At 62.8% G+C, this 55,556-nt stretch carries 55 protein-coding genes and 1 pseudogene; 36 read left to right on the top strand and 20 right to left on the bottom strand.

What is annotated here, in order from left to right; all coding sequences use genetic code 11:
- Positions 1-4 precede the first annotated feature (4 nt).
- Positions 5-229, top strand: a pseudogene (gene rpsU, locus QZ964_RS05370) (30S ribosomal protein S21); the annotation flags it as partial.
- A gap of 114 nt (positions 230-343) precedes the next feature.
- The gene (locus QZ964_RS05365) at positions 344-1,219 is read left to right on the top strand and encodes a tetratricopeptide repeat protein (protein ID WP_292529644.1); all 876 of its coding nucleotides are present in this window, start codon (positions 344-346) and stop codon (positions 1,217-1,219) included.
- 5 nt (positions 1,220-1,224) lie between these two features.
- On the opposite strand, the gene QZ964_RS05360 is transcribed toward QZ964_RS05365, so the two are convergent.
- The gene (locus QZ964_RS05360) at positions 1,225-1,914 is read right to left on the bottom strand and encodes a TerC family protein (protein ID WP_292529641.1); all 690 of its coding nucleotides are present in this window, start codon (positions 1,912-1,914) and stop codon (positions 1,225-1,227) included.
- Between the two features lie 246 nt (positions 1,915-2,160).
- Between QZ964_RS05360 and QZ964_RS05355 the strand changes: the two genes are divergently transcribed.
- Both QZ964_RS05355 and QZ964_RS05350 read left to right on the top strand, forming a co-directional pair.
- The gene (locus tag QZ964_RS05355) at positions 2,161-2,568 is read left to right on the top strand and encodes a PRC-barrel domain-containing protein (RefSeq protein ID WP_292529639.1); all 408 of its coding nucleotides are present in this window, start codon (positions 2,161-2,163) and stop codon (positions 2,566-2,568) included.
- Positions 2,569-2,679: 111 nt separating this feature from the next.
- A complete protein-coding gene (locus tag QZ964_RS05350; RefSeq protein ID WP_292529636.1) occupies positions 2,680-3,849 on the top strand; it encodes a PQQ-dependent sugar dehydrogenase in 1,170 nt (389 codons plus the stop codon).
- Here the strand turns inward: QZ964_RS05350 and QZ964_RS05345 are convergent.
- Positions 3,830-5,008, bottom strand: a complete 1,179-nt coding sequence (locus QZ964_RS05345; RefSeq protein ID WP_292529632.1) for a MiaB/RimO family radical SAM methylthiotransferase — start codon at positions 5,006-5,008, stop codon at positions 3,830-3,832. The genes QZ964_RS05350 and QZ964_RS05345 overlap by 20 nt on opposite strands.
- A complete protein-coding gene (dapF, locus tag QZ964_RS05340) occupies positions 5,005-5,868 on the bottom strand; it encodes a diaminopimelate epimerase (protein WP_292529631.1) in 864 nt (287 codons plus the stop codon). Before dapF ends, QZ964_RS05345 begins: the two co-directional genes overlap by 4 nt.
- Positions 5,869-6,002: 134 nt before the next feature.
- On the opposite strand from dapF, the gene QZ964_RS05335 reads away from it, so the two are divergent.
- The gene (locus QZ964_RS05335; RefSeq protein WP_292529629.1) at positions 6,003-6,764 is read left to right on the top strand and encodes a GyrI-like domain-containing protein; all 762 of its coding nucleotides are present in this window, start codon (positions 6,003-6,005) and stop codon (positions 6,762-6,764) included.
- 10 nt (positions 6,765-6,774) lie between these two features.
- Here QZ964_RS05335 and QZ964_RS05330 read toward each other — a convergent pair whose 3' ends face one another.
- From QZ964_RS05330 to QZ964_RS05320, 3 genes are read right to left on the bottom strand one after another with little or no spacing between them, the layout of a single operon-like run.
- Positions 6,775-7,656, bottom strand: coding sequence for a hypothetical protein (locus tag QZ964_RS05330; protein ID WP_292529626.1), 882 nt, complete (start codon positions 7,654-7,656; stop codon positions 6,775-6,777).
- A 22-nt stretch (positions 7,657-7,678) separates the two neighbouring features.
- Complete coding sequence (locus QZ964_RS05325; RefSeq protein ID WP_292529623.1) at positions 7,679-7,900, bottom strand: helix-turn-helix transcriptional regulator; 222 nt, start codon at positions 7,898-7,900, stop codon at positions 7,679-7,681.
- Positions 7,900-8,469, bottom strand: coding sequence for a DUF2975 domain-containing protein (locus QZ964_RS05320; protein WP_292529620.1), 570 nt, complete (start codon positions 8,467-8,469; stop codon positions 7,900-7,902). Before QZ964_RS05320 ends, QZ964_RS05325 begins: the two co-directional genes overlap by 1 nt.
- An 85-nt stretch (positions 8,470-8,554) precedes the next feature.
- Here QZ964_RS05320 and QZ964_RS05315 point away from each other — a divergent pair, with 85 nt between their 5' ends.
- Positions 8,555-9,193 (top strand): hypothetical protein, encoded by a 639-nt coding sequence (locus QZ964_RS05315; RefSeq protein WP_292529617.1) that lies wholly within the window; start codon positions 8,555-8,557, stop codon positions 9,191-9,193.
- Here QZ964_RS05315 and carA read toward each other — a convergent pair.
- Complete coding sequence (gene carA / locus QZ964_RS05310; protein ID WP_292529615.1) at positions 9,190-10,380, bottom strand: glutamine-hydrolyzing carbamoyl-phosphate synthase small subunit; 1,191 nt, start codon at positions 10,378-10,380, stop codon at positions 9,190-9,192. The two genes, QZ964_RS05315 and carA, sit on opposite strands and share 4 nt — an antisense overlap.
- A gap of 175 nt (positions 10,381-10,555) precedes the next feature.
- Here carA and QZ964_RS05305 point away from each other — a divergent pair, with 175 nt between their 5' ends.
- Positions 10,556-11,005, top strand: coding sequence for a GatB/YqeY domain-containing protein (locus QZ964_RS05305; protein ID WP_292529612.1), 450 nt, complete (start codon positions 10,556-10,558; stop codon positions 11,003-11,005).
- A gap of 149 nt (positions 11,006-11,154) precedes the next feature.
- Here the strand turns inward: QZ964_RS05305 and thiD are convergent, their stop codons facing one another.
- The 6 genes from thiD to QZ964_RS05275 all read right to left on the bottom strand — a co-directional run bounded on the left by thiD (position 11,155) and on the right by QZ964_RS05275 (position 17,699).
- Positions 11,155-11,958, bottom strand: a complete 804-nt coding sequence (thiD, locus tag QZ964_RS05300) for a bifunctional hydroxymethylpyrimidine kinase/phosphomethylpyrimidine kinase (protein ID WP_292529609.1) — start codon at positions 11,956-11,958, stop codon at positions 11,155-11,157.
- A 169-nt stretch (positions 11,959-12,127) separates the two neighbouring features.
- Complete coding sequence (locus QZ964_RS05295) at positions 12,128-13,132, bottom strand: WD40 repeat domain-containing protein (RefSeq protein WP_292529607.1); 1,005 nt, start codon at positions 13,130-13,132, stop codon at positions 12,128-12,130.
- Between the two features lie 2 nt (positions 13,133-13,134).
- Positions 13,135-14,364: a hypothetical protein gene (locus QZ964_RS05290; RefSeq protein ID WP_292529604.1), complete on the bottom strand. Its 1,230-nt coding sequence runs from the start codon at positions 14,362-14,364 to the stop codon at positions 13,135-13,137.
- Between the two features lie 129 nt (positions 14,365-14,493).
- Positions 14,494-15,684 (bottom strand): tRNA epoxyqueuosine(34) reductase QueG, encoded by a 1,191-nt coding sequence (gene queG, locus QZ964_RS05285; protein ID WP_292529601.1) that lies wholly within the window; start codon positions 15,682-15,684, stop codon positions 14,494-14,496.
- A gap of 1 nt (position 15,685) precedes the next feature.
- Positions 15,686-16,891 carry a histidine kinase dimerization/phosphoacceptor domain -containing protein gene (locus QZ964_RS05280; RefSeq protein WP_292529598.1) on the bottom strand — a complete coding sequence of 402 codons (1,206 nt, stop codon included), beginning with the start codon at positions 16,889-16,891 and terminating at the stop codon, positions 15,686-15,688.
- A 124-nt stretch (positions 16,892-17,015) separates the two neighbouring features.
- Positions 17,016-17,699: a glutathione S-transferase family protein gene (locus tag QZ964_RS05275; RefSeq protein WP_292529595.1), complete on the bottom strand. Its 684-nt coding sequence runs from the start codon at positions 17,697-17,699 to the stop codon at positions 17,016-17,018.
- A gap of 132 nt (positions 17,700-17,831) precedes the next feature.
- On the opposite strand from QZ964_RS05275, the gene QZ964_RS05270 reads away from it, so the two are divergent.
- The 6 genes from QZ964_RS05270 (at position 17,832) to QZ964_RS05245 (ending at position 27,230) form a co-directional block, all read left to right on the top strand.
- Positions 17,832-18,554, top strand: coding sequence for an SIMPL domain-containing protein (locus tag QZ964_RS05270; RefSeq protein ID WP_292529592.1), 723 nt, complete (start codon positions 17,832-17,834; stop codon positions 18,552-18,554).
- A gap of 129 nt (positions 18,555-18,683) precedes the next feature.
- Positions 18,684-19,094 carry an ArsC/Spx/MgsR family protein gene (locus tag QZ964_RS05265; RefSeq protein ID WP_292529589.1) on the top strand — a complete coding sequence of 137 codons (411 nt, stop codon included), beginning with the start codon at positions 18,684-18,686 and terminating at the stop codon, positions 19,092-19,094.
- A gap of 125 nt (positions 19,095-19,219) precedes the next feature.
- Positions 19,220-22,885 carry an HAD-IC family P-type ATPase gene (locus QZ964_RS05260; protein WP_292529587.1) on the top strand — a complete coding sequence of 1,222 codons (3,666 nt, stop codon included), beginning with the start codon at positions 19,220-19,222 and terminating at the stop codon, positions 22,883-22,885.
- A gap of 151 nt (positions 22,886-23,036) precedes the next feature.
- A complete protein-coding gene (locus QZ964_RS05255; protein ID WP_292529585.1) occupies positions 23,037-24,332 on the top strand; it encodes an adenylosuccinate synthase in 1,296 nt (431 codons plus the stop codon).
- Between the two features lie 135 nt (positions 24,333-24,467).
- A complete protein-coding gene (locus QZ964_RS05250; protein WP_292529583.1) occupies positions 24,468-26,030 on the top strand; it encodes an MFS transporter in 1,563 nt (520 codons plus the stop codon).
- Between the two features lie 87 nt (positions 26,031-26,117).
- A complete protein-coding gene (locus tag QZ964_RS05245) occupies positions 26,118-27,230 on the top strand; it encodes an endonuclease/exonuclease/phosphatase family protein (RefSeq protein ID WP_292529582.1) in 1,113 nt (370 codons plus the stop codon).
- Here QZ964_RS05245 and QZ964_RS05240 read toward each other — a convergent pair.
- A complete protein-coding gene (locus QZ964_RS05240) occupies positions 27,227-28,033 on the bottom strand; it encodes a DUF72 domain-containing protein (RefSeq protein ID WP_292529579.1) in 807 nt (268 codons plus the stop codon). The two genes, QZ964_RS05245 and QZ964_RS05240, sit on opposite strands and share 4 nt — an antisense overlap.
- A 137-nt stretch (positions 28,034-28,170) precedes the next feature.
- Here QZ964_RS05240 and QZ964_RS05235 point away from each other — a divergent pair, with 137 nt between their 5' ends.
- The 3 genes from QZ964_RS05235 (at position 28,171) to der (ending at position 31,794) form a co-directional block, all read left to right on the top strand.
- Positions 28,171-29,502, top strand: coding sequence for a sorbosone dehydrogenase family protein (locus QZ964_RS05235; protein ID WP_292529575.1), 1,332 nt, complete (start codon positions 28,171-28,173; stop codon positions 29,500-29,502).
- Positions 29,503-29,588: 86 nt separating this feature from the next.
- A complete protein-coding gene (locus QZ964_RS05230; protein WP_292529573.1) occupies positions 29,589-30,365 on the top strand; it encodes a tetratricopeptide repeat protein in 777 nt (258 codons plus the stop codon).
- A 28-nt stretch (positions 30,366-30,393) separates the two neighbouring features.
- On the top strand, positions 30,394-31,794 hold the full coding sequence (gene der, locus QZ964_RS05225; RefSeq protein ID WP_292529570.1) for a ribosome biogenesis GTPase Der: 1,401 nt from the start codon (positions 30,394-30,396) through the stop codon (positions 31,792-31,794).
- On the opposite strand, the gene QZ964_RS05220 is transcribed toward der, so the two are convergent.
- The gene (locus tag QZ964_RS05220) at positions 31,791-32,393 is read right to left on the bottom strand and encodes a poly-gamma-glutamate hydrolase family protein (RefSeq protein WP_292529567.1); all 603 of its coding nucleotides are present in this window, start codon (positions 32,391-32,393) and stop codon (positions 31,791-31,793) included. The two genes, der and QZ964_RS05220, sit on opposite strands and share 4 nt — an antisense overlap.
- A gap of 56 nt (positions 32,394-32,449) precedes the next feature.
- Between QZ964_RS05220 and QZ964_RS05215 the strand changes: the two genes are divergently transcribed.
- From QZ964_RS05215 to QZ964_RS05140, 16 genes are all read left to right on the top strand, one after another.
- Positions 32,450-33,463, top strand: a complete 1,014-nt coding sequence (locus QZ964_RS05215) for a methyltransferase (RefSeq protein WP_292529564.1) — start codon at positions 32,450-32,452, stop codon at positions 33,461-33,463.
- A gap of 151 nt (positions 33,464-33,614) precedes the next feature.
- Positions 33,615-34,034 carry a rubrerythrin family protein gene (locus tag QZ964_RS05210; RefSeq protein WP_292529561.1) on the top strand — a complete coding sequence of 140 codons (420 nt, stop codon included), beginning with the start codon at positions 33,615-33,617 and terminating at the stop codon, positions 34,032-34,034.
- 220 nt (positions 34,035-34,254) lie between these two features.
- Positions 34,255-35,601 (top strand): heterodisulfide reductase-related iron-sulfur binding cluster, encoded by a 1,347-nt coding sequence (locus QZ964_RS05205; protein WP_292529557.1) that lies wholly within the window; start codon positions 34,255-34,257, stop codon positions 35,599-35,601.
- Between the two features lie 153 nt (positions 35,602-35,754).
- Entirely contained in the window at positions 35,755-36,345 is a 591-nt protein-coding gene (locus QZ964_RS05200; protein WP_292529554.1) for a DUF3501 family protein, read from the top strand.
- Between the two features lie 187 nt (positions 36,346-36,532).
- Complete coding sequence (locus tag QZ964_RS05195) at positions 36,533-38,119, top strand: peptide chain release factor 3 (protein WP_292529550.1); 1,587 nt, start codon at positions 36,533-36,535, stop codon at positions 38,117-38,119.
- 141 nt (positions 38,120-38,260) lie between these two features.
- Entirely contained in the window at positions 38,261-39,481 is a 1,221-nt protein-coding gene (locus QZ964_RS05190; protein ID WP_292529547.1) for a site-specific integrase, read from the top strand.
- Positions 39,482-40,375: 894 nt separating this feature from the next.
- Positions 40,376-40,672, top strand: a complete 297-nt coding sequence (locus tag QZ964_RS05185) for a hypothetical protein (protein ID WP_292529545.1) — start codon at positions 40,376-40,378, stop codon at positions 40,670-40,672.
- Positions 40,673-40,801: 129 nt separating this feature from the next.
- Positions 40,802-41,032 carry a hypothetical protein gene (locus tag QZ964_RS05180; protein WP_292529542.1) on the top strand — a complete coding sequence of 77 codons (231 nt, stop codon included), beginning with the start codon at positions 40,802-40,804 and terminating at the stop codon, positions 41,030-41,032.
- Between the two features lie 945 nt (positions 41,033-41,977).
- Positions 41,978-42,421 (top strand): hypothetical protein, encoded by a 444-nt coding sequence (locus tag QZ964_RS05175; protein WP_292529539.1) that lies wholly within the window; start codon positions 41,978-41,980, stop codon positions 42,419-42,421.
- A gap of 61 nt (positions 42,422-42,482) precedes the next feature.
- Positions 42,483-42,956 (top strand): toprim domain-containing protein, encoded by a 474-nt coding sequence (locus tag QZ964_RS05170; RefSeq protein ID WP_292529536.1) that lies wholly within the window; start codon positions 42,483-42,485, stop codon positions 42,954-42,956.
- Positions 42,953-44,212 (top strand): AAA family ATPase, encoded by a 1,260-nt coding sequence (locus QZ964_RS05165; protein ID WP_292529533.1) that lies wholly within the window; start codon positions 42,953-42,955, stop codon positions 44,210-44,212. Before QZ964_RS05170 ends, QZ964_RS05165 begins: the two co-directional genes overlap by 4 nt.
- 689 nt (positions 44,213-44,901) lie before the next feature.
- Entirely contained in the window at positions 44,902-45,225 is a 324-nt protein-coding gene (locus tag QZ964_RS05160; protein ID WP_292529513.1) for a hypothetical protein, read from the top strand.
- Between the two features lie 394 nt (positions 45,226-45,619).
- Entirely contained in the window at positions 45,620-46,387 is a 768-nt protein-coding gene (locus QZ964_RS05155; protein WP_292529510.1) for a hypothetical protein, read from the top strand.
- 104 nt (positions 46,388-46,491) lie between these two features.
- Positions 46,492-46,764, top strand: coding sequence for a hypothetical protein (locus QZ964_RS05150; RefSeq protein WP_292529507.1), 273 nt, complete (start codon positions 46,492-46,494; stop codon positions 46,762-46,764).
- A gap of 126 nt (positions 46,765-46,890) precedes the next feature.
- Positions 46,891-48,963, top strand: a complete 2,073-nt coding sequence (locus QZ964_RS05145) for a phage tail length tape measure family protein (protein WP_292529504.1) — start codon at positions 46,891-46,893, stop codon at positions 48,961-48,963.
- A 1-nt stretch (position 48,964) separates the two neighbouring features.
- A complete protein-coding gene (locus tag QZ964_RS05140; protein ID WP_292529501.1) occupies positions 48,965-49,240 on the top strand; it encodes a hypothetical protein in 276 nt (91 codons plus the stop codon).
- Positions 49,241-50,896: 1,656 nt separating this feature from the next.
- Here the strand turns inward: QZ964_RS05140 and QZ964_RS05135 are convergent.
- Entirely contained in the window at positions 50,897-51,073 is a 177-nt protein-coding gene (locus tag QZ964_RS05135; RefSeq protein ID WP_292529498.1) for a hypothetical protein, read from the bottom strand.
- A 153-nt stretch (positions 51,074-51,226) separates the two neighbouring features.
- Here QZ964_RS05135 and QZ964_RS05130 point away from each other — a divergent pair, with 153 nt between their 5' ends.
- The 4 genes from QZ964_RS05130 (at position 51,227) to QZ964_RS05115 (ending at position 53,830) form a co-directional block, all read left to right on the top strand.
- The gene (locus QZ964_RS05130) at positions 51,227-51,676 is read left to right on the top strand and encodes a hypothetical protein (RefSeq protein WP_292529495.1); all 450 of its coding nucleotides are present in this window, start codon (positions 51,227-51,229) and stop codon (positions 51,674-51,676) included.
- Between the two features lie 311 nt (positions 51,677-51,987).
- Positions 51,988-52,272 (top strand): FecR domain-containing protein, encoded by a 285-nt coding sequence (locus QZ964_RS05125; RefSeq protein WP_292529493.1) that lies wholly within the window; start codon positions 51,988-51,990, stop codon positions 52,270-52,272.
- Positions 52,273-52,286: 14 nt separating this feature from the next.
- Positions 52,287-52,502, top strand: a complete 216-nt coding sequence (locus QZ964_RS05120; RefSeq protein ID WP_292529490.1) for a hypothetical protein — start codon at positions 52,287-52,289, stop codon at positions 52,500-52,502.
- Between the two features lie 548 nt (positions 52,503-53,050).
- Positions 53,051-53,830 carry a hypothetical protein gene (locus QZ964_RS05115; protein ID WP_292529487.1) on the top strand — a complete coding sequence of 260 codons (780 nt, stop codon included), beginning with the start codon at positions 53,051-53,053 and terminating at the stop codon, positions 53,828-53,830.
- A gap of 505 nt (positions 53,831-54,335) precedes the next feature.
- Here QZ964_RS05115 and QZ964_RS05110 read toward each other — a convergent pair.
- The 4 genes from QZ964_RS05110 to QZ964_RS05095 are packed head-to-tail and all read right to left on the bottom strand — an operon-like array spanning position 54,336 to position 55,418.
- Positions 54,336-54,485 carry a hypothetical protein gene (locus tag QZ964_RS05110; RefSeq protein WP_292529484.1) on the bottom strand — a complete coding sequence of 50 codons (150 nt, stop codon included), beginning with the start codon at positions 54,483-54,485 and terminating at the stop codon, positions 54,336-54,338.
- Positions 54,482-54,703: a hypothetical protein gene (locus QZ964_RS05105; RefSeq protein WP_292529481.1), complete on the bottom strand. Its 222-nt coding sequence runs from the start codon at positions 54,701-54,703 to the stop codon at positions 54,482-54,484. The genes QZ964_RS05110 and QZ964_RS05105 overlap by 4 nt, the downstream gene beginning before the upstream one ends.
- On the bottom strand, positions 54,700-55,065 hold the full coding sequence (locus QZ964_RS05100; RefSeq protein ID WP_292529478.1) for a hypothetical protein: 366 nt from the start codon (positions 55,063-55,065) through the stop codon (positions 54,700-54,702). The genes QZ964_RS05105 and QZ964_RS05100 overlap by 4 nt, the downstream gene beginning before the upstream one ends.
- The gene (locus QZ964_RS05095; RefSeq protein WP_292529475.1) at positions 55,062-55,418 is read right to left on the bottom strand and encodes a hypothetical protein; all 357 of its coding nucleotides are present in this window, start codon (positions 55,416-55,418) and stop codon (positions 55,062-55,064) included. Before QZ964_RS05095 ends, QZ964_RS05100 begins: the two co-directional genes overlap by 4 nt.
- Between the last annotated feature and the right edge of the window lie 138 nt (positions 55,419-55,556).

Raw genomic sequence — 55,556 nt, 5'->3', positions numbered from 1 at the left:
ATACGTGCAAGTTCTCGTTCGCGACAACAATGTCGATCAGGCTCTCAAAGCTCTGAAAAAGAAGATGCAACGTGAGGGCATCTTCCGCGAAATGAAACTGCGCGGCCATTATGAAAAACCATCCGAGAAGCGCGCGCGCGAGAAGGCCGAGGCGGTCCGCCGCGCCCGCAAGCTTGCGCGCAAGAAACTCCAGCGCGAAGGCCTGCTGCCGGTAAAGGCCAAGCCAGTCGGCCGCTGAGCCAGGCTCTTGTCGAATTCTCGCCGGATTGCGGGCGCTTTTTTTGAGAACAGCCCGACGAAGAGACTGCGAGACGGCGTTTACGGCTTGGGAGGTTCGGAAGGCATGGTCTTTTGCCGTGCGGCGGCTGTGCGCCGCCAAGCTTCGCCCCTATCCCGTCAGGCCCTGACGCGCAGCGTCGCGGCGCTCGCCATCCTCGCTTTGGCGGGCTGTGAAACCGCGAGCGGCATTCGGCCGCCGGGCCGCGGCATCGCCGAAATCGCCGACACCGACCCCAGGTCAGCCTCGGCCAATATTGATTCGCTCAGCGAAGTGATTCGCCGCAATCCATCGAGCGCCGAGGCCTACAATACGCGCGGCGTCGCTTACGCCAGAGTCGGTCGATTCCAGGAGGCGGTCGGCGACTTTACGCAGGCGATCAAGCTCGAGCCCAACAATGCGCCGGCCTATACCAATCGCGCGCTGGCGCTTCGTCAAATGGGGCAGAGCGAGGCCGCCCGCGCTGACTTCGACCGCGCCATCGAAGCCAATCCCAAACATGCGCCGGCTTACGTCGGTCGCGCCAATTTGCTGCGCGCGCAGGGCAATCTCGATCAGGCGCTTGCCGATCTCGACCAGGCCATCCGACTTAATCCCGAAAGCGCGCAGGCGTTTCACGCGCGGGGACTCATTCACCAGAAACGCGGCGACCACGCCCGCGCCGTGACCGATTTCGACAACGCAATCGATCGCGACCCCTTTGCCGCGGCGCCCTATTTGGCGCGCGGCGAAAGCCTGGTGGCGCTCGGCAAATACGACAAGGCGGTCGAGGACTTCAACGCTGCGCTCAACGTCGACAGCAAGAGCGCGCTCGCCTGGGCCTGGCTCGGCGTCGCTTACGACAAGAGCGGCAATCGGCCGAAGGCGCAGGAGTCCTATCAACGCGCGCTCACCCTCGATCCGCAGCAGCCGATCGCCAGACAGGGCATGGGACGCGGTTAGGTTTGTTAGGCGCGCTGATCCTCGCGCCACTGCCGATAGACCGCGATCGCCAGAGCGACGGCCAGTACGAGGGCGCAGCCACCGATCGACAGCCAAAGTTCAAGCGCGCCATGGTTCGCGACATGAACAAATTTCGGCAGCGCGGGGTCAGCGGCCGCCATGTCGCCGGCAACCCATCCCAAAAGGCCGGCGCCGGCCCAGACCAGCGCCGGAAACCTCTCCAGCACCTTCAGTAGCGCGCCAGCGCCAAACATCACGATCGGCACCGACACGAGCAGTCCGAAGACGATGAGATTGGTCGAGCCGCGCGCCGCAGCGGCAATGGCGATCACATTGTCGAGCGACATGACCGCGTCCGCCATGATGATGGCGCCGACCGCGCTCCAGAGGTTGGGCTTTGCCTTGACGTCCGAATGCTCGGTTTCATCGATCAGCAGTTTGACGGCGATGATCAGCAGCAAAATGGCGCCGACGATTTTCAGATAGGGAATCGCCATAAGCTCGACGATGACGAGCGTGAACGCGATGCGCAGAACGATTCCGCCGAGCGCGCCAAGAAACACTCCCCAACGCCGCTGGCGCACCGGCAGCTGCCTGCATGCGAGCGCGATCAAGATCGCGTTGTCGCCCGAGAGCAGCAGGTTGATCCAGACGATCTCGAAGACTTCCCAACCCGTCGCGAATTCTAGCGGCATGCGCCCTTACCTGCCGGGCGAAGCCCGTTCATTGTGATGGAGACTGGAGCTTTTCAGCTGGAGCGATTGCACGCCATAAGTTTGCATAGCGGCATTTTGCTGAGGAAGAAAGACATCGCTAAGCTTCTTTGGCGCCGGCTTTTTTTCGTAATCAACAGGAACAACGGCCTTCACCGCGTGTTCTGGCGGGAAGCGTCGCACGTTGGACAATGGCGTCACTTAAGTTGCGCGCAGCAGGAGGTTACCATGGGCATGGCACAGCCAAACGCCAACCTGATTTCCAGCGACAAGGTGGAAGGCACCGATGTATATGACGGGTCCGGCAGCAAGATTGGCGAAATTGACCACCTGATGATTGATCGCGTGTCCGGCATGGTGCGCTATGCGGTCATGACGTTCGGCGGCTTTCTCGGCATCGGCGAAGGCGAGCATCCGTTACCCTGGAAGGCGTTCCGCTACGACACCAATCTCGGCGGCTACGTCGCCAATGTGACGGAAGAGCAGTTGCAGAACGCTCCCGAATACGCCGGCGAAGAGAACTGGGCTGATCGCGATTGGGAAACCAGGCTGAACAAGAATTACGGGTCCGCTCCCTATTGGGAGGAGACCAGCACGTCCGCGTCAACGCGTGACGAGTCGGCGCGCGGCTGGTGACATCCGTTGCCTTAGCCGTCGAAAGGCGAAGCCAACTTGGCTTCGCCTTTTTTGCGGCCATATTTCTTTTTCAGCCTCGCCTCTAAAAACCGTTTGTGAGGGCTCAATTCCATGCGTATCGCCTTAGCCGCAATTTTCGCGTGCTGCGCGTTCGGCGGCGTCGCCACCGCCGGTGAAACCATATCGCAGAATGCGCGCCGCGCCGAACTTGAATCGATCCTCAAGCGCGTCAAACTTCCACCGGGCTTCTCGATCTCGCTCTATGCGATCGCGCCCGGCGCCCGCACTCTCGCGGTCGGGCCGGAAGGAAAGGCCATTTTTGTCGGCACGCAAGAGAAAGATGTCTATGTGATGACGCCGGGCGAGAACAGCGCCGCCGCAGTCGAACGTTTCGCGCCGTCGATGCCGTTCATCATGCCGCATGGCGTGTGTCTCTCAGCGGATGGCGCGCTTTTTCTTGTCGAGCGCAACCGCGTCACCCGTTTCGACGACGCCGAAAACACATGGCGGGACGCCTCGGCGAAGGCGAAGGTCGTCGTCAAGTCTGGCGATCTCATTCCAAGGAGCGAAGAGAGCCGCGGCCATGCTTCTCGCGTGTGTCGAATAGGTCCCGACAACAAGCTCTATATTTCGCTCGGCCAGCCGCACAATGTCGCGCCGCCGGATAAGCTCCCGCTCTATGAGAAAACGGGAATTGGCGGCATTATCCGCATGACTCTCGACGGATCGGACCGCGAAGTCTTCGCGACGGGCATTCGCAATTCGGTGGGCATAGTCTTCGATGCCGACGGGTCGCTCTGGTTCACCGACAATCAAGTCGACTCGATGGGCGACGATCGGCCGCCGGGCGAAATCAATCGCGCCGACAGGGCGGGATTGAATTTCGGCTTTCCCTGGTATGGCGGCGGACATGTGCGCACTAATGAATATGCGCGCGTCGAGCCGCCGAAAGACGTCGTCTTCCCCGTCGTAGAGACCGCGCCCCACGCCGCCGATCTTGGCATAACATTTTACCGCGGCGACATGTTTCCCAACGAATATCGAGGCGCGCTGTTTTACGCGCAGCACGGATCATGGGATCGCAGCGCGCCGATCGGCGCACGGGTGATGGTCGCGCTTTCGGGAACGGCCACGAGCACGCCATTCGCCGAGGGCTGGAACGTCGGTACGGGATACTATCTTGGTCGACCGGTCGACGTCGCGGAACTTGCGGACGGCTCGATCCTCGCTACGGACGACCAGAACGGCGCGATCTACCGGATCACTTACCAAAAGCCATGAGCCGGGTTGCAAGCGCGCGGCCGTCATGGCCCGCACACAGCGCGTCAATCATTAGACCCGCCTCCACGCCCGGCGTGCGCGCCAGCGTGAAATCGGCGGCGCGCGCCGTCCCGCCGCGCTCTGTCAATAATCGCAGAGTACGTCCAGCTTGCGCGTCGAGATGGGCGCGCAGCGCCGTCTCGCCCTTATCGCGCAAGCGCGCGGCGCGCGCCTTCGCGATCTGTGGCGCGAGCTGCGGCATGCGCGCCGCGGGCGTTCCGGGGCGCGCGGAAAAAGGAAAGACATGGAGATGGGTGAGCCCGCAGTCGTCGACCATGTCGAGCGTTGCGGAAAACATCTCTTCGGTCTCGGTCGGAAAGCCAACGATGAAGTCGGCGCCAAAAACGATGTCGGGCCGCGCTCTGCGCAGCGCGCGGCAAAAATCGATGGCGTCGTTTCGCGAATGGCGCCGCTTCATGCGCTTCAAGATCAGATCGTCGCCGGACTGCAGCGACAGGTGAAGATGCGGACAAAGCCGCGAGTCGTCGGCAAAAGCGGCGATAAGATCGTCGTCGACTTCGATGCAATCGACGGAAGACAGGCGCAGCCGTTCGAGCTGGGGAAGTTCGCGCAGCAGCAGGCGCACGAGCCGTCCGAGCATCCAGCCCTCGCCAAGATCGACGCCATAGCTCGTGAGGTCGACGCCAGTGAGGACAATCTCCCTTTTGCCGCTTGCAACGAGCGCGCGCGCCTGGGCGAGGGCTTCGCTCGGCTGCGCCGAGCGCGCCTGGCCGCGTCCGAACGGAATGATGCAGAAGGTGCAGCGATGATCGCAGCCGTTTTGAACGGCGAGGAGCCCGCGCGTGCCCTCAGCGCTTGCGAGCGCGCGATTTGGCGCATGTTCGGCGAGAACCTGCGTGACGCCGCCGATCTCGGCGAAGCCTTGCGGATCGAGCCTAGCCGCGCAGCCGGCGACGACAATCTCCGCTTGCGGCCGCTCGCGATGCAAGCGGCGAATCGTCTGGCGCGCTTGCCGCGTCGCCTCGCCTGTGACGGCGCAGGTATTGACGACAATGGTTTCGCGCGCGCTCGCATGCGCTTTTGCCAGGGCCTGCGACTCGACGGCGTTGAGCCGGCAGCCGAAGGTCACGACCTCGGCGTTGCGCAGCGGCGCGTTCACGCGGCAAGTTCCTGAAAGATTTGGGGATCGAGCGTCGTTTCGAATTCGAATTCGACAGGCCCGGTCATCAGCACGTGATCGTCGGCCCGCCATTCGATGTTGAGATCGCCGCCCGGCAGCCGCAGACGCGCGGCGCGATCGCCGAGCCCTGCGCGCGCCGCGGCGACGAGCGTCGCGCAGGCGGCCGAGCCGCAGGCTCTGGTCGCGCCGGTCCCGCGCTCCCAGACGCGCAGCAAAATGTCGTCGCGAGCAAGCATCTGCGCGAAGCTGACGTTGACGCGTTGAGGAAAGAGCGGATGACGTTCGACAAGCGGACCAAGCGTCTCGAGATCGATCAATGTGGCGTCGTCGACAAAGAACACCGCATGAGGATTGCCCATGCTGGCCGCGGAGAAATGCGCCGGCGCGCCGGCGACCGGCGGATCGAGCGCGACCTCGCGCGTATCCTCGACGGCGCGCGCAAGCGGGATCTCGCGCCAATCCAGCCGCGGACGGCCCATGTCGACCGTATAAACCGTGTCGGCCTGACGTTGCGTCTCGATGAGGCCGGCGTCGGTCTCGAGACGCAGCGCCTCCTTGCCCTCCCGCGCCAGAGCATAGGCGACGCAGCGCGCTCCATTGCCGCAGGAGGCGGAAAGCGAACCGTCGACATTGTAGATGCGCATGAAGGCGTCGTCGCCCGACCAGCGCGGCCGATGGAGCGCCATCAGCTGATCGAACCGCAGGCCGGGCGCATTGGCGATGGCGCGCGCTTCCTGCGGCGCAAGCTCGTGGTCGCTCCCGCGCAAGTCGAGAACGAGAATCTCGTTTCCCGCGCCGTTCATGCGCAAAATCTGAAGATGGTCGAGCGGATGCGCCATGAGGCAGTTTTCGCCTATTCTTCGGGGGACGCGCTCGTATATAGAGAAGGCCGCGCCCAAGCGCCACTGCGTCCGCCGGACGCCTGCCGCAGCGAGCGCCGAAATGCCACGATGGCCGGTTAGAGCGCTCGACCATGGAAGAAGAACCGGGTTTGCTGGACAGCCTGCGACGCCATTGGCGGGCGCTGGCGATCTTCACGATTCTTGTGGCGGGCGCCGCCATCTATTCGGAACGCGCGCTGCTTCCCGGCCGCGGCGTGGAAGAGACGGACAAAGCCGTCGCGCCGCAAAACCCTGTCGCGCCGCCGGTCGCTGCGCCAGTCGAAAAGCCCGGCGAGACGAAGGACGCCGCGCCTGGCGAGGCGAAACCCGGAGAGGCGAAGCCCGCCGAGGCCGGCCCGCCGGCGAGCCCCGCCGACGACGCTGCCCAGGCGGTGATGAGCCAGACCGTGACCGTCGACGCGCGGCCCGCCGCCGTGATCAAAGGGCAGGGCAAATGGGAGGACGCCGCCAAGATGCTCTCCGAGGCCCTCGCCAAAGTCAACGACGCCGTCGGCAAGGCGGGACTTGCGGTCAATGGCCGGCCCTTCGCCGTTTTCACCAAGACTGACGATGCCGGCTTTTCATTCGAGGCGATGGCGCCTTTATCGGCGGCGCCGGAAGGCGCGCCGAAATTGCCCGAGGGCGTCGGCATCGGCGCTTCGCCCGCCGGCAAGGCGCTGAAATTCCAGCATCGCGGCGCCTATGATGAGATCGAGGCGACCTATGAGGCGATCGCCGCCTATCTCGACGAGAAGGGGCTCGACACCAAGGACCTCATCATCGAGGAATATCTCACCGACTTTAAGGGCGACGACGCGAATGTCGACGTGGATATTTATGTGTTCTTGAAGTGAAGCAGCGCCTTTAGTCGCGAGCGTCCCTCCGCCCGCGCTGTGAGAGATCGGCTACGAAACGGCGCCAGAGTTGTGAAGGGTTTTCGCCGAAGGCGACTTCAACTGACGGCTCGAACGCTTCGCCCGCTTCGAGCGCGCGAAGAAGCTGCATGAACGCCTTCTCGTCGCGCGTGCGCAGCCAGCCGACGAACATGCCCGCCTGCCGATAGGCGAGCCGCTGGCGCTGGGTGAGCGCATCGAGCTTCGGATGGCGCGGCGGTTCGCGTTCAAAGGCGAGCATGGCGAAGTCGATCCAGCGCCGACCGTCAAGCACGACCCGGTAGCCTTCGTGGATCGCCTGCGCGGCTTCGGCTTCGCTTACCCCTTCGGCGCCGCCGCCGTTCGACGCCATCACCGCAAGACCTTCCGTGAACCATTGCGGCGGGCGCGGCGCGCCAAGCGGCCGCCAGCCGGAGAGATGCACATGCGACAGTTCATGCGTGAGGACGCCTTCAAGACGACCACGCTCCTTGCCACAGAGCGTCGGCGACAACAGCGCGGCGCCGGCGCGCGTCACGGCGGCGATGCCGGGATCATCCATGGCGTTGGCGTTCGCGTAATTCTCAAAAGATGCGTAGACGCCGACGATCGGCGGCTGCGCAAAATGCCGTCCGTGCGCGGCCTCGATCTGCGCAATGGCGGCGGGAAGCAGCGCGGCCGTCTCGGCGGCGCAAGCGCGCGCCTCTGATTCGTAGCGAATGCGCGCATCGTCGGCGAAAGCGGCGAGCAGTCGCGGATCATTCCAGGCTGCGCGCGCAGCGAGGCGAAGCTCTGGCCGCAACATCATCGCGATAGCGAGCGCGGCGGCGCAGACGAGCGCGAAGATGACTGTACGGGTGACGATGCGCGGCATATCCGCGCTCCTTGCGCAAAGGTTACGGCGTCGTCTTGTCGTCCGGCCGATATTCGAGAATGTCGCCCGGCTGACATTGAAGAATTTCGCAGATTTTTTCGAGCGTGTCGAAGCGCACGCCCTTCACCTTGCCGGACTTCAAAAGGCTCACATTCTGTTCGGCGATGCCGATTTGCGCGGCGAGATCGCGCGATCGCATCTTGCGCTTCGCCAGCATCACGTCGAGATTGACGATGATCGGCATCAGACGATCTGCGCGTTGTCATCGGCGATGTCGGCCGCCGTCTTCTGAATATGGGCGAGCGCGAGGAGCGTCGCGAGCAGCATGATTGTCGAAAGATCTTCAGGTCGCAGATAGACCGACACCATATGCGCGCCCGCCGCCTTATGCGCCGTGAGGATGAGCGATGTTAGCGGTCGCGCGGCGATATCGACGAGCGCCGCGATGAGGCCTGCCAGCGCAAGACAGCGCAGCCATCCGGCCGCATCGGGCGTGAAGATGCGCCCCTCAAGATAGCCCGAGAACAGTCTCCAGCCGGCGTAGCAGGCGACAACGAGCAGCGTCCAGATCACGAAGCTGACGCCGAAGGCCGCAAGCCGCTGACCGGCGGACAGGCCTTCGACATCGACCTTCAGCGACGCAAATCGCGAAACGACCATCGACTCGTCGCTCCAGAACGTCGCGATCGTGACGAGAATCCACAGGCAATAGGCGACGAGCGCGAAGCGAAGCGTTTGGCAGAGCCAGCCGATGCGGCGGCGGAGCGAATCGAGGCGGCGGTCGTCAAAGGAAAGGGCGGTGAAGTCAGTCATGGCGGTCTCATTGTGTCGCTTACGTTGACACAGGATAAAATTAATGTCAAACATGAAAATAATATTGTTAAACATGAGTCATCCGATGTCGCGCATTTTCTCTCGTCTGTCCGGCCTGGCGCTTGCCGCCGCCATGTCCGCCTGCAGCCATGTGCCGGTCTCGACCATGTGGGCGCTGCGCAATTTCGACGCCGCTTCCGTTGATCCGGCCGCGCTGCGCGCGGCGGTCCGCCTGCCTGAAACTTTCGAGCCGCAGAGAGGCGGCGTGACTCTGAAAATCGGCTGGTGGCGCGACGGCGAAGAAAACGCGAAGCATGAGATGATTTTCGCGCTGAAGGAAACGACCGCGCCCGAAGACGTCGCGCCGCTCGCCGGCGAGAAGACGGCCGGAACGCGCATTTACGCTTTTCGCGTCGACCCGGCCGACTATGCGGCGATCCGGGCCCGGCAAGAGGAATTTCGCGAAGAGAAGGCGCGCGATCCCGGCAAGACGCATGGCTCCTTCGGCGTCGGCGCCGACGCCTGCCGGCGCGGCGACTTCCCGACGGGCCCGCTGCTGACGACGACCTATTTGCGCACAGAGCCTTCGGGCCCCTATCTCACAGTGCTCAAGAATCTCAACATGCGCGAAGCGGCGACGAAGGAAAAGCCGCTCGATGCGCTCGTGCCGCTTTGCGAGAAATTCTCTAACCACACCGCGACGCCGATGGTCGTAAACCGTTAGGCGGCCCGCGCCTTCTCCATCATCTCGACGAAACGCTTAAAGAGATAATGGCTGTCCTGCGGGCCGGGCGAGGCCTCGGGATGATGCTGCACCGAAAATGCTGGGCGGTCGGTGAGCGCGATGCCGCAGTTGGAGCCATCAAAGAGCGAACGATGGGTCTCGACGGCGTTTGCCGGCAAGCTATCGCGATCGACCGCGAAGCCGTGATTCATCGAAACGATCTCGACCTTGCCGGTGGTGAAATCCTTTACCGGATGATTGGCGCCGTGATGGCCCTGCGGCATTTTCTTGGTCTTCGCGCCGACCGCGAGCGCCATCATCTGATGGCCAAGGCAAATGCCGAAGGTCGGAATTTTCGCTTCAAGCAGCTCGCGGATCACCGGCGCGGCATATTTGCCGGTCTCAGCTGGGTCGCCCGGACCGTTCGAAAGGAAGACGCCGTCGGGCTTGAGCGCCAGAATTTCCCCGCTTGTCGCCGTCGCCGGCGCGACCACCACTTCGCAATCCTGATCAGCGAGAAGCCGCAGGATGTTGCGCTTCACGCCATAGTCGATCGCCACCACGCGAAATTTGGGCGCTCCGTTGCGCGCGCCATAGCCGCCGCCAAGCCGCCAAGTCGTCTCGCGCCAGTCGTAGCGCTCCTTTGAACCGACGCTCGGCACGAGGTCCATGCCGTCGATGCCCGGCCAAGCGGCGGCCTTCGCTTTCAGCGCGGCAATGTCGAAGCGGCCGTCCGGCGCATGGGCGATGACGGCGTTTTGCATGCCGCGTTCGCGAATGAGCGTCGTCAGCGCGCGGGTGTCGATTCCACAAAGGCCCACGATCCCGCGCGAAGCGAGCCAGTCGGCGAGCGTCTTCTGGGCGCGGAAATTCGAAGGATCGGTGCAGGGCGCGCCGAAGATGGCGCCGACGGCGCCGGCGCTGCTGTCGAGATCGACGGTTTCGACGTCTTCCTCATTGGTCCCGACATTGCCGATATGGGGAAAGGTGAAGGTGACGATCTGGGCGGCGTATGATGGGTCGGTGAGGATTTCCTGATAGCCGGTCATGGCGGTGTTGAAGCAGACTTCGCCGACCGCTTCGCCGACGGCGCCGAGCCCGTAACCTTCAATCACTTCTCCACTGGCGAGAATGAGCGCGCCGGTGTGGATCGGCTTCTTCCAGCCATTGTCATGATCGAAGGTCATCCGTGTCGCAAATCCTCTGGCGCCGCCCTTGACAGCGCACCCTCCGCGCGTCATGGCGGGCTTGACCCGGCCATCCACGCGCCGCAGCCCGGCGTGGATGCCCGCGACAAGCGCGGGCATGACGCGGCGGCGTTGGCGGTGGATGTAATCCATCCGATCCCGAAATGGAAACCTTATGCGCGAGAAGATTGCGGAAGACCTCAAGACGGCCATGAAGGCGGGCGAGCGCGCCAAGGTCGACGCGCTGCGGCTGATCAACGCCGCGTTGAAGGACAAGGACATCGAGGCGCGCGGCGCGGGCAAGACCCTCACCGACGACGATCTGCTGGCGCTCTTGCAGAAAATGATCAAAAGCCGTCAGGAATCGCTTGAAATCTATGAAAAAGCGGGGCGCGAAGACCTCGCTGGGAAGGAGCGCGGCGAGATCGCGGTGATTTCCGCCTATCTACCCCAGCAGCTTTCCGAGGCCGAGGTCGCCGAGGCGGTGAAGACCGCGATCGCCGAGACCGGTGCGACGTCGATCAAGGACATGGGCAAGGTCGTGGCTTCACTCAAGGCCAAATACACGGGACGGATGGATTTCGGCAAGGCCAGCGCGGCGGTGAAGGCAGCGCTGTCGGGGTAGCGCGCGTAACGCGCCCTCATGCTGAGGAGCGCCAAAAGGCGCGTCTCGAAGCACGAGGGCGGGTCCTTTACGATAAACAGTTTCCTCGTCCTTCGAGACGGCGGCTTCGCCGCCTGCTCTGGATGAGGAAACTGTTTATCGCTGCGCAATCACCACCACAGCGCAAAAAAATGGTGCGGCGGGCCGCGGCCTTCGCCAAGGCGCAATGCGTCAGCAGCTTCCAGCGCGCCTTCGAGCCAGACTTTCGCCGTTGCGATCGCGTCGATGAGCGGCGCGCCCTTGGCGAGTTCGCAGGCGATGGCCGAGGAAAGCGCGCAGCCCGTTCCATGCGTATGGCGAGTGGCGATGCGGCGGCCGTAAAAGACGCGAATCTCGCCGCCTTCCACGAGCACGTCGACGGGATCGCCCGCGAGGTCGCCGCCTTTGACCAGCACGGCGCGCGCGCCGGCCTCGATAAGCAGGCGTCCCTGAGCGGCCATTTCTTCGATCGTCTGAGCGAGCGGCGTTTCAGTCAGCGCGCTCGCTTCATGAAGATTGGGCGTGACGAGCCGCGCCAGCGGCAGGAGCGTTGCGCGCAGCGCCGCCTCCAGCCCGGCGCAGGCGAGCGACACGCCTTGCGTCGGAACGAGCACCGGATCGAGCACGACGTTGCGCGCCTCATAGCGCGTCAGCGCCTCGGCGACGGCGCGTGCGATATCGGGTGTCGCCGCCATGCCGATCTTGATCGCGTCGGGCGAAATGTCGGACATGACCGCTTCGATCTGCGCCGCGACAATGTCGGGCGCGACGGGGTAGGCGGCCGTTACGCCGCGCGTGTTCTGCGCGGTGAGCGCGGTGATCGCCGCCATGCCGTAGCAGCCGAAGGCCGAAAATGTCTTCAGGTCCGCCTGCACGCCGGCGCCGCCTGAAGGATCCGACCCGGCGATGGAGAGGACGCGGGGGATTTTGCGCAAATGCCCTTACCTTTCCCGCGTCATGGCCGGGCTTGGCCCGGCCATCCACGACGAACGCGCCTGTGACTAATGCCGCCTATATGCAGCGTCCGTTCTTTTCCCTCGCGCAACGTCCCAGCGTCGATGCCCCCGACAAGCGCGGGCATCGCGCTTCCCGTCATGCGCGCCCTCACCCCTTCGGCAGGGTCAGCACGCCGGCGTTGCCGTTTTCCGCGCCGAAGGCAAGCCGCGCGCCTTTCGCATCCCAGGCGAGCGCGCTGATCCGGACGCTGTCACGGTCCTGCGCCGGATGGCGGACCAAAATTTCAGATCCGTCGGTCAGTCGCGTCAGCATGATCAGTCCGTCGTCATAGCCCATGGCGACAACCAGCGCCGCCGGGTGGAAGGCGACGCGCGTCACCACCGCCGAATGGACGCCGCATTCGCGCGGCGCCTGGCCCATCGGCCCTTCCTTGCCGGAGAATGGCCAGACGATGCAGGCGTCGGCGCCAGAGGTCGCGAGCCATTTGCCGTCATGCGACCACGAGAAGCTGCGAGTCTTCCCCGGATAGCCTGCCATGCGCATGTGCTTGCCGTCGGCGACCCGCCATCCATGCAGGGCGTTCTCTTGCATCGACGTGACGAGAAACCTCCCGTCGGGAGAGATCGTGACGTCGAGATGCGAACCCGCCCAGGCGAGCGTTTCCGGATTGCCGGCGTTCGGAAACCACAGCGTCGCGCCGCCGTAATGGGCGATCGCCAGACGGTAGCCCTTGGGAAAGAAAGCGAGTCCGCGCGAGCTTGACGGCAGGTCGAGCGACTTCACTTCGCCCTTGGCCGAGCGGGCGCGCGCTGTCTTTCCGGCCGTCCAGGCGACCGCGCCGCCATGCGCCGCGAGGGCGTCGATCCATTTGCCTTTTTCCTCGACGATGACTTCGACGCCGCCGTTGGCGTCGGTCGCCACGACTCGGCCGTCGTCCCCGCCGGTGACCAGCCGGTCGCCGTCCCGCGCAGCGACGAGGATAGCGGCGTCCGCATGGACGGGAATCCTTCGTCCCTCGACGCCGTCGCCAAACTGGAGCGTTCCGTCGGCGAGCGCGAAGACCGCCGAGCCGCCGAGGAACGCCGCGAAAGCGACGGGCTCTCCAAGCCCCATCGCTTCGACCTGGTCGGTAAGCGTCGCAGACAGCGCCATGGCTATGCGCTGTCCCCGGCAGGCGCGCCCAAACCGGCGGACAGGCGCGGAAGCCGTTTTCGGAACTGGCCGCGCATGACCAGCGCGTAGGCGATGGCGTCGAGTCCGGCGAGCGTCAGCCACCAGAGCTGCTCGGCCGCCGGGCCGAGAAGGCAAATGGCGAAACCCGCGCCGATGCCACCCAAAAGGAACGGCGCAAGCGCCGGACGCGATTGGCCGACGAACAGGCTGGCGCGGGCGGCGACGAGAGCCGCCGCGGCCGCGCCGAGAATGCCGAGATCGAACCAGATCTTGAAGATGAGGCTGCGCGGCGTGGCCGGAGTAAGATAGCCCCCGAGCACGCCCCAGGTCGCAGCGCCAAACCCGTGTCCGATCAGCGTGCGCCAGCCGTCGGCGTCGATCATCTGACCCCAGAAGGCGAGATGTCGGAAAAAGGCGGGCGGATTCTCGGGCCAGAGGAGATGCGTTTCATAGGCGGCGAGCGGGGCGAGCAGCACAATCGCCGCCATGAGCGCCGCAATCGCCGAGGACATCAGTCGCGCCCGGCCGAAGGTTGCGGCGAAGACCGCCGCGCCTGCTGCGAGCGCCGGCATCGCATTCGGGGCGCGCGAGAGATAGCAGGCGAGCGCCGTCGCGACAGCGAGCGCCGCCGCCCAATACCATCGGTCGCGCACCGCGAGCGCGCCCATCGCCGGCCACACCAGCAGGGATAGTCCAAGTCCGGCGCGGCCGAGCGGCCCGACGTCGAGAATGTCGTCGAGCGTATATTGCGGCTTCAGCAGCAAGGTAACCGCCGCGAGCGCGATCGACGCAGCGGCGACGCCGATGGGCAGGAGATTGAGATTAGAGGTTTTTGTGCGCAGCGGAAGAAATCCGGTCGCCAGGGCGACGAGCGCGAGCGTCGCCACGATTTTGGCAAACCGCTCCGCCGGGCCTTCGAAGGGCGTCCAGAGTAGCGACAGCGCCGTCCATGCGGCGAGCAGAAGGGCGGCGAGAAAGGGCGGAGAAAGCATAATCGAGCGCATCGAACGCGCTGAGCCTTCCTCCGGCATGATCGTCGCGGCGGCGAGTAGCAGCGCGGCGCCGATCGGCAACAGCACATAGACGGTCTGGCGCGCCAAAATGGGCGCGATGAGCGAGATCACGAACAGCAAAAACACGCCGATCCGCAGCAGCAGGCGAGACGCCTCTTCTGCGGGCTCGTCGTTGTTGCGGCGCGATAGGACAGACATGGCTGGGCGCGGCTGACTCTGGATCACGATGAGAGATTAGAACGAAATCTCCGGCGCGTAGCCCGCCGCAATGCAGTAAATCCGGGAAAGGGCGCAATTTTTCGGCGACTGTGGCGCTTTTGCTATCGTCTAGGCCGCTTGGCGCCACTCCTGACGAACGGACTCGTCCGTTTCATCCGCCAGTCTCCATCGACGAAGCTCATCAAGCCGCGCCGGCGCCAGCCTGCCGAGCGCCCAGACGGCGGCGCCCCGGACGACGGGAGCGGCGTCTTCTACAAGCCGCTCGGCCTCGGCGGCCAGCTCCGGCCGACCGGAGTTGCCGATCGCGATCAGCACATTGCGCAAGAAGCGGTCGCGCCCGATGCGTTTGATCGGCGAGCCGGCGAAAACCGCCCGGAACGCCGCATCGTCGAGCCGCGCCAATTGCGCGAGCGGCGGGGACTCAAACTCGGGGCGCGCCGCGAGCTTGGCTTCCCGTCCGGCGCTCGCATATTTGTTCCACGGGCAGACGGCGAGACAATCGTCGCAGCCATAGATGCGATTGCCGATCTTCGTGCGAAATTCGAGCGGAATCGGGCCCTTGTGCTCGATCGTCAGATAGGAGACGCAGCGGCGCGCATCGAGCCGATAAGGCGTCGGAAACGCCGCGGTTGGACAAATGTCGAGGCATTTGCGGCACGAACCGCAATGATCCTCTTCGGGCGGGTCGGCCTCGAGCCGAAGATTGGTGAAAATCGCGCCAAGAAAGAGCCAGGAGCCGAAATCGCGCGAGACGAGGTTCGTGTGTTTGCCCTGCCAGCCGACGCCTGCCGTCTGGGCCAGCGGCTTTTCCATGACCGGCGCCGTGTCGACGAATACCTTGGCGTCGCCTGCGCCGGCGCGCTTCAGCATGAATCCGGCGAGCTGTTTCAGCCGACCCTTGATGAGGTCGTGATAATCGCGATTCCTGGCGTAGACAGAAATGGTCGCGCAGTCCGGCTTCGCGAGCGATGCCAGCGGATCTCCATCGGGCCCGTAGTTCAGGCCGAGCATGACGAGACTTGTCGCTTCCGGCCAAAGGGCGTGCGGCGCGGCGCGGCGCTCGGCTGTCTGCAGCATCCAACTCATGTCCCCGTGAGCGCCGACCTGCAGCCAGGCGCGCAGCCGCTCGCCCTGGGCAGGCGCCGCCTCCGCGGGCGCGAAGCGACAGATGTTGAAGCCAAGGTCGAAGGCGTAGGCGCGGATCTCATCCTCGATCGGCGGCGTAGCGCCGACGCGCTTCTCCTGTCGATCTCGATTCTTGCGATTTGCCGTCAGGGCGTTTGAGATGGACGCGTGCATTTCAGGAGGGCGCCAGGAATGGGATCGAGACGATGAACTCCGTGCCTGGATCGCGTTTCGCCATTTCAATCGTCGCATTGAGCTGACGCGTAAATGACGCGATGATTCGCATGCCGAGGCCCTTGCGGTCGCGGGGATCGGCGTTATCAGGCATGCCGTCGCCTTCATCGCGTACTGAAACGATGAAATTCTCCAAATTCCCGCGCGCGACCTGAACCGAAATAACCCCCGAACGGCTTTCGTAAGCGTATTTCGCCGCGTTGGCGATCAGCTCGTTGACGATGAGCGCGGTCGAGACGGCGCGGTCAGTCGGAATGACAATGCCTTCTTCGATTTCGGTGCGCACCTCGCATTGCGCGACGCTTTCGTCGAGATCATGACAGAGCGCTTCGATGTATTTGCCGATGTCCATCCGCTCGACGTCCGAGCCGCGAGACAATCGGTCATGCGCTTTCGCAATGGCGTCCACGCGGTGAGAGGCTTCGTTGAGAAGTTCGGACACCTGTTCGTCGTCTGCATCGTTGGCTTGCAGGCGGAGCATGCTCCCGACGATGGACAGGCTGTTCTTTACGCGATGATTCATTTCTTTGAGCAGCGCTTCGTTGCGCGCGAGCGCCGCTCTTAGCTTGCGCTCTTCCCGCTCGCGTTCGATCGCCATGCCGAGAAGATTCGCCGCGCCCTGCAGAAAAGCGATGTCCTGCTCCCTGAAATCTGCCGGCGAGCGGCTGTCGACTTCCAATACGCCATAAGGCTTTCCGTCGCCTTGCAGGATCACGTTCATCGCCCGGCGAACGCCATGCTGCCGCAGCAATTCGGGGGTCTTGAACCGCGTCTCCTGTTCGAGATGATTGGAGATGACTGGTTGGCCGCTGCGTAACGCGAATCCAGCAGGCGAGTCGAGATCCGCGCCGACTTTCGCGACGCCCACCACGCCGCGACTCCAGCCGACGCCGGCGCGCACCAGAAACTTGTTCTCGGACGGAAGCAGCTCCAGCACTTTGCAGAATTCCGCGTCCAGTCCTTGCGCCGTCAGTCGCACGGTGTCGGTCAGCAGCTGATCGAATGAAGCGCCTTGGAGGGCGGTGACGCCGAGTTCCGCCAATATTTCTTGCTGCCGAATGCGCTGCTGCAGTCCGCGCGATGGATCGGCGTCGGCGGCGGGCTTCGGCTCAACCTTTTCACTCTCGCGCTCGTTTGGTGCGCTCATACGATGGTCCCGTATCGCGGCTACTTGCCTCATTCTACCCGATGGTTGTCAAGCGCGGCCGCAGTGCGGTCTTGCGACAGCGGCGCCTGAGCCTTCATACTGGCGCCGCCCACTCAGCCGACGCTTAGAAATCCAGTTCCGCATAATAGCGGCCCGGCGTAAGTCCTGGTGCCCGATAAGACAGCAGCGGACGAAACGCCGGGCGCGACTTGATGCGCTGATACCAGTGTTTCGCCGCTTCATCTTCTTCCCAAGGCGCGTCGCCGAGGTAGTCGGCGCAGGAAATATGCGCGGCCGCAGCGAAATCGGCGTAGGTCAATCGATCGCCCGCCAGCCAGTTTCGCGCATTCGTGAGATAGCCGATGTAGCGCATATGGTGGCGGATGTTGGCGCGGGCCACGCGCAACACGTCCATATCCGGCGCGCCGCCGGGCGGCGCGAAGCGCTTGTAAACTTTCTCCGTCATCAGCCAGTTGGTGACTTCGTCGAAAAATTTGACGTTGAACCAGTCGACGAGGCGACGAGTTTCGATGCGCGCAGACATTTCCTGCGGCAGGAGACGTTGAGCGCCGCGTTCGGCGCCATAGGTTTCGTCTATATATTCCGCGATGAGATTGGCGCCGGGGGCGACCGTGCCGTCATCGTCGACAAAGACCGGCGTGCGGCCGGCAGGGTCAAGCGCGAGAAACTCAGGGCGACGGTCGCTCGCGCGCTCTTCGATGAGGGTGGCGTCAATTCCGTATTCGGACAGGATGAGCCGGACAAATCGGGAATGGGGACAGAGCGGATGATGATACAGCGTGGGCATGAGGCTTTTTCAAGAGGACGCGTGGCGACGATCGGGCCGGGCTTCTGTATGCTGTTTGGAGTAGCGCAGCTAGCAGGCGGTTTTGCGGCCGTTATAAGCTCATTGGCGCTCAGCTTTGGTTAAGGATATGCCATGATTCGACCGCTGTTCGCACTTTCGCTTGGCCTGATGCTGTTCGCGGCGGCCGGCCATGCCGACACGCTGAAGGATGGCGTCCCAAATCTCTCAGTCATTGGCGAGGCTTATGAGGACGTAGCGCCGGACGTGGCGATGCTGCGCTTCGGCGTCGTCACCGAACGGCCGTCCGCCGCAGATGCTGCATCGGAAAACGCGCGCGCGGTTGAGGCTGTTCTCGCGGAGCTCAAAAAGCTCGGCGTTCCCGACGCCGAAGTCGAGACGCAGGGCGTGACGCTCGCGCCGGTGACCACTGAAGATCGGGATCCCAAGACCGGCAAACTCAGGACGACGCAGAAACTGTTCCGCGCCCGCAACGACCTCCGCGTGCGGGTGACGCCGATCGGGAAGGCCGGCGAAATTGCCGGCGCCCTGATCGACAAGGGCGTCAATAGCTTCGAGGGAATCGATTTCGAGGTCGCGCATCCCAAGCAGCGGCTCGACGCCTTGCGGCGCGAAGCGGTCAAGGACGCCGAACGCCAGGCGAAGATCTATGCCGAGGCCGCAGGGCTGCGGTTGTCGCGCGTGCTGGAAATTCGCCCAATCGAGGAGAGCGATATGCGCCCGCGCGCTTTCGCAGCAAGGGCCGGCACTCCGCCCGGCGCCACAGAAATCCCTCTGCGTCCTGGCCTCCAACGCCTCTCGGCCCGCGTGAACATGGTTTGGGGACTCTCGCGCTAGATCGCGCCTGCCCGCGAAAGCGGCGCAGAGCCCCCTTTTTTGCTCGCAATTTGCTCGATTGAGGCCATATCGCGCTGCACAAATTCGCGCTAAGCTCTTGCCGGCGACTGGGCAATGTGAGGGCCGCGGATGGCTTACGTAATTTTTTACGAAAAGCCGGGTTGCGCCGGCAATGCGCAGCAGAAGGCGCTGCTTCGCGCCTCTGGACATGAGGTCGAGGCGAGAAACCTCCTGAACGAATCCTGGAGTCCGTCGAGCCTGCGTCCATACTTCGGCTCCAAGCCCTTGCCGGAATGGTTCAACGCCGCCTCGCCGCGCATCAAATCTGGCGAGATCGATCTGGAGAAAGTCACGCCGCAGGAAGCGCTGGTGATGATGATGCTCGATCCGCTGCTCATTCGACGACCGCTCATGCGCATTGGCGACCATTGCGAAGCAGGTTTCGACCCGAAAGCGATCGACCGGTGGATCGGCCTGAAACAATCCGCAAACATGGTCGGCGACGCATGCGTCCGTTCGATAGCCGACGACGCCGCCTAGGCGGCGCGACAGCGCTTTAACGCGCTGCCAAAGCCTTCCTGACGAACCATAATATGTAGACGCAGCCGGTTCCGCCGCGCCGGCGCCTTCTATTCTGGTGAAACTGCGGAGGCGAGCGATTGCACATGCAGCCTTCGGCTGAAGCGAACCAATTCTGGGCGATTGGAGCTGATGCGGCGCTCAAGCGCCTGGACGCGACCCGTCTGGGTTTGAGCAAGGCTGAGGCTGAGCGGCGGCTCGCCGTCCATGGCCCCAATCGCCTCCCGGCCGGCAGACGGCGCAGCGCCCTGGCTCGCTTCGCGTTGCAATTCCACAATGTGTTGATCTATGTGCTGCTCGCGTCCGCCGCGATCACGGCGCTGATGCAGCACTGGGTCGACACCGCCGTCATCATCGCGGTCGTCGTGATCAACGCCATCATCGGATTCATTCAGGAGGGCAAGGCGGAAGAGGCCATGGAGGCCGTCCGCAACATGCTGTCGCTGCATGCAACGGTGATTCGCGACGGGCAGCGCGTCGTCATCGACGCGAGCGACGTCGCGCCTGGCGACATCGTCTATGTCCAATCAGGCGACAAGATTCCGGCGGACATCCGTCTCATCCGGGTCAAATCTCTGAAAGTGCAGGAGTCGGCGCTGACCGGCGAGTCGCTGCCGGTCGACAAGGACCCGGCGCCCGTCGCGGCCGATGCGGCGCTCGGCGATCGCGCCTCGATGGCCTATTCGGGAACCGTCGTGAACTACGGTCAGGCATCGGGCGTCGTTGTCGCCACTGGCGCGGCGACCGAGATCGGACGCATCAACGCCATGCTGTCCGAGGTGGAAACGCTCTCGACCCCCTTATTGCAGCGCATGGATGAATTCGCGCGCTGGCTCACCGTCGTCATTCTCGTCGTATGCGCCGCCGTCTTTGCTTTTGGCGCGCTGGTATGGGGGTTCGACGTCGGCGAGATGTTCATGGCGGCGGTCGGACTGGCCGTCTCGGCGATCCCGGAGGGCTTGCCTGCGATCATCACCATCACGCTGGCGATCGGCGTGGAGCGCATGGCGCGGCGAAAGGCGATCATTCGCCAGCTTCCGGCGGTCGAGACGCTCGGCGCGGTGACGACCATCTGTTCGGACAAGACCGGCACGCTGACGCTCAATGAACTGATTGTGCGCTCGATCGTCACCGCCGGCGGAATCTATGACACGACCGGATCAGGATACGATCCGCATGGCGGTTTCTCCCGCGACGGCAAGGATGTCGTGGTGCGCCAAGACGCTCACCTGACAGCGGCTTTGCGCCCCCTTGCGCTCTGCAATGACGCCGTGCTGCGCGAGAAGGACGGCGCCTGGAGCGTCGAGGGCGATCCCACCGAAGGCGCCTTGCTCGCCGCCGCTGTGAAAGGCGGCGTCAATCTGCAAGAGCTGGCGCTCGAGCTGCCGCGCACAGATGAGATTCCCTTCGAGTCGCAACATCGCTTCATGGCGACGCTGCATCACGACCATGAAGGGGTTGGCTACATCTTCGTCAAGGGCGCCCCTGAGCGGCTGCTCGAAATGTGCTTCTGGGAACAGGGCCTGCGAGAAGAGCAGTGTCCGCTCGACTGCGCATGCTGGCATGCGCGCATCGACGAAATGGCGGCGCGCGGACAGCGGGTTCTGGCGGTCGCCTCGAAACGCGCGGAGGATGGGCAACAGCAACTGGCTTTCGGCGACGTCGAGAGCGGGCTCGTCTTTGTCGGTCTCATCGGCCTGATTGATCCGCCGCGGCCCGAGGCCGTCGATGCCATCCGCAAGTGCGCGACCGCCGGCATGTCCGTCAAAATGATCACCGGCGACCACGCCGCGACGGCGACGGCGATCGCCCGCGAACTCGGCCTGCGGAGGCCCGATTCAGTGCTCACCGGCCGCGACCTCGACGCCATCAGCGACGAGGCGCTCGGCGAGGCGGCGATCGGCACGACCGTGTTCGCCCGCACCAGCCCCGAACATAAGCTACGACTCGTTCAGGCGTTGCAAAAGCACGGCGAAATCGTCGCGATGACCGGCGACGGCGTCAACGATGCGCCCGCCTTAAAGCGCGCCGACATCGGCATCGCCATGGGCGTCAAAGGCACCGAGGCGGCGAAAGAGGCCGCGGAAATGGTGCTTGCCGACGACAATTTCGCATCAATCGTACATGCGGTGCATGAGGGCCGCGTCGTCTACGAAAATCTGAAAAAGACGATCCTCTACATCTTGCCGACCAATGGCGGCGAAGGCCTCACGGTGATCGCGGCGATCGCCATGGGCGAGACCCTGCCAGTGACGCCGGTGCAGATTCTCTGGGTCAATCTGATCACCGCCGTCACGCTCGGCCTCGCGCTCGCGTTTGAGCCGCCGACCAAGGGCGTGATGCTGCGCCCGCCGCGTCCTTCGGGTGAACCGATCCTCTCCCGCTATTTCATCTGGCGCATCGTCTTCGTCTCTTTTCTGATGCTGATCGCGACATTCGGTCTCTATGAATTGGAGAAGGCGCGCGGCATGGGTCTCGACAGCGCGCGAACGGTTGCGGTCAACACGCTCGTCGCCTGCGAAGTCGCTTATCTTTTCAACGCGCGTTTCCTTTCCGAGTCCTCGCTCTCGATGAAGGGCCTGTTCGGTAGCCGCGCGGTGTTGATTTCCGTCGCCATCGTCGTCGCGCTGCAGGCGCTGTTCACCTACGCGCCGTTTATGCAGGCGCTATTCAACACCACCCCGCTCGACCCGGAGATATGGGGGCATATCGCGGGCGCGAGCGTCGTGTTGTTCCTGCTCGTCGAGGTCGAGAAGGCCATTTTCCGCGCGCCCGCGAAGGCTCCTGCGCCCCGTGACGCCACCGCCGCGCGCCTTCCCGGCGGGGCGGCTGTCGTCGCGCCCGGCGACTGGGTTCGACCCGTCTTCGCCGGTCTACTGGGACTGCTTCTCGTCGTCGCAAGCGGCGCGTTTTATCTTCACACGCGCGCCAGTCTCACGCGCGAAGAAGCGCCAATCGCGCGCGGGCCGGCCGGCAGAACGATCGTCGTCAACGGCGTGATCGCGCCGGTCGCGCAGACGATCATCAAGGCTCCCGCGGCGGGCGTCATCGCGACACTGTCGTGCGACCTCGGCGCTAGAGTGGAGAAGGACGAGAGCTGCGCGATGCTGGATCTGCGCGCCTTCGACAATGCGCTGGCCCGAGAGAGAAAAGCGCTGACGGCCGCAGAGCGGCAAATGGCGCAGCGCCAAAGCGCACAGGCGAGGGCGCAGGCGAATCTCGAAAGGCTGGAGACGCGTTCGGGACGTCGCGACGCGAGCCGCAAAGCGCTTGCCAATGCGCGGCGCGCCCTGGCGCGCGCGCAGGCGCAGGTCGATAGCGCCGAGTCCGAAGTGACGCAGCGCCGTGAGGCTGTGGCGAAGGCGGAGGCGGTTCGAGCTGGCGCCGAACTTAGAGCGCCCGTTGCAGGCGTTATCGTCCAGCGGATGGCTGCCGCTGGCGCGCGCGTCGAAACGGGCGCGCCGCTGTTCGTCATCGCCGACGACGCCGCGACTGTTCGACTTCGCGCCAAAGCGGAGGGCGAGGGCGCTTTCGCCATAGCGCCTGGCGCGAAGGCGCTGCTCACGGGTGCTGCCGCGCCCGACCGGACTTTCGTCGGCCAAGTGGTCGAAGTGCGCCGCCCTGCGCCGCCGCAAGACGGCGCGATAGTCGATATTGTCATTGAGGCGGAAAATCCCGGCCTCGTGTTGCGGCCTGGAACGGAAGCTTCGGCGCGGATCGAAATCGAGAAGCTCGAAGCGGAGTCGCGTTGATTCTGCCTCCCTTGATGGGTTCCAGGCGCAGAGGCGCCGGCGTCGCCGACCGGGGCCTTTACCGTGCTTGCCGCATGCGCTAAACCCCTGCGGTAACGAGCCCCGGGCGTTACCGCGCGGGGCTTTTTCTATTTGGAGATTGAGTGCGGCCATGGCGAATGTGGCGGTGGTCGGCGCCCAATGGGGCGACGAGGGCAAGGGTAAAATCGTCGACTGGCTGTCGCTCGAGGCTGACGTCGTCGTGCGCTTCCAGGGCGGCCATAACGCCGGGCACACGCTGGTCATCGACGGCGTGACCTATAAGCTCGCGCTGCTGCCCTCGGGAATCGTCCGTCCGGGCAAGCTTTCGGTCATTGGCAATGGCGTTGTCGTCGATCCGCATTTCCTCGTCGGCGAGATCGACCGGCTGCGGGAGCAGGGCGTCGAGATTTCGCCGATGAATCTCAAGATTGCGGAAAACGCGCCGCTGATCCTCTCGCTGCATCGCGAGCTCGACGCGCATCGCGAGGAGGCCGCCGGCAATGGCGTCAAGATCGGCACGACCAAGCGCGGGATCGGCCCCGCTTACGAGGACAAGGTGGGGCGACGGTCGATCCGGCTGATGGACCTCGCCGAGCCCGACCGGCTCGACGACAAGATCGCGCGCGTGCTCGCCCATCACGATCCGCTGCGGCGCGGCCTCGGCCTGCCCGAAGTCGACCCCCGCGCCTTGCGCGAGGAACTGCTCTCAGTTGCGCCGCGCATCCTGCCGTTTATGGACGCCGTTTGGGAGCTGCTCGAAGACAATCGCCGCGCCGGAAAGCGCATCCTGTTTGAGGGCGCGCAGGGCGTGCTGCTCGACGTCGACCACGGCACCTATCCTTATGTGACGTCGTCCAACACGGTGGCGGCGTCGGCGGCGAGCGGTTCGGGGCTCGGGCCGGGCGCCATCGGCTATGTGCTCGGCATCGCCAAGGCCTATACGACGCGCGTCGGCGGCGGCCCATTCCCGACCGAGCTTCACGATTCGATCGGCGAACTGATCGGCGATCGCGGCCGCGAATTCGGCACCAACACGGGGCGGCGACGCCGTTGCGGCTGGTTCGACGCCGTGCTGACCCGCCAGGCGGTGAAGACTTCGGGCATCAATGGCGTCGCGCTGACCAAGCTCGATATTCTCGACGGCTTCGACGAGATCAAGATCTGCACGCATTACACGCTCGATGAGAAGCGCATCGACCGACTGCCCGCCTCACAGGCGGCGCAGGCGCGGGTGCAGCCGGTCTATGAGAGTTTTCCTGGCTGGCAGGAATCGACGAGCGGCGCGCGCTCTTGGGCGCATCTGCCAGCGCAGGCGATCAAATATGTTCGCCGCATCGAGGAGCTGATCGAGGCGCCGGTCGCGCTGCTCTCGACCAGTCCCGAACGCGCCGACACGATCCTCGTGCACAATCCGTTTCAGGATTGACTATGCCCTCCCTTCGCGAGCGGTCCAAGCCGCCGCCCGATCGCCCTGAGAAAATCAGCGTCCTTCCTTGATGTTGCGCGCCGAAACCGATAAACGCTGCGCGCTCACGCCCAAGAGGGCCGACGGAGCGACCCCTTGCACAGCGCCGCGCCAGACGCATCCGATCCCTCGCTCAAGGCGACGCGCCGGGAGTGGATCGGGCTCGGCGTCGTCGTCCTGCCGTGCATGGTCTATTCCATGGACCTCACGGTGCTCAATCTCGCCATTCCGTCGCTGACGGCTGAGCTGCGGCCGAGCGCGTCGCAACTGCTGTGGGTTATCGACATCTACGGCTTCATGGTCGCCGGCTTCCTGATGATCATGGGCGGGCTTGGCGATCGCATTGGACGACGCAAGGTGTTGCTGCTGGGCACCGCCGCCTTCGGCGCCGTGTCGATCGCCGCGGCTTTTTCGAAATCGGCGCAAACGCTCATACTCGCCCGCGCCGCGCTCGGGATCGCGGGAGCGACTCTCGCGCCGTCGACGCTGTCGCTGATCACCAACATGTTCCGCGCGCCGCAGGAGCGCACCTTTGCGGTCAGCATGTGGATTTCCGCCTTCTCCGCCGGCGCCATCGTCGGACCGCTGGTCGGCGGCGCGCTGATCCAATCTTTCGGCTGGGGCTCGGTTTTTCTCGCTGGCGTTCCGGTGATGGTCGTTCTGCTTGTCCTCGGTCCGATGTTGTTGCCGGAATATCGCGATCCGAAGTCCGGCCGACTTGATCTCGCCAGCGCGCTTCTGTCGCTCGCGGCGGCGCTGTCCTTCATTTACGGATTGAAGCGCGCCGCCGAAGCGGGCGTTGGCGCCGACTCGATCGGGCCGATGGCGGCGGGCGTCACGCTCGCCCTGCTGTTCCTGCGCCGGCAGGCGCGGCTCGAAGACCCGCTGATCGATCTCGCGCTGTTTCGCTCGCGTTCGCTCAACATGGCGTTGTGCATCAACATGCTCGGGGTCTTCTTCATGTTCGGGTCGTTCATCCTGCTTGCGCAGTATTTTCAGCTCGTCGCGGGATTGACGCCGCTCGACGCAGGGCTGTGGTCGACGCCCTCGGCGATCATTTTTACGGCCGGCTCCTTCGCGACGCCTGCGCTCGTGCGCAGGATCAAGCCCGTCAATCTTCTCGCGGGCGGACTCGTCGTTGCGGGAATGGGGTTTGTCGGCCTCGCGCTGGCGGGCGGATTTTACGGCGTGCTTTTGTCGTCGCTGCTTCTCGTGGGCTTCACGCCGGTCATCGCGCTGACCACGGAAATCATCGTGACATCGGCGCCGCCGGAGCGCGCCGGCGCGGCCTCCGCTCTTTCGGAGACCGCGAATGAACTCGGCGGCGCGCTCGGCATCGGCGTGCTCGGCAGTCTCGGAACGGCGATCTACCGGGCCAAAATGGCCGGCGTCGTCGCCGGGCTTCCGGCCGATGTCGCCGGGATGGCCGGAGCGACACTCGGCGGCGCGGTGGACTCGGTCAAATTTCTGCCCGCCGAACAGGCTGAGCGGACGCTTGCCGCCGCGCGCGACGCTTTCTGCGCCGGATTTCAGGCGACCGCATGGCTCGGCGCCCTGGGGCTCTTCGGCGCCGCGCTGGCGACGAAGATTGCGCTCAACGAAGCGCGATCGGCGTCGGTTGCTGGCGCAGACGAAAAGCCGGATTCAGCCGCCGCGTAGCGCATCCTTCGTCACGGCCTTGTCACATTGCGCAAGGAGCCTTAACCTCGTGCGGTTCTCTTACTTTTTTACGTGTGAGGTAATTTCATGAAGCTCGCATCATATAACGTGGAGAACCTTTTTGATCGCGCACGCGCGATGAATCTCAAGAGCGCCGCCGAGGGCAAGCCGATCCTCGAGCGCTTCGCCGAATTAAGTGGTCTGCTCGCGCAGCCGTCGTACAGCGCTGCAGCCAAGAAGCGCATGGCGAAGCTCGTCGTCGAACTTGATTTGGAGAAATCCGACATCGGCGATTTCGTCATCCTGCGGCGCAACCGAGGCGCCTTGCTCAGACGGCCCAGGGCGGGCGGCGTCGAGATCGTCGCCGACGGGCGCGCAGACTGGGTCGGTTCGCTGGAGTTGCGCGACGTGCCGATCGACGAGCAGGCCATGAGAAATACGGCGCGCGTGATGCGAGATGTCGAGGCGGACGTTATGGGAGTCGTCGAGGTCGAAAGCCGGCCGGTGCTGCGGGATTTCAACGCCGACGTGATCTCTGCGCTCGGCGGCGAAGCATATCGTCACGCCATGGTGATCGACGGAAACGACACGCGCGGCATCGATGTCGGCTTGCTGACCAGGCGAGAATTTCCGATCGGCCAGCTGCGCAGCCATGTCGACGATATGATGGGCGAGCGTGACCTGATTTTTTCGCGCGACTGCGCCGAGTATGAGGTGACGACTCCATCCGGCGCGCGCATTCTGCTGATGCTCAATCACTTCAAGAGCAAGGGCTACGGCTCGCAGCAATCGTCCAACGACAGGCGCCGCGCTCAGGCGCAGCGCGTCAAGGATATCTACGACGAGCGGGTTGGAATGGGGATCAAGAACATCGCGGTCTTGGGCGACTTCAACGATACGCCGGACAGCGCGCCCTTGAGTCCGCTAATCGAAGAGACGGATCTGAAGGACATTTTCCTGCATCCGACATTCGACGACGGCGGTTACCCGGGCACTTACGGCAATTGCTCCGCGGAGAACAAGATCGATTTCATTCTGCTTTCGCCGGCGCTGTTCGACAAGGTCACCGGCGGCGGCGTATTTCGCAAAGGCATGTGGCCCGGCGCCCGCGCGCGGCGCTGGGAGGCCTATCCGGAACTCGTCCGCAAGGTCGACGCCGCTTCCGACCATGCGGCGATATGGGCGGACATAAATATTTAATTTGAAGTTCGCTCGATCAGCGCCATGGCGGCGGACGGATTGCGCTCCTTCGCGCCGCTGATGACATAGAGAAACACCTCACGCGGGGTCTTCTTGGGTTTATGCTGCGTCAGATAGGGAAGCTCCGCCGGCGCGCTCCCTTCAGCCCATTGCCGCGCATAAGACGCCCATCGCGCAAGCGCCTTGTCGTCACAGCCAAGTGGAGCGTCGGGACGCGTTCCCATGAAGCGCGCATAGACGAAAGGCGCCGTCAAATCGGCGACGAGCGGATATTTGGAATCGCCGGCAATGACGATTGCAACGCCATGTCGGCGCGCGAGTGCGACGAATTCAGCCGTCTTGAAGCTGTCGTGTCGCGCCTCGATGGCGTGCATCAGCGTCCGGCCTCCAATGTCCTTCGGCAGCTGGGAGAGGAAGCCGTCAAAAAATTCTACGTCGAATGTCTTCGTCGGCAGAAACTGCCACAATATCGGTCCGAGCTTGTCGCTGAGCTCCATGACGCCGCTGTTGAAGAAGCGCTCGATCGATTCGCCTGCTTCCGTCGCTGTCTTTAGCATCACGGCGAAGCGCGGCGCTTTGACGCTGAAGATAAAATGTTCTGGCGTTTCGTCGCGCCATTTGGCGAAACTCGCGGCGCTCTGCGTTCGGTAATAAGTGGCGTTGATTTCGATCGAGGTCAGCTTGCGGCTTGCATATTCGAGTTCGCGCTTGTGCGGCAGGCCAGCCGGATAAAAGGAGTCGCGCCAGGGCGCATACGTCCAGCCGCCCACGCCGATATAAATTTCTCCGGCCATTCGACTCATTTGCGTTGCAGTCTTATACGGCGAGGGCTTGAGACTCGTTTCCGCCGCGCCATCTTAGCGGCGTCGTGATTATATATTTGTCTTCATCGTCGGCGGTCGATGGTTGGACGCTCGCGCAACGTTGGGGAGGAGGCGCAATGGCGGCGAATGTTATGTGGAAAATCCTTTTAGCGCTCGCCGCAGTGGCGCTGGCCGCCTGCGATCGCGGTCCGGAATTGCCGGAGAGCGCGGGTTATGGACCCGATCCGACGCTGCCTGAGCCGCATCCGACGGGAGCTTTTCCTTATGTGAACATCGCGCGGGCGGTGGGTTGGCGAGGCGTTGAAAAACCCGTTCCCGCAGAGGGCCTTAGCGTCGACGCGTTGTCGACCGGGCTCGATCATCCGCGCTGGTTGTATGGTTTGCCTAACGGCGACATTCTGGTCGCCGAAGCCGATGCGCCGAAGTCAGAAAATGAGGGCGGCGGCGGCGTTCGCGGCTTCATCATGCGCCTTTACATGCATCAAGCCGGCGCGGACCAACCGAGCGCCAACCGGATCACGCTGCTGCGCGACGCTGACGGCGACGGCGTCGCCGAGATCAAGGAAGTCTTTCTGGAAAATCTCAATTCGCCGTTCGGCATGGCGCTGGTGGGCGATCGGCTTTACGTCGCCAACGCCGATTCGCTTGTGCGCTTTCCCTATAAGGAGGGCGACACGCGCATCGAAGCGCCGCCGGAGAAGGTCGTCGATCTGCCGTCGGGGCGAAATCACCACTGGACCAAGAGCCTTGTCGCCGATCCGGTGGGGTCGCGTCTTTACGTGGGCGTCGGGTCCAACTCCAATGTGGCCGAGAACGGAATGGACGAGGAGCACAACCGCGCCGACATTCTCGAGATCAATCCGGTGACGGCCGACATGCGCGTGTTCGCCTCGGGCCTGCGCAATCCGGTCGGGATGGATTGGAATCCGGAGACCGGAGACCTCTGGGTCGCAGTGAATGAACGCGACGAACTCGGCGACAATCTGGTTCCGGACTACATGACGCACGTGCGCGAGGGCGGATTTTATGGCTGGCCATACAGCTACTATGGCCAGCACCTTGACGTGCGCGCGCAGCCGCAGAATCCGGAACTGGTTAAACAGGCCATCCAGCCCGATTATGCGCTCGGCGCTCATACGTCCTCGCTCGGATTGGCGTTTGTCGGCGACGCAGACCTCGGGACGTTCCGGAACGGCGCGATCATCGGCCAGCACGGCTCGTGGAACCGCAATCCGCGCGCCGGATATCGCGTCATTTTCGTAAAATTCGAGAATGGCGCCCCGGTTGGCGGGCCCAAGGAGGTGCTGACCGGCTTTCTCAACGAGCGCGGCGAGGCGCAGGGCAGGCCGGTTGGCGTGATCATTGATAAGCGCGGCGGGCTGCTTGTCGCCGACGACGTCGGCGGCGTCGTGTGGCGCGTCAGCGCCGCCAAGAAGGAAGTCAACTGACCAGCTTCGCTCGCATTTGGCCGCCGCCTGTGCTAACGGCTGCGGCCAGCCTGGCTTTTCCGGGCGGACTCAAGGGTCTGCAGCAGATGTCCGATATTTTTCATGAGGTCGATGAAGACGTCCGGCGCGACAAGGCTGCTGAGCTTTGGCGGCGCTATCAGACGCCGATCCTGATCCTCGCCGTGCTCATCGTCGCCGCGACGGGCGCCTGGAGCTATTACCAGACCAATCGCCAAAAGGCGGCTGAGGCCGCCAATGCCCGCTTCGAAGCTGCAGTCGCTCTCGCGAATGACGGGAAAGCCAAAGAAGCCGCCGACGCTTTCGACGCTCTCGCCAAGGACGGTTCCAAGGGCTATGCGACGCTGGCGCGCATCCGCGCCGCCGAACTGCGCGAGGACAAGGCGCGCGCGCTCGCGGAATTGAATGCGATCGCCGAGGACAAGAACGTCGACAAGCTCAATCAGGAAGTGGCGATGCTGCGCGCCGCGTTGATCAATCTCGAGAGCAGCGACCGCCAGCAAATGGAGCGCGCGCTCGGGCCGCTGATGACGTCGAACGGCGCGTTCCGCTTCTCGGCCCAGGAATGGAACGGCCTCGACGCGCTCGCCAACAATGATTTCGACGAAGCGGAGCGAGTCTTCAACATTCTGCTGAGCGATCGCGACGCCCCGCAATCGATGCGCCAGCGCGCCGCGGCCTACCGAGGACTGCTTCACGCCAAGCGCGGACCGAAGCCGACGGCGGCGGCGCCGGCGGCCGGCGGCCCCACAGCTGGCAACGTCTCTGTGACGCCGGTGATCGAACCGGAGGAAGGCGCCGCGTCTTCCGGCGACGCGCCTTTCGAGGTGAAGCCGTCGAAGTAACCCGCGGCGGCGCGGCGAGAAACGAGTCATGTCCTTTTCGCTCGCGATCATTGGCCGGCCGAACGTCGGCAAGTCGACGCTGTTCAACCGGCTGACCGGCAAGAAGCTCGCGCTTGTCGACGATCGTCCCGGCGTCACCCGCGATCGCCGCGAGGGCGAAGCAAAACTCGCCGATCTGCGATTCACCATCATCGACACCGCCGGGCTCGAAGAAGGCGCGAGCGCGACCCTGGAAGGACGGATGCGCGCCCAGACCGAGAGCGCGATCCTTGCCGCCGACGCCATACTTTTTCTCATCGACGCGCGCGTCGGCGTCACGCCTGACGACAAATATTTCGCTGACCTCGTCCGTCGCGCCGGAAAGCCCGTCATCCTGATCGCCAACAAAGCGGAAGGAAAGGCGGGCGAGGCGGGCGCCTATGACGCCTTTTCGCTCGGCCTCGGCGATCCCGTGCCGCTGTCCGCCGAACATGGCGAAGGCATGGGCGAACTCTATGACGCGCTGCGCGAGGCCTTGCCCGAAGAGACTGCCGAGCTCGAGGAAGAAGACCTGGTCGTCGAGGGAAACCTGCGGAACGACGAGGAGGACGGCAGCGACCTCGACGTGACGAAGCCGCTGCGCATCGCGGTCGTCGGCCGGCCCAACGCCGGCAAATCGACGCTGATCAACCGCATTCTCGGGCAGGAGCGGCTGCTGACCGGACCCGAAGCGGGGATCACGCGCGATTCGATCTCGGTCGATTTCATTTGGCGCGATCGGAAGATGAAACTGTTCGACACCGCCGGTTTGCGCAAGCGCGCCCGCGTCGTCGACAAGCTGGAGAAGCTCTCCGCCGCCGATGCGCTGCGCGCCGTGAAATTTTCTGAAGTCGTCGCGCTGCTCGTCGATGCGACGATTCCCTTCGAGAAGCAGGATCTCTCGATCGCCGACCTCGCGGCGCGCGAAGGGCGCGCCGTCGTCATCGCGCTCGGCAAATGGGACCTGATCGAGGATCGCGGCGCGACGCTCGTGAAACTGCGCGAGGACGCCGAACGCCTGCTGCCGCAACTGCGCGGCTGTCCGGTCGTGCCGGTCTCCGGCGCGACGGGGCAGGGGCTCGACAAGCTCATGCAGGCGATCGTCGCGGTCCATGAAACCTGGAACAAGCGCATCGCGACGGGGCGGCTCAATCGATGGCTGCTGACCCAGGTCGAGGAAACGCCGCCGCCGGCGGTCTCGGGACGGCGCATCAAAATCCGCTACATGACGCAGGCGAAGTCGCGGCCGCCGCATTTCGTGATCTTCGGCAATCAGCTCGACGAATTGCCGACGAGCTACGAGCGATTCCTGATCAAGGGACTGCGCAAGACTTTTGATCTTCCCGGCGTGCCGATCCGGATCTCGAAAAAGGCGGGCGACAATCCTTACGCTGGAAATCGAAAGGATTAATCCGGAGGCGGCGCCGCGCGCTCGAGCGCCTCGCGCACCGCCGCCGCAAAGGCGGCGCTATCGCGGGCCTCATAGAGGGCCATTCTCAGCGTCTTCGGCAATTCAAGCTGAACGCCCGCGTCGCGTCGGCCCCGGTTGCAGATATTGGCAGGATCGCGACCCGCAAGTCTATGGCCGTCTCCGACCGCCTTCGCCTTGAAGCCCGCGCTCGCGAGCGCCTCGCAAATGGCGTTGCGCAGAATCTCATGCAGTCCGCCGACCCAGATCGACGCATCGTCTCCCTGATCCTTGCGGCCATGAACGCCAATTGCGACTTCGCAGGCTGAAACGAGCGCCAGCGCTCGCGGCTCGTCGAAGCGCGTCGACGTGATATGCAGGCGTGCGCCGTTGGCTGGTTGCCGCAGACCTTCGAAGCAATAGAGCGAGAAGCGATCCGCCGCGATCGCCGCTGCTATCTCAGAGGTGCCGCGCTCGATCAGCCCGCCGTGCGGCGCGACGATGGCGAAAGGGGAGGCGCGTTTCGTGACGCAAATTCGATAATCGACGCCTTCAATTTCATTCGCCGCGAGCGTCGCGAAACTATCGTATCGGTCCGCCATGTGATTAAAGGCCTCGACGCATGAGCCGGTTCGCTCGCACGCTCAGGGAAACCATTATGTCCGCAAAGCCTTCTCCAGAAAAACTCCTCGCCTTAGGCATGTCGTTCTGGAACGCCAAGACGCTGCTCTCGGCGGTCGAGCTCGGCGTTTTTGACGCCCTCGCCGACGGCCCAGCCGATCTTGCGGCGCTGACGGCGAAACTCGCCTTACACCAACGCTCGGCACGCGACTTTTTCGATGCGCTCGTCGCGATGAGAGTTTTGGAGCGCGACGCGAACGGGCGCTACGCCAATACGCCTGAGACGGAATTGTTTCTCGTGCGCGGCCGGCCGAGCTATGTCGGCGGCCTGCTGGAAATGGCCAATGCGCGTCTCTACGAGAGCTGGGGACATCTGTCGGAAGCGCTGAAAACTGGTCGCCGACAAAGCGAGAATCAGGAGGAGACCGATTTCTTCGCGGCGCTTTACGCCGACCCAAACCGCCTGCGCGGGTTTCTGGCGGCAATGAGCGGCGTCAGCGCCGGCGCAGCGCAAGCCATCGCCGACAAATTCCCGTGGCACGACTACAAGACATTTGTCGATGTTGGGGCGGCGCAGGGCATGGTTCCCGTCACCATCGCGCGGGCGCATCCGCATCTTTCGGGCGCGGGCTTCGACCTGCCGCAAGTCAAGCCGATCTTTGAGGAATATGTCGCCGCCAATGGACTCGCCGATCGCGTGCGTTTCCTTCCTGGCGACTTTTTCAAAGACGCATTGCCGAAGGCTGACGTCATCGTCATGGGCCACATTCTCCATGACTGGGACCTCGAACAGAAGCGCATGCTGCTGAAGAAAGCCTATGACGCGCTTCACGAAGGCGGCGCGCTGATCGTCTACGAGGCGATGATCGACAATGAACGCCGCGAAAACGCCTTCGGTCTGCTGATGAGCCTCAACATGCTCATTGAAACCGCCGGCGGGTTTGACTTCACCGGCGCCGATTGCCAGGGCTGGATGAAGGAAGTCGGGTTCTCCAGCTCCCGCGTCGAGCCACTGACCGGCCCGGATTCGATGGCCGTGGGCATCAAATAGCGGCGTTGGGAAGATGGACGCTTGTTGGCCCCTGCGACCAATCCTCGCGTCCCCAGGCCGGATTTTGGGTTGGACAGAGGTCAGTTTTGAATTATTCTAATTCGTGTGTCGGGGCCAACGGGCCCCGGCTTCGAAATATCGGAGGCAAGAAATGGCTACGCTCAAGGGCAGCAAGACCGAAGACAATTTGAAGGCCGCCTTCGCCGGCGAATCGCAGGCGAACCGCCGCTATCTCTATTTTGCTCAAAAGGCCGACGTCGAGGGCTACAATGACGTGGCCGCCGTGTTCCGCTCCACCGCCGAAGGCGAGACCGGCCACGCCCATGGCCATCTGGAATTCCTGGAGACCGTCGGCGACCCCGCGACCGGCCTGCCGATCGGCAAGACCGCCGACAATCTTAAGGCCGCCGTCGCCGGCGAGACGCATGAATACACCGACATGTATCCGGGCATGGCGCGCTCGGCCCGCGAAGAGGGCTTCGAGGAGATCGCCGACTGGTTTGAAACGCTCGCAAAGGCTGAGCGTTCGCACGCCGGCCGGTTCCAGCGCGCCCTGGATGAGTTGAAGTAACCACAGAATTACGCGTCCCGAGAAAGAGTTCCCTTCGCGTCATGGCCGGGCTTGACCCGGCCATCCACGCGATGGGACCGCGAAATGCTCAGAGTCTAACCCGCGCGCCCGCGGCTGGGCTTCAGCATCCCTGTCATACGGCGACCGCTCACAGCATCCCGGCGTGGATGGCCGGGACAAGCCCGGTCATGACGGCCGTTGTGTTTTGGAAACAACAAAGATGAGAGAAGGCAGTCTCGACGCGCCGATCCGGCATCCGCTGGATTGGCGGAGCGCGGATTTTTATGACGAGTCGAAGCTCGACGCCGAAATGCGCCGGGTGTTCGATATTTGTCACACGTGCCGGCGTTGTTTCAATCTCTGCGACTCCTTCCCGCGGCTGTTTGACCTCATCGACGAGTCGAAAAGCGGCGAACTCGACACGGTCGCGAGCGCGGATTTCAAGAAAGTCGTCGACGCCTGCACGCTCTGCGACATGTGCTTCATGACGAAGTGTCCCTATGTGCCACCGCATGAATTCAACATCGACTTTCCCCATCTGATCCTGCGCTATCGCGCGGTCGAGGCGAAGAAGAACGGCGTGCCCGCCGCTGACCGGGCGCTCGCCAACGCCGATCGCAACGGTAAATGGGCGACGCTGATCACGGGCGCGGTCAATTGGGCGACGCGCCGCGACAACAAGACGATGCGCGACCTCGAGGAGAAAGTCGCGGGCATTGATCGCAACGCCGAACTGCCGAAATACGCGAGCAAATCGCTCGAAGCGCAGGCCGCCGCCAATCCGCCGGCGCGCGACCAATCCGCGCCGGCAAAAGCTCGTAAGGCCGTGCTCTACGCCACCTGCTACGGCGACTACAACGATACCTCGATCGGCATGTCGGCGCTCGCCGTCCTTGCAAGGAACGGCGTCGAGATGAAAGTCGTGCATCCCGCTTGTTGCGGCATGCCGAAGCTCGAACAGGGCATGCTCGATGAAGTGGCGGAGGCGGCGCGCAAGGTCTCGGCGGCCTTCGCGCCGTACATTGACGAGGGCTATGACATTGTTGCGCCGGTGCCGTCCTGCGCGTTGATGCTGAAATTCGAATGGCCGCTCATCCTGCCCGAGGACGAAAGCGTCAAGCGTCTGGCTGAGGCGACCTTCGATCTTTCCGAATATGTCGTCGCCATTGCCCGCAACGAGGGACTTGCCGAGGGAATGTCGCCGCTCGACGGCGGCGTCGCCTTCCATGTCTCCTGCCATTCTCGCGCGCAGAATATCGGCCAGAAGGGCGCGGAGCTGCTTGCGCTGATCCCCGAGGCGGATGTCACGGTCGTCGAACGCTGCTCCGGCCATGGCGGCGCCTGGGGCTATAAGAAGGGCAATTTCGAAACCGCGATGAAGGTCGGCAGGCCGGCGGCGCGCCAGATGCAGAGCGCCGGCAAGCAGCATATCGTCTCGGAATGCCCGCTTGCCGGATTGCACATCGAGCAGGAGATCGAGACGCTGGGCGGTGAAACGCCGAAGCCGGAACGCGTCGGCCATCCGATCGTGCTGATGGCGAGGGCTTACGGACTTACAGGCGCGTAAAAATCGGGTTTTTCCTCATCCTGAGCAGCGAGCAAAGCGTGCGTCTCGAAGGACGAGGAAAAATTTACGTAAGATCGCTCGCCCTCGTGCTTCGAGACGCATCCCCTGGATGCTCCTCAGCATGAGCGCTCAGGTTGATGGAGCACCAAGAAGATGACGAGCCGTCACGAACTGACCCCCGCCGACATCCTCCCTTGGGCCGAATACGCCAAGGGCCGCGCCGAGCATCGCAAACGCCTCACGGCGATCAAGCGCAACCGTCGCGTCGAGGTCGGGCCTTACGTCACCTTTTACTTCGAGAATTTCGACACGATGTGGTCGCAGGTGCAGGAGATGCTGCACATCGAGAAGGGCGGCGCGACGCAGCTCGCCGACGAGCTTGCCGCCTATAATCCGTTGATCCCGAAGGGTAGGGAACTCGTCGCGACCTTCATGATCGAGATCGACGATGCGCTGCGGCGCGCCCGCGTCTTGGCGCAGCTCGGCGGCATTGAGCAGACCGCCTTCATCGAAGTCGGCGGCGAGCGCGTCCTCGGCAAGGCCGAGGAAGACCAGGACCGCACGTCCGAAGAAGGCAAGGCGAGCAGTGTGCAATTCGTGCATTTCCCCTTCACCGACACGCAGATCGCCGCCTTCAAGGAGCCGAACGCGCGCGTTATCCTGGGTCTCTCCCACCCCAGCTACAGCCATATGGCCGTGCTGTCGGAAGCGACACGCGCGGCGCTGGCGGGGGATTTCGGCTGAGGCGACAAGAGAGCGGCGTTCATGCCCGCGCTTATCGCGGACATCCGCGCGGCCAAGCTGCGCAATCTTCGTCGTGGATGGCCTGGAGAGGCCCGGCCATGACGGCGGCCAAAACAGAGCGGGATTGCGGGCGGCGGCGGTTGTCGGTAAGTCGGACGCCTGATTTTCTTCCTGACCCGAGCTAGCCTTGACCACTTCCATCACCCGCGACCCCGTCTCGCGGCGGCGAACTTTCGCGATTATCTCGCATCCCGACGCGGGCAAAACGACGCTCACCGAAAAGCTGCTGCTTTTTGGCGGCGCGATTCAGCTCGCCGGCGCGGTGAAGGCCAAGCGCAACGCCCAGCAGACCCGCTCCGACTGGATGAGCATTGAGCGCGAGCGCGGAATCTCCGTCGTCACTTCGGTGATGACCTTCGAATATGGCGACTGCGTCTTCAATCTTTTGGACACGCCCGGCCACGAGGACTTTTCCGAGGACACTTATCGCACGCTTTCCGCGGTCGACGCGGCGGTGATGGTGATCGACGCGGCAAAGGGCATTGAGGCGCGCACGCGCAAACTTTTTGAGGTCTGTCGCCTGCGCGACATTCCGATCGTCACCTTCATCAACAAGCTCGACCGCGAGGCGCGCGACCCTTTCGATCTCATTGACGAAATCGAGAAGACTCTCGCGCTCGACGTGACGCCGATCACCTGGCCGATCGGTTCGGGTAGAAGCTTCGCGGGCACCTACCGCTTCGCTACGAAAACCGTGCGGCGGATCGACGAAGACGCCGACGTGCTGCAAACGCGCGGCCTCGCCGATCCGCTGTTCGATACGCTCCTGCCCGGCGGCGCGGACGAGTGGCGCGAGGAAGCGATGCTCGCCGAAGAAGGCAGCAAGCCTTTCGATCTTGCGGCTTTCCGTGAAGGCCATCTGACCCCCGTCTTCTTCGGCAGCGCGCTGCGCAATTTCGGCGTGCGCGATCTGATCGACGCGATGGCGGAATATGCGCCAAGCCCGCGCGCGCAGGAGGCGGACAAGCGCCTGGTCGAGGCGAAGGAGCAGAAGATGACTGGCTTCGTCTTCAAGATCCAGGCGAATATGGATCCGAACCACCGCGACCGCATCGCCTTCATGCGAGTCTGCTCGGGTAGGCTCACGCGCGGCATGAAGGCGAAGCTCATCCGCACCGGCAAGAACATTCCGATCAATGCGCCTCAGTTCTTCTTCGCGCGCGACCGCTCGATCGCTGACGAAGCCTACGCGGGCGACGTCGTTGGTCTGCCTAATCACGGGCAGCTGCGCATCGGCGACACGTTGACCGAAGGCGAAGAGATCGTCTTTCGCGGCGTGCCCAGCTTCGCGCCGGAAATTCTGCGGCGCATTCTCATCGGTGACGCGATGAAGGCGAAGAAGCTGCGCGAAGCATTGCAGCAGCTGGCGGAGGAGGGCGTCGTGCAGGTGTTTATGCCGCATGACGGCTCGGGCCCGATCATCGGAGTCGTCGGCGCGCTCCAGCTCGACGTGCTCGCGACGCGTCTCGACGCCGAATATGGGTTGCAGACGCGTTATGAGCAGCCGCGCTTCACGATTTGCCGCTGGATCGAATCCGATGACCCGGCGAAGCTGAAGAGCTTTATTGATTCGAACGCCTCGAGCATCGCCGACGATCTCGACGGCGCGCCGGTGTTCATGAGCTCCTCAGCGTTCCAGCTCAACTATGACGCCGAGCGCAATCCGGCGATCAAATTCTCCGATGTGAAAGACTATCAGAAAAAAGGGGCTTGATCGGACTTCCTTGCGCTTCCTCTGATTATATAAACGCCTAGTTTTCCAAGCTGTCAAGCGCCTCTTGCTTCTTCGCGCTTTCCTGAGCTATCTTCCAATTGCTTATAGAACGCTTATAACTTTCGCCATCAGTGTCAGGACATGCCGGTCGGGACAATCTCAAAGCGGGCCGTCGACGGGCTGAAATGGCAGCCGCCTGGGCCGTCGCAACAATTCCTGTGGGACACGGCGCTTCGCGGCTTCGGCGTCTATGTGCTCGCCTCGGGCGCGAAGGCCTATGTGATCCAGTTCCGACGCGACGGTCGCTCTCAAAGGGTCAAGATCGGGCCGCATGGCATTTACACGCCAGAGAAAGCTAGAGACGAAGCGAAGCGCCTCTTAGCCCGCGTCGTCGACGGCGCTGATCCAAACGCTGAGAAGCGCGAGCGCCGCGCCGCGCGCACCGTCAATGCGCTCGCCGAAGAATTTCTCGCCCACGTCGACCAGATGAAAAAGCCGGCGACCGGCGCCGAGTATCGTCGAATTTTTTCCAAGCACATCTTACCGGCGATTGGCTCCCGCCGCCTTGTCGACGTAACCCGCGCCGACATTGCGGCGCTCCGCTCGTCAATGCGGCAAACGCCGGTCCTCGCTAATCGCGCGCTCGCCATTTTCGCTTCGATGTGGAATTGGACCGCAAGGCTTGGACACGTCGAGGCGGTCGCCAATCCCGTCAAGGGCGTCGAGAGGTTCCGCGAGCAATCCCGCCAGCGCTTCCTCACATCGGATGAAGTAGCTCGCCTCGGGGAGGCGCTCGATCGGGTCGAGAAGAACAGTCGCATTGACGGTTATAGCGTCCAGGCGATTAAGCTGCTGCTCCTCACCGGGGCACGCCTGCGCGAGGTTTTGCACGCGCAATGGGCTTGGGTCGATTTCGAGCGTCGCGCGATCTTTTTGCCGGACAGCAAGACCGGCCAGAAGCCGTTGCATCTGTCGGCGCCTGCAATGGCGATTCTCGCCGACTTACCCCGCATCGAAGGCAACCCGTTCATCTTTCCAGGCATGAAGCCGGGCTCGCCAAAATCAGGGCTGTTTGATAGCTGGAAAACGATCCGCCGCGAGGCCGGGCTTGAAGGCGTGAGGCTGCACGATCTTCGCCATTCCTTTGCGTCATTCGGGGCAGGGGCGTCGCTCGGGCTCCCGGTCATCGGAAAGCTCCTCGGGCATACACAGGCGTCGACAACGCAGCGTTACGCGCATCTATCAGACGATCCCTTGTATCGCGCCGTGGACGCGATCGGGGCGACGATCTCAGCGGCGTTGGACGGGAAAACGGGAGGCGACATCGCGCCGTTGAAGAAACCACGAGGGAACGCCAAGTAACGAACCGCGCAGGGATAGGAGGCATCCGACAAGGCGAGAATGCATCGCTCGCTTTCCCTGCGCTCAATTTCGATGCGCGCGAGATGGAGCGCGATGTTTGTTCGGAAGAGGATCGGTCCTTGTGATCCACGCCCATTAGAGGCTCTCTTGCACAGCGCGCCGTCTGACACACGCAAGGGTATAGTGGAGCTAAGAGCCGGCTATTCATTTGCTGAGGCGTCGGCGCTATTTGGCGTTTCAAACAACGAACTGCGGCCACTCGCCAACTGCTTCGCATTATGGGGTAGGCGCGATGACAGTCTGTATCGCCCAATTAATTCGCTGAATTGGCTTGAAGTGCGTGACGCGCTCGCTTCGGAAATCATTGACAGAAGCGCTGGCGTTAATTGGTTTGATGTTCGCTTCATTCCGCCAATTTGCGCCCCGAACGTTCATGAATTCGTTGGCGACCTCGAATTTCATGTTGCGTTTTGGCGTGTCATACTTTCCGACCCGGAAGTTGGAATTTCCTATAACGCGGCGTTGAGCGCAGCGCCGTGTTTGGGCCGATTCGTGAGGCCGCGGCATCTCTTCGGGCCGGACGAAATGCTGCGAATTTTCGAATCAGCGTTTCTGATCAAGCGCTGCTCGCGCCATTTGCATGATGCTTGCGCAGACGTAGAGAAGAAAAAGATTAGTCTCGGCCGATACCCCGATCTGGTGGGGGGGCGCACGCGCCAATTGCTTGAACTTTTGTCGACCAGTCGCATCTTAGCTGACGGGTTCTTTCGATCGGACACGCGCCAAAGAATTGCGATCGATCAGACGCTGTGGACGCGAACGGAGTATGCAATCGATCTTCGCAGGGGCGACCTCGTCAACGTCGAGACAGGCGAGACGGAATAGCGCTCGATTGTGCTGCGCGCGCCGGAAATCAATGTAGATGAAGACGAAGCGCCTACTATTGCGCAATTATCTTCCTCGCAGCCGAAGATTGAGGCTGAGCACATCCCCCTGCAGATTTCGGGAAAAACCAAACCTGAGCGCGTCGCGAGTTGGTTGAGTCAGACTTATGACAAGCGACCGGAGTTATACGTAGATCAACTGCTCGCGAAAGTTCAGAAGGTTGACTCGCTTCAAGGGGCGACGAAACCAGACCTGGAACGGGCGTTGAGCAGGCTTGGCTGGCAGTCGCCTCGCAAGCGCCGCTGATGGATTTTTGGCGGACTTTTGATGGAGATTGGCGGTATTTTTGTCGGATACACGCGCTTCATTTTGTCCGTAGCTATTTGCGGCTTGCGGGAATAGGCCCGCAGCGTTCCGATCAGGGACGATCCGCAAATGAGCATGGTTGTGCGCTATCTGCGTCGCCGAGCGGCGGCAAAATATCTCAACGAAAAATACGGCTTCGGCTCCTATCAGACGCTCTGCAAGGGCGCCGTAACAGGCCTCGGCCCGGTCTACCAGCGCGCAGGTCGCATCGTCGTCTACACCGAGGAAGCTCTCGACCGCTGGGCGCAGAGCAAGCTCAGTGAGCCGCAGACCTCCACCTCCGACGCACGCGCCGCGTGATCGATGGCAGCCCATAAACGGGGAAAGCCGGCGCCGCGTCACGCGGCGAACGGCTCCCTGAAGGTGCAAGGTTTGGCGGCTTGCACTTCGAACCATAAGCCCACTGCTTCCCCCTCGCAAGCGTTGCTGCCGAGCCGGGCCGCGCTCGCCCGCAGATGGCCACGGCTTCGCGTGAATCGTCTGAGCTGGCGCTGGCGCGACGACGCGACCGGCGCGCGCGGCGACAGCATCGAGACGTTGGTGGTCTTCCTCGGGGAGCGCGCGCGATGAAACGCCACCGCCTCCCAAACCGCCGCGCGCGCGAAACCATCGGCTTTGAATTTCGTGGCTCTGCCTATACCGCGACCTTCTCCTGCTTCCCCGATGGAAGGCTTGCAGAGCTTTTTATCGACGCTCCAAAGCCATCAAACGATGCCGCAGACGATGCTCGCGATGCGGCTGTTTGTCTCTCCTTGGCGCTGCAATTCGGAACGCCTGAAGCTGCAATCCGGGCTGCTCTGACGCGCGACGGAGCGGGCCGTCCCGCCGGCGTTCTTGGGGCTGCGCTCGATGCGATTGTCGCGGAGGCGCAGTCATGAGCGCTTCCTTCGACCGAGATAGGTTCGAGCCGCGCGCCGCCAGGGCAGGGACGCAAGCGTCTCCCGCGCATGATGCGGGTGAGAAAATCGACCGCCTATATTTCGGGCTGCATCCGGAACGCAGATACCGCCTGAGAGAGGCAACGCCTCGTGAAGAGGCGATGCGTAGCCACGGCGCTCCCGGGCCTGGCTACAAGCTCATGACGATCGCGAGGAACCAGGGACCGAATTTACCGCCCGCGCGCGTAACTGTCTTCTGTTTACCGCCGCAGTCAGCTCACAACCGGTTGCCACTTCTCTTTGATGACGACTGGTCTTGCGCGGAAGCATTTGACGAAATTCTACGGCGCAACGGGAGGGCTGTCTGATGACGGCGCCCCCGATCGTGAACCTTCGTCAGATCGCGCACGCCCTTGGCGGCGAAGTCAGCAACGGGCAGGTCCTTTGCCCTGGACCGGGACATAGCAGACGCGACCGCAGTCTCGCCGTGCGTATGTCGCCAACAGCGCCGGACGGCTTCGTTGCGAAGTCCTTCGCTGGCGACGATTGGCGCGATTGCAAGGATTATGTGCGCGGCCGGCTGGGCCTGGCCCGCGATCCCGTCGAACGCGCTGCGCGGCCGACCTCGCCAGTTTTGCACGATCCCGACACGCGCACGCGCGACAAGGCGCGCACGCTCTTTTTCGAGGCGACAGACCCGCGCGGCACGCTCGGCGAGCATTACCTTGCCATCGAGCGCGGATTGTCTGGCGTTCTCGACGATGCGCTCGCATTGACGCTGCGTTTCCCATTCGGCTTGCCCGTTTCGTGATGGCGACAAGCTTACCCGATCGCCGGCGCTGATCTGCGCCCTACGCGACGCGCGCGCCATCATGGGCGTCTGCGGGCGGCTCGGGGATCTGGACGAAGTCGAGAGCCAAGTCTTGCGCGATCCGGAATTGATCATCGCGGTTCAGCGAATCCGTCTCGACGATCATGGTCGCAAGGTCGAGCGCCGGTCACTCGGCGCGATGGAGAACGCCGTCGTCTTCTGGAGCTCGATTTTCGAGAGCTTTTATGCCGGAAGCGCGACGATCGCGGAAGGCGTCGAGACGGCGCTCGCCATGCGCAAGCTTGGATTTCAGGGCTGCGTCGCGCTTGCCGGCGCGGGCCGGTTCCGAACTTTCGAGCCGCCCTTCCATTGGGGGCAAATCACCATCTCCGGCGAGAATGACGCCGGCGCTTCGCAGTCCGCGTGGCGCGACGCGGGGCCGCGCTGGGCTGCCGCGGGGCATGACGTCGCGATTTGGACGCCGCCTGACGGCTTCAAAGACGCCAACGACTTATTGCGGGACAAACGACAATGACGCCAGAGCCACACAAGGGCGGGCGCATCGTCGCCCGCTTCACCCCTGGCGACTCCGCCAACGGCGCGGAGCGCGAACAGTTGACGCACGATGCGCGCATTCACGTGGAGCAGTCAAAGCCGCCAATCATCATCAAGCCGTCGCCATTCATCTGGCGCGACCCGGCGTCAATGCAGACAAGGCAATGGCAGTATGGCCGTCACCTCATTCGAAAATTTGTCAGCGCAACCGTTGCGGCGGGAGGTGTCGGCAAGTCCATACTCGGACTCGCCGAGGACGTGGCGATGTCGACGGGGTGCGACCTGTTGGGCCAGCGCATCATCGCGCCGCTGCGGGTCTGGTCTTGGAATGGCGAAGACCCGCGCGACGAACTCGAAAAACGCATCGCGGCGATTTGCCTGCACTATGGCGTGAAGGAGGAAGACATCGGCGACCGCCTCTTTCTCGACAGCGGGCGTGAGCAGGAAATCATCATCGCGCATATGGTGCGCAACGGATTCACTATCGCCACGCCAGTCGTCGAAGCCGTCATCGCCGCCATCGTCGCAGACTGCATCGATGTCGTGCGCATAGATCCGTTCGTTTCGTCTCACCGCGTTACCGAAAACGACAATAACGCCATCGATGCAGTCGCGAAAACGTGGGCGAAGATCGCCGACGTAACCGGCTGCGCAATCGATCTTGTGCATCACGTAAGGAAGACGGGCGGCGCTGAAGTCACCGCCGAAGACGCTCGCGGCGCGTCGTCACTGATAGGAGCCGTTCGCCATTTGCGCGTGCTCAACGTCATGACGGTGGACGAAGCGGCCAAAGCGGGCGTCGAAAATCGAAGGCTCTATTTCCGTGTCGACGACGCCAAGGCGAATCTCGCGCCCCAATCGGACAAGAGCGAGTGGTTTCATCTTGCTTCCGTTTCCCTGGGTAATGGCAACGGCGGACCAGACGACCTTGTCGGAGTCGCGACGCCTTGGGAGTGGCCCGACCCACTTGATAACGTTTCGGTTCACGATCTGCGCGCTGTGCAAGAGGAAGTCGATAAAGGCAAATGGCGAGCCAACGTCCAAGCGGAAGATTGGGTAGGCAAGGCCGTCGCAAAGGCGATGAAGCTGGACGTGAGCGACAAACGCCATCGCGCCAAAATCAACGGGCTTCTGAAAATCTGGAAATCGACCGGCGCGCTCGTCGAAGTCGATGGCAAAGACGACAAGCGGAACACCCGCATCTATGTCGAAGTGGGGACGCCAGCCAATGACTAACTGCCCCACCTACAAAACATCGCTCGCGGCGCCCCGCCACACCCCACACCCCTTATGGGGTGGTGGTGGGGCAAGGCAAACGCCCCGCTGCCTCACCTTGCAACGCCACACCTTCGCAGGTGGGGCAGAGGGCGACGACGAGCTGCATACGGCGCGCCTATGCCGCGCCCTTTGGCCCGGCGCGCGCGTCGCCCGCCTCGTCGCGGCGATCGAAGCAGAGAGGGCGAGGCCATGACTGGCCATACCCCCCCTCGCGGGTCCTTCTGGCGATTGGGGCAATACGGGTAAAGCGGGGGCACGGGGTTTCTGTAGGTGCGAGGGTCAAAAAGGTGTTTCGCTTCGTTTCCCGAGCCAGAAACCGGCCCCCCGTGCGTCTTTCGCAAAGCCAAGCCGCCTGCATAGCGTGCGACGCTCTATCGCGCTCAGCGGGCTTCTCTGCTCAAAAAAGAGGATCGTCCAAAAATGAGCGATAAACCAGGCGATGGCCTAACCCCAGCTGAATTTGCCCGGCGCGAGGGGGTTTCACGCACGTTGGTCGTTAGAAAGATGAAGTCCGGCCATTTGCCAAAGCTCCCGGGAGGGCGAGTTTCAGCGTCACTTGTTGGCACGGCATGGCGAGCGAGCGCCCCCCTGGCGCAAGGCCGGTTTCGAGTGTCCAAGCGCCGGAATGTCCCGGTTGGCTTATTCCGGTGCGCGACTGTGAAAATCACTTCGACCGGGGCATTCTTTTTGCCGTTCTGTCGCTCGTTCGCGATGTGGGAGCCCTTGCCGCAATAGCCGCGGATGACGCAGGGGCGACAATCGAGACGGCGAAGAGGGTCGAACAGACCATGCCCACGCTGTTCGCCGAGCGCGCGGAAGACCTCATGCGCCGGATCGGCGTTGGCCCGTATGAGCATGCGGACGATCCGCCTATTTGGCCGCGCGCGATGGGTCTGCGCATCGACTGGAAACGCGCGGCCGAAGACGCCAAGGGGGCTCGCAGCAAGAAGGGCGGCGTTCGCGAGCGATGACGCCGCCCGACATCCTTCTCCGCCAAGCCGAAGAGCACGAGTCTCGGGCCGCCGAGCTGCGCCGCCGTGCGGCTGAGATGGCGGCACAAGAGCGGACGAGCGCGATCGTCACGGCGTTGGAGATTTACGAAGGCCCGTTGACGAGACGCGCTGCGGCTCTCGCGCGGGACCTCAATCGCTATCTCAGCACAGCGTGGCCTCGCGAAAGGTGGGCGCGCATAGTTGACGGCTCGCCGCAGCGCCAGGCGCTCCACCGGATCGCCTGCTCACGCAATGGCGAGGGATTGAAGGCGCGCCGAATTATCGACATAGCCAAAAAATGCAATTGCGGCTGCTTGCGATTGCATAAATTTCCAGACGAAGCTTCTCCCGAAAGTGAAATCGGAGAGGCGCAATGAGCGTTCTGGATTTTCTGAAGACGAAGAAGTCGGCGCCCGCGTCGCAGATCGCGGAAATGGAGGCGAGCCTCGCCCGTCTACGCGCCGAGCGAAAAGAATTTGAAACCGTCGTCGAGAGCCACGGCGCCCGGCGAGCTGACGCGCTGCTCAGCGACATGGCCGACGCAGACATTGCGAAACTGGACGCCGACGCCAATCTCGCGCAAATTCGCCTCGAAAGGCTCGAACTTGCCGAATTGGAGCTGGTCGAGCGCATCGAACGCGCGCGCGATAAATCCGAACGCGAACGCCTGGCCAGCGAACATGAGCGCGATGCGTCGGCTATCGAGGCGGCGTCGAAAGAGTTGGAAAAGACACTCGCGCCGGTCGCGGAAGCCTTCAGCAATCTCCTGAAGGTAATTCCCGAGGAAACCCACATCGCGAAGCCGGGGAGTGCCGGAATGCCGCCGTCGGCGGCGACCAAAGAAGACATCGCGCGGGCGATCTTAAGCAATGGGCTTTTCAACGCCACGCCCGATGTTTTCGAACAGACGGTATGTCCGCCGCACCTCGCGAGAATGGGCGGCGCTGCCGTCTCACGCGCGCTTCACGTTTGCACCTTCGAGGGCGGATTATTGACGCAGAGAAACGCCGGTCTCGTTGGCGAGGAATGCGCCATCCATGCCGCGCCGATCGCGGCCGACAAGCTTATCGTCACGCCGCTTCGCGCAAAGGCGCGGGCGCTGCGCGATGGCGTCGCCGAGCGTCTGCAGGCGGCCGAATGACGAATTCCGGCGGCGGTTCAGTTTCCCGCCGACGGTCGGGCGCGCGGTCAGTTCACATGACCGGCTGGCCGCGCGCTCGTTCACGCACTCTGGAGGCAAACAAAATGACTTTCGATGAAACCGCGCTCGCCGCAGCCGAAAGGCTCGCCCTCGCCGAAACAAATTACGCCGCAGTTGCGCAGCGACGAGGCCATGTTGCCGCGCCCACGCCGGCCCATGCTGTCACTGCATCGCATGAGCTCACGAACGAGACGCTTAGGGCCGAATTCGACCGCGATCCGAAGATCCGTGGTGAATTCCTTTGCTTCGAAGACTTCGCGGCCTTCAAACGCGCAGAAACGAAGGGTCTGTTCAAAATGCTCGGCGGATCGGCGTGACTGGCCACGCGGTCGACCGCGTGATTGTTGACGCGTCTCCTACGACAAGGCGGGCGGCGGCTTCGCGCTGCCGTTCGCCAGCGACTTGGGCGCATCGCCGACTGATTGAACGGGAAGGACTAACCAATGGCCGCTAAAGCAAGCGTCACGCTGCGCCTCGGCGTCGAAGGCGACGAGAAAATCCAGGCCGCGCTGCGTAAGATCGGCCAAACGGGCGACGCTGCAATGCAGGGCCTGTCGAAAGAGGCCAAGGAAGCGGCGCGCTCATTCGACCGGCTGGAAAAGAGCCTCGATGCGCAGGCGCGCAGCGCTTCCCAGGTGGCGTCGACCTATGTCAGGGCCAACGCCGCAGTCGCCGCCGGGGTGCGGACACAGGCCGACGCGCAGCGGGTGCTTGATCTTGCTACCGAGCGCCACCGGCGGCTAACTTCTGCGGTCAACGACAATGCGCGCGCCACGGGGCTTGCCCGTCACGAATGGATAAATCTAAGCAGACAATTTCAGGACGTGGGCGTGTCGCTCGCCGGCGGACAGTCGCCGTTGACGGTTCTGTTTCAGCAAGGCAGCCAAATCGCCGATATTTTCGGATCGTCCGGGGCTGGCGCGGCCGGCGCGCTGCGCTCGTTCGGCGCTGGCGCGGTGCGCGCGCTCACTTCGCCGATCGGCATTGCTGTCCAACTGACAGCGGCCGTCGCTGGGATCGAAGTCGCAGCGCTGAAAGCCGAAAGCGCTCTCGCCAAGATCGGCGAAACTGCGAAACTATCCGGTCTATCGGCCGAGCAAATTCAGGGCGCGAAGATTGTCGGAGCCGGCGCTGGGTTGGACGAAAAGAGCGCGGTGGGCGCTTTCGCCAACGCCTCGCAACAGTTCGAGCAGTTCGCCCGAAATGAAGGCGCGGTCAAAAGCGCGTTGGAGAAAATCGACGCCGGCTTCCTGAAGGTCGCCGACAGAGCCAGGACCGCCGGCGAATTCATTGATATCGTCGAGCGCAAGATACAGGATTTGCCGCGCGCCGAGGGGCTCAATCTGGCGCAGGCGCTGTTTGGCGAAGACGCCGGGCGCAAGTTGTTCGACTCCATTGAAAGCGGCGCGGCGTCCATGGGCAGGCTCGCCGAGGCGACGGGCCGCACGGGCGACCATCTCGACCAGGCGGCGCGCGCCGCCCATGAGACGCAATTGCAGATCGATCAGGCCGCGGCGATCGCCAGCGACAAGCTCTTGAAGGCGTTTCAGGACTTGGGCGACCCGGTCGCGTCGTTGAAGCTCGGCTGGTATGAAATCGTCGGCTCGATCGCGCAGGCGGTGTCCGATTCGCTAAATCTGCAGGCCGTCATGCGCGGCTTTCTGCATCCGTTCGATACGGTTCGGGAGCTTGTGACCGGCGAGACGCCGTTCAAGGGCCGGCTCATTCCGTTGAGCGAATCCGGGATTGCTCAGCCGGAAGCGGCCGGCACGTCAAGGGCGCGGTTCGAACAGCGCGCCGAGGCGGCTAAAGCGCATCGCGCGGGAGCCGGGTTAGCGAAAGAGCGCATCCAAAGGGCCGCAAAGGCTGGAGTGGAAGACTTGCCCGATACGTTGCGAGACGTTCGCGACATATCCAAGGACGTGTTTTCGTCTATGGCGAACGATCTGCGGTCCGGCAAAGACGCCGCCGATCTCTTAAACAGCGCGCTCGATCAGATGAAGCGCAGAGTGATCGATATCGCTTCGCGCAGCATAACTGACAGCCTCTTTGGCACTGGCAAGGGCGGCGACAGCGGCTTGCTTGGCGGCCTCATTAAGGGCGGCGCCAGCGCGCTCGGGGGCATGTTCGGAGGCGGGAAGTCTACAGGCTACTTCAGCGGCGGGGCGCTTTTTTCCGGATCGCCGTTCCATTTCGCCGACGGCGGCATCATGACGAGCGCAGGCCCGCTGCCGCTGCGGCGCTATGCCGGCGGCGGGATCGCGGACAGTCCGCAGCTCGCTATGTTTGGCGAAGGGCGGTCTCCGGAAGCCTATGTCCCGCTACCAGACGGTCGGTCCATCCCGGTCGCCATGCGGGGTAACGCGCCAAAGATCACGATCAACAATAATGCGCCAGTCGAAGTGACGGCGCGCACCATGAGTGACGGCGAGATTATCCTTCACGTCGAAAAGCGGCTCGCGAGCTTTGGCAAGCAAATGCCTGGCATTCTCGCCGACCGGAACAATAGGCGCTGACATGGCGGCGCACGATCCGGTCGCTGATTTACTCGGCCTCGATGGTGTCAAAGCATCGATCAAGCGCACGATCGATACAACGGCGTTGCTCGCCGCGAAGCAGCCTGAAGGCGTGCGCGCTGCGGCCATTGCGTGGTTTCGGCAAGAGCTGATCGACGGACTTTCTGACAAGCCGGAATTTCGCGGCAAAGATTTTAGCGCGCTCGCCGACGCGCTCGAGCAGCGGCTTGTGAAGCGTATCGCCGAAATCGAGGCGAGTGCGGCGGGCAGGGCTTAGCAACTTCGCGGCGACACGATTGCTCTGCGCGATTGCGTCTTCGGGCTTCTTCGGCGTCGCTGACTTGGGGGAAGGTGACTTCGGAGCGCTCCGAAGTTGAAATTCTTTCCGATAGACCAGCTCAATAGACCACCGCTCTGTCGTCATTAGCACTTCGCGAGCGCGAGCCATGTCCTGCCCCATAGCGACGAGCGCCGCACGCATTCAATGGTGCATAATCGCCTTCGCGCCGGCGCGTCAAAAGGTCAGCGGCGATTTCGGAATCTCTACGCCCCGCGTTGCGCGTCCCGAGGCGCGGCTTCGGCTCGTGAGGCTCTTTGGGTGACTTACGAACATTCGTAAGTTGCTTAAATTCGAGAGTGTAAAGCGTTTCGATCGACCGACGCTCTGTTGCAGTCAGCACTTCGCGCGCGCGTGCCATGTCCTGCCCCATCGCAACAAGAGCTCGACGGTCATGCGCGTTCATCTCGAACCCTTGCGCGTCCCACCATGCGCCGAAGTCTTTCGTGCGCGGATAGCGCGCTTTTGCGGCGGCGACGCCGATCCGATTTTTCAGCCGGGCTCGAAAAGGCTTGCGCCGGACTTCGCGGAGGCGGTCGAGCGGTTCCTCGCGGAGCGAAAGGCAGGTAGATCAACCGCGCGGCGATCATGCGCGAGGCGCATAGGCACTGGCACTATGCTCACGCCGAGGCAGCGCGGGCCGCTGGCGAGTTTTTGGCGCTTCCGGCTATCGAACGGCGGGCAAGGGCGAAAATGCGCCCACGGCCAGCGCGCTGCGAGCCCCAACAAGGCCATTTTCCAAGAGTAAATCCGCCGCGCGTGGGAAAACCACAGGGGGCGGAGAGCGGAGCGGCGACGATGATTTTAGGCTTGGCGGGTGCGGTTGCCTTACTGCACGGCTACGAAATCGAGAGTCGGTTATTTATGATTCTTGGCGCAAGCCTGCTCGTGTGGAGCCTGGAAAGAGCGCGTCGAGCCCCGTCCTAAGGGGGCGGACGGAACAAGCCAAGAGCCGCGAAGCAATGGGGCTCTCTCGGGAACAGTGGCCGCCACCTATTGCACCGTGTTTTGTCTCCGGGTGCAGCGCCTCATAGGCGTCCTTGCGGCGCGAAGCTTTAATTGCAAAGAGAACGCCCGCCAAACATGGCGGGCGTCTTTTATGCGAACGGTTGGGCGTCACCGGCAAACCCAAACCCAATGGCCTTGATCCCATACCCAGCAGGGACCGCCAAAGTGCCTGCCTCCACCGTAGCCATAGTAGTGGTGACCGCTCCAATCCCTGTGCTGATAGCGGAAGTGCCCTCCATAATCCGGCACATACCGGCCGTGGTGCCATGTTCCTGCTTGCGCCATTGACGCCCACAACATCGCTGCTGCTAGAACTGCGCCAGAAGTTAGAATTTTGCGCATAGGGTCCTCCCTATTCTTCTAATGGAGAACTATGGCGCTTGGGGTCGAATTGAAGGGCATGGATGGTCGGCGGTGATCCAGCGCTAACGAGTATTTTGCCCCCGTCTGCGATCATGGTGGCGACAACGCGCGACCTCCCTCCAGCCGTAAACCCAAACTTCGGCGTCGAGGCCAGGCGACCGGAGATTGTGCACGAGGACTGCGTCATGCCGGCGCATCGGCTCCGTCTTCGCCGCTACCATATTATCAATTTCGGCTTGGGCAGACGCAAAGAACATGCCCATGAAGGCCGCGCGCCTTCGCGACCTCGGCGAGTGCGGAAAGCGGCACATCCGGGTTTTCATCCTTGGCGGTCGCCGTCGAATACTCCGCAATGACCTCTTCGCTGGTCGGACGCGCGGAACGGCGCATATCTCGTTTCATCGACACTCCCGTCAGCCTCCATGACACGTGGGAGGTCAGCAAAAAATCACTTAATCATACATGGTTACCGCTACAGCCTGATTGCCAGCGGCTAATTCTTAGGCAATTTTAACTCCATTGGAGTAAGTCAAGTTACAGCTTGGGGGAGCTGCGATGGTCATTCGGTCTTGGAGAAGCTGCGTCTCGTGGTTCGTATTCGGCGCAGCCTTTGTTCTGGGCTTAATTTATTGCGACAAAACGAATTGTGAAGAATTCAATCTGGCGCCGGAAATGCGCCTGACGCTCGGGCTCATGGCTCTTTTGGGACTGCAAGGCTTTCTGGCGGAAGCGCTGGGGCTGTGGGCCGACGAAAATGGTTTTTCCATCCCACGTCGGATCTTTCCGCATCTCGGTTTTCCTGTTCTGTGGCGCAGAAAAATCCCGGGAAGGAGCCTCTCTCGGATCGACGCAATAGATAGTCGCATGGTTCGGCTTTATTTGACCTCGACCGAACGTGTCGACTTCGTTTTTGCTGACAACGAGAAAAGGCGGCGCTTCCTGCGCTTCGTAAATCAGTTTTATTCGCAGCAGGCGTACGTTCGCCGAGCTACGGGGGAGAATTAGGGAGACATTTCTGTTGTCATCCAGACCGGCTTGCGCATGCCGCGTCCTTCGCCTCGTCAGACAGTTAGCGGGTTACTCTCGCGCACATCCTCAAGACGGTTCATGCTATAAAAAATAGCCAAGAGCCGGAGGATAAAGAAATGATGACTCATTCATGCGCCAGTCAATCTTGCGCCAGACCTTTGAAGAACTTTGCGCATGCAGCCTTCATTGCCGCGTTCGCGTCTCTGCTTATGGCGACGTCAGCTGACGCGGGGGAACAGATCGGAGTCGCCCGCCATGTTCGCAATAGGGTAACTGGCAAAATCCAGATGCAAGTCGTGGACATTAACCAGGGAGAGGACGTTTTCGGCAGGGAAATCGTGACGACTGTTGCAGATTCTCTGGCGAAGATCGTGCTGAAGGACGACACCAATTTGAGCGTCGGTCCAAACTCGAGCGTGGCCCTCGATAATTTCGTCTATTCGGGGCCGTCGGATTTCAGGAAAGCGAGTTTCGGCGTCGCCAAGGGAGCATTGCGCTTTACAAGCGGTGGCTCAGACCGGCGGTCTTATCAAATGCGCACGCCGACTGCGACGATCGGAGTTCGAGGGTAGTTCTCCAGAGCCAAATGAGCGCCTGTCCGGCCCCGACGCCCGAGTCCTTCGCCATCGAAGACGCGAACGGCGTCGCGCTCGCCTACGTCTATTTCGAAGGCGAGCCGACCCGGCGAGGGCTAGTCAAGCGGCTACCGGCCAGGGACGCGAAGCACGTCGCACAGACGATCGCGCGGGCGCTGACGGAAGCCGCAAAGTCGAGCAACGAAAATTTTAAGGAAGTTGCATGACGATCATTCGGGGCTAGGCGAGCGCCCGAATTGGGCGCAGCTCAATTGGAGTCGCCCATGCAACGCATTGTGTCCAGTTTTAGAGTCTTCGCTGCTTCGTCTGCGGTTCGGGTCCTGGGAAAATTGCCGGCGCGTGTTTTGCGGCGCGTAAGGACTGCGCCTGAGGCATTTGTCGACGCGATAGAGCGCCTTGCGAAGCATTAGGCGTTGCCCTTTGAGGAACAGGAAACGCCCGCCAGTTCATCAATGTCGTGCGTTCTCGTGAACCGCTCACGCACGAAAAAACCCGGCCATTGCTGACCGGGCTGCTAAGTGAGGGCGGCGTCAACCCATAGGGCCGATGGCCTGCGGCTCAATTAGGCGTCCATGCCCCGAATGCAAGCCGATCGCTCCTGAAAAAACCCGGTCGTCGCCGGCCGGGCGATGCGGGCAACCGCAGCCGGCCGCGAGAGTTAATGCTATGCTAACGGCATGTGCGGTCGTCATCAGTAGCCGCAGTCGGTTGGCGAGTATGAGCGACCAGAACAGACTAACATCGTGGATCGCGCATGCCCGCAGTAATGCCCAGTCAGGTTGTTCAGACCATTGACGCATTGTTTCCTCACGTTGCGCGTGGTCATGGCGGAGACGGCTGGCTACAGGCCCAGCACGGCTCGAAATTGACAGGGATCGTTGCTTTAGCAAAGGCCATTCCCCAGGAATTACTTGGCGTTTCCGCCAGCGACTACGCGCGCTTCGTTCTTGCGATCAGCACAATAGAATTTCACCTCGCCGTTTGGACCGCGAGAGGTCCCATCGGCAATATGGAACTTGTCGACGGGACTGATGTCGTGTCTGTTTTGCGGCGCGTCTTAGTAACTTGCCCCGACGAATACCCCCCACCGACCACGAGCGAACTTTCCTTCATTAGTGACACTGATCTTCGCGACAGCATTCGCCGTGACCTCGGCGCGGCGCACCGGGCTTTTGCTAATTCCGAGTGGAAGGCGTCGATCGTCCTCGCGGGTGCCGCCATCGAAGCGTTATTGCTATGGAAGCTTCGGGAGCCACCTCGCACAAAGGAGGAGGTTCTCGATGCAGCGAAGGCCGGATCCGAGCGAAATGAGCTGGACAACGACATAAATAAGTGGGGACTGGAAAAGTATATCTTAGTAGCCGAACGACTCGGCATTATCAAAGGCGACACGCCAACGGCTGCGCGCCTTGCTCAAAATTTCCGAAACCTTATTCACCCAGGGCGTGCTATTCGCCGGCAACAAACATGCGACCGCGCAACCGCTCATACAGCCCTCGGCGCACTCGATCATGTTATCCGCGATCTGACGTAACACGCTTTTTTGCCGCGCCGTTTAGCCCAAGAACCCGCTCTCAGGTGCCGACGCCAAGGCGGTCGCGCAGACAATCGCGCGGGGGTGCCGAGGTCGTGGGCGTTTAGGAGGGTCTTCGCTGATCTGGGCTGTGGACCACCGTTTTGCATTTTGAACAGATGATGCGCGTTTTTTCGGAATGCCGTTCGCCAGGAACCACCTCAAATCCAGGGGTGCAAAAAAATACTATTCGCCCCGTATCGCCTGTCTCATAGGGATGGTCTTCCTCTGAAAACGCAGCCGTTCCTGTGGCCCCACATCCAAGGCATTGAATACCGGATGTCCATCGTTCGCGATGTGCCATGCCTCAATATGCACGGGCCGGAACAAGAACGCCAGAGCGCTCATGCGCGCCACAATCCACTACTCAAAATAGTTGAACGCCCCGCCGTTACATCCACGGTCGGGGCGTTCTGCGCCGGCAAAGAGGAGATCAAAACCGGCGACGTGTAGAAAGCCTAGTCCGTCACACCTTACGCCGCGAATCGTCGGGCATGAGCGTTGCGCCGATCTTTCGCCGCAGGCATTGCCCGAACGTCCAGCCGACCCCGAGGCGCTTGCCGTCTCGGAATCGTTTGTGGGTGTCCCGCATGATCGCGGCGCGGTCGTAAGTCACGGCCTCAACCTTCTCCGCAAATCGTCCGACTTGACGGCGCCGCGCGCGACGCTCTCAACGATGCGCCGGGACATTCGCGTGGCCGCGCCGTCGTATGTGTCGGTCACGCGCGCGAGCCAAAAGAAGAACCGCGCGAGCTTGAGCCGCCATGTCATCGCAATGATGGTGGAAAGCGGCAGGCGGTGGAGCCGCGACTTGTCGTTGCTCAGGTCAGTCATCGGCGCGCCTCCACACTGGCCACAGTCGACGCGGCGAACATGGCATATTCATTAACGCAGTTGAGGAAACCGAATTCTAACCCGCCAACTCGGCCACGCTCCGCCATATCGCGCACGATGCAATTTAGGAGAGTGGCGTTGCCGTTCGTGGGATATCGTCCAATGAACGCCAGATATTCGCGCCCAAGCGCGCGCCCGGTTTCGTAGTCACGGGAATAGCTTCCCGATGGCTTCACGGCCCAACAATCAATCCCTGTGCCCTTTGGTTTCCGCCGCTTCATAAAGGACAGCACGTCGACATAATGCGGGACTTTGCCGCGCCGACGGTCGCGCACGTCTGCAAGCTTGGTAATGTTGCTCATGACAGCGCCTCCCGCTCCAGCAAGGCGACGACGTTGCGGATGGCGTCGCCCACGACGTCGCCGACGTAAAGGTCATTGACCACTTCGTCCTCGTCGAGGAAGTCAGCGAGGTGGCGGAGCAGCCGCAGGGCTCCCGCGCGCGTCGTCGGCGGCGTCTCGCACAATGCGCGCTCGGCGTCGCGCGCGTCGCTTCTCGCTTCCGTGTCCGCGTCTTCCGCCTCATTGAGGCGCATCAAGATTTTCTGAATTTCACTCGGGGAGGCTTCGAGCTTGGCCAAGCCGGCCGCGTAGTCCTCATCGGAGTAAAAATTAAGCTCGCGCCGCTTTTCCAGCTTGCGGCGGGAGATAGTCACTCTCGGGTCTAATACCAACCCGCGTTGATTAGAACCGATAGGCCCATTCGCGCAGCCCGATGGACATTATGCGCCAGGGTTGTTCGACGAGGCTGTTCCACGCATCACAGCAGTGATCGACGATATCATCGTAGGATT

Source organism: Methylocystis sp. (assembly GCF_021731785.1).
Lineage (GTDB): Bacteria > Pseudomonadota > Alphaproteobacteria > Rhizobiales > Beijerinckiaceae > Methylocystis.
The sequence above is the reverse complement of the archived record's forward strand: the minus strand, read 5'-3'. Positions and strand labels throughout refer to the sequence as shown.

Coding starts and splice junctions, on each gene's coding strand:
- QZ964_RS05365 (WP_292529644.1), top strand. CDS start 344: ATGGTCTTTTGCCGTGCGGCGGCTGTGCGCCGCCAAGCTTCGCCCCTA.
- QZ964_RS05360 (WP_292529641.1), bottom strand. CDS start 1,914: ATGCCGCTAGAATTCGCGACGGGTTGGGAAGTCTTCGAGATCGTCTGG.
- QZ964_RS05355 (WP_292529639.1), top strand. CDS start 2,161: ATGGGCATGGCACAGCCAAACGCCAACCTGATTTCCAGCGACAAGGTG.
- QZ964_RS05350 (WP_292529636.1), top strand. CDS start 2,680: ATGCGTATCGCCTTAGCCGCAATTTTCGCGTGCTGCGCGTTCGGCGGC.
- dapF (WP_292529631.1), bottom strand. CDS start 5,868: ATGGCGCATCCGCTCGACCATCTTCAGATTTTGCGCATGAACGGCGCG.
- QZ964_RS05335 (WP_292529629.1), top strand. CDS start 6,003: ATGGAAGAAGAACCGGGTTTGCTGGACAGCCTGCGACGCCATTGGCGG.
- QZ964_RS05330 (WP_292529626.1), bottom strand. CDS start 7,656: ATGCCGCGCATCGTCACCCGTACAGTCATCTTCGCGCTCGTCTGCGCC.
- QZ964_RS05325 (WP_292529623.1), bottom strand. CDS start 7,900: ATGCCGATCATCGTCAATCTCGACGTGATGCTGGCGAAGCGCAAGATG.
- QZ964_RS05320 (WP_292529620.1), bottom strand. CDS start 8,469: ATGACTGACTTCACCGCCCTTTCCTTTGACGACCGCCGCCTCGATTCG.
- QZ964_RS05315 (WP_292529617.1), top strand. CDS start 8,555: ATGTCGCGCATTTTCTCTCGTCTGTCCGGCCTGGCGCTTGCCGCCGCC.
- carA (WP_292529615.1), bottom strand. CDS start 10,380: ATGACCTTCGATCATGACAATGGCTGGAAGAAGCCGATCCACACCGGC.
- QZ964_RS05305 (WP_292529612.1), top strand. CDS start 10,556: ATGCGCGAGAAGATTGCGGAAGACCTCAAGACGGCCATGAAGGCGGGC.
- QZ964_RS05295 (WP_292529607.1), bottom strand. CDS start 13,132: ATGGCGCTGTCTGCGACGCTTACCGACCAGGTCGAAGCGATGGGGCTT.
- QZ964_RS05290 (WP_292529604.1), bottom strand. CDS start 14,364: ATGTCTGTCCTATCGCGCCGCAACAACGACGAGCCCGCAGAAGAGGCG.
- queG (WP_292529601.1), bottom strand. CDS start 15,684: ATGCACGCGTCCATCTCAAACGCCCTGACGGCAAATCGCAAGAATCGA.
- QZ964_RS05280 (WP_292529598.1), bottom strand. CDS start 16,891: ATGAGCGCACCAAACGAGCGCGAGAGTGAAAAGGTTGAGCCGAAGCCC.
- QZ964_RS05275 (WP_292529595.1), bottom strand. CDS start 17,699: ATGCCCACGCTGTATCATCATCCGCTCTGTCCCCATTCCCGATTTGTC.
- QZ964_RS05270 (WP_292529592.1), top strand. CDS start 17,832: ATGATTCGACCGCTGTTCGCACTTTCGCTTGGCCTGATGCTGTTCGCG.
- QZ964_RS05265 (WP_292529589.1), top strand. CDS start 18,684: ATGGCTTACGTAATTTTTTACGAAAAGCCGGGTTGCGCCGGCAATGCG.
- QZ964_RS05260 (WP_292529587.1), top strand. CDS start 19,220: ATGCAGCCTTCGGCTGAAGCGAACCAATTCTGGGCGATTGGAGCTGAT.
- QZ964_RS05255 (WP_292529585.1), top strand. CDS start 23,037: ATGGCGAATGTGGCGGTGGTCGGCGCCCAATGGGGCGACGAGGGCAAG.
- QZ964_RS05245 (WP_292529582.1), top strand. CDS start 26,118: ATGAAGCTCGCATCATATAACGTGGAGAACCTTTTTGATCGCGCACGC.
- QZ964_RS05240 (WP_292529579.1), bottom strand. CDS start 28,033: ATGAGTCGAATGGCCGGAGAAATTTATATCGGCGTGGGCGGCTGGACG.
- QZ964_RS05235 (WP_292529575.1), top strand. CDS start 28,171: ATGGCGGCGAATGTTATGTGGAAAATCCTTTTAGCGCTCGCCGCAGTG.
- QZ964_RS05230 (WP_292529573.1), top strand. CDS start 29,589: ATGTCCGATATTTTTCATGAGGTCGATGAAGACGTCCGGCGCGACAAG.
- der (WP_292529570.1), top strand. CDS start 30,394: ATGTCCTTTTCGCTCGCGATCATTGGCCGGCCGAACGTCGGCAAGTCG.
- QZ964_RS05220 (WP_292529567.1), bottom strand. CDS start 32,393: ATGGCGGACCGATACGATAGTTTCGCGACGCTCGCGGCGAATGAAATT.
- QZ964_RS05215 (WP_292529564.1), top strand. CDS start 32,450: ATGTCCGCAAAGCCTTCTCCAGAAAAACTCCTCGCCTTAGGCATGTCG.
- QZ964_RS05210 (WP_292529561.1), top strand. CDS start 33,615: ATGGCTACGCTCAAGGGCAGCAAGACCGAAGACAATTTGAAGGCCGCC.
- QZ964_RS05205 (WP_292529557.1), top strand. CDS start 34,255: ATGAGAGAAGGCAGTCTCGACGCGCCGATCCGGCATCCGCTGGATTGG.
- QZ964_RS05200 (WP_292529554.1), top strand. CDS start 35,755: ATGACGAGCCGTCACGAACTGACCCCCGCCGACATCCTCCCTTGGGCC.
- QZ964_RS05190 (WP_292529547.1), top strand. CDS start 38,261: ATGCCGGTCGGGACAATCTCAAAGCGGGCCGTCGACGGGCTGAAATGG.
- QZ964_RS05180 (WP_292529542.1), top strand. CDS start 40,802: ATGAGCATGGTTGTGCGCTATCTGCGTCGCCGAGCGGCGGCAAAATAT.
- QZ964_RS05175 (WP_292529539.1), top strand. CDS start 41,978: ATGACGGCGCCCCCGATCGTGAACCTTCGTCAGATCGCGCACGCCCTT.
- QZ964_RS05170 (WP_292529536.1), top strand. CDS start 42,483: ATGGGCGTCTGCGGGCGGCTCGGGGATCTGGACGAAGTCGAGAGCCAA.
- QZ964_RS05165 (WP_292529533.1), top strand. CDS start 42,953: ATGACGCCAGAGCCACACAAGGGCGGGCGCATCGTCGCCCGCTTCACC.
- QZ964_RS05155 (WP_292529510.1), top strand. CDS start 45,620: ATGAGCGTTCTGGATTTTCTGAAGACGAAGAAGTCGGCGCCCGCGTCG.
- QZ964_RS05150 (WP_292529507.1), top strand. CDS start 46,492: ATGACTTTCGATGAAACCGCGCTCGCCGCAGCCGAAAGGCTCGCCCTC.
- QZ964_RS05145 (WP_292529504.1), top strand. CDS start 46,891: ATGGCCGCTAAAGCAAGCGTCACGCTGCGCCTCGGCGTCGAAGGCGAC.
- QZ964_RS05140 (WP_292529501.1), top strand. CDS start 48,965: ATGGCGGCGCACGATCCGGTCGCTGATTTACTCGGCCTCGATGGTGTC.
- QZ964_RS05135 (WP_292529498.1), bottom strand. CDS start 51,073: ATGAAACGAGATATGCGCCGTTCCGCGCGTCCGACCAGCGAAGAGGTC.
- QZ964_RS05130 (WP_292529495.1), top strand. CDS start 51,227: ATGGTCATTCGGTCTTGGAGAAGCTGCGTCTCGTGGTTCGTATTCGGC.
- QZ964_RS05125 (WP_292529493.1), top strand. CDS start 51,988: ATGCAAGTCGTGGACATTAACCAGGGAGAGGACGTTTTCGGCAGGGAA.
- QZ964_RS05120 (WP_292529490.1), top strand. CDS start 52,287: ATGAGCGCCTGTCCGGCCCCGACGCCCGAGTCCTTCGCCATCGAAGAC.
- QZ964_RS05115 (WP_292529487.1), top strand. CDS start 53,051: ATGCCCGCAGTAATGCCCAGTCAGGTTGTTCAGACCATTGACGCATTG.
- QZ964_RS05105 (WP_292529481.1), bottom strand. CDS start 54,703: ATGACTGACCTGAGCAACGACAAGTCGCGGCTCCACCGCCTGCCGCTT.
- QZ964_RS05100 (WP_292529478.1), bottom strand. CDS start 55,065: ATGAGCAACATTACCAAGCTTGCAGACGTGCGCGACCGTCGGCGCGGC.